Source organism: Flavobacterium panici, from assembly GCF_024499525.1.
In the GTDB taxonomy this organism is placed as follows: Bacteria; Bacteroidota; Bacteroidia; order Flavobacteriales; family Flavobacteriaceae; genus Flavobacterium; species Flavobacterium panici.
Genome location: NZ_CP100437.1, coordinates 173015 through 230685, shown reverse-complemented (window position 1 = coordinate 230685; position 57671 = coordinate 173015). Strand labels below are relative to the sequence as shown.

General features: G+C 34.4%; 38 protein-coding genes (2 of these 38 running past the window's edge). 21 read left to right on the top strand and 17 right to left on the bottom strand.

All coding sequences use genetic code 11. The features are described from left to right. Positions 1-169, bottom strand: partial view of a GlcG/HbpS family heme-binding protein gene (locus tag NLJ00_RS01015; RefSeq protein ID WP_256635960.1) — the 5' portion only. 272 nt of this gene lie to the left of the window's left edge; 169 of the gene's 441 nt are visible here — the first part of the coding sequence; its start codon is at positions 167-169; its stop codon lies off the left edge, out of view. A gap of 303 nt (positions 170-472) precedes the next feature. On the opposite strand from NLJ00_RS01015, the gene NLJ00_RS01010 reads away from it, so the two are divergent. Then, positions 473-1054 (top strand): Crp/Fnr family transcriptional regulator, encoded by a 582-nt coding sequence (locus NLJ00_RS01010; protein WP_256635959.1) that lies wholly within the window; start codon positions 473-475, stop codon positions 1052-1054. Between the two features lie 1134 nt (positions 1055-2188). Here NLJ00_RS01010 and map read toward each other — a convergent pair. From map to NLJ00_RS00980, 6 genes are all read right to left on the bottom strand, one after another. Next, positions 2189-2953 (bottom strand): type I methionyl aminopeptidase, encoded by a 765-nt coding sequence (gene map, locus NLJ00_RS01005; protein WP_256635958.1) that lies wholly within the window; start codon positions 2951-2953, stop codon positions 2189-2191. Positions 2954-3017: 64 nt separating this feature from the next. After that, the gene (locus NLJ00_RS01000) at positions 3018-3875 is read right to left on the bottom strand and encodes a phospholipase D family protein (protein ID WP_256635957.1); all 858 of its coding nucleotides are present in this window, start codon (positions 3873-3875) and stop codon (positions 3018-3020) included. 152 nt (positions 3876-4027) lie between these two features. Then, positions 4028-4828 (bottom strand): helix-turn-helix domain-containing protein, encoded by an 801-nt coding sequence (locus tag NLJ00_RS00995; RefSeq protein WP_256635956.1) that lies wholly within the window; start codon positions 4826-4828, stop codon positions 4028-4030. Between the two features lie 7 nt (positions 4829-4835). Beyond that, on the bottom strand, positions 4836-5972 hold the full coding sequence (locus NLJ00_RS00990) for an MBL fold metallo-hydrolase (protein WP_256635955.1): 1137 nt from the start codon (positions 5970-5972) through the stop codon (positions 4836-4838). Between the two features lies 1 nt (position 5973). Next, positions 5974-6621, bottom strand: a complete 648-nt coding sequence (locus tag NLJ00_RS00985) for a Rossmann-fold NAD(P)-binding domain-containing protein (RefSeq protein ID WP_256635954.1) — start codon at positions 6619-6621, stop codon at positions 5974-5976. A gap of 3 nt (positions 6622-6624) precedes the next feature. Continuing rightward, on the bottom strand, positions 6625-7665 hold the full coding sequence (locus NLJ00_RS00980) for an SDR family oxidoreductase (protein ID WP_256635953.1): 1041 nt from the start codon (positions 7663-7665) through the stop codon (positions 6625-6627). A gap of 160 nt (positions 7666-7825) precedes the next feature. Here NLJ00_RS00980 and NLJ00_RS00975 point away from each other — a divergent pair, with 160 nt between their 5' ends. The 5 genes from NLJ00_RS00975 to NLJ00_RS00955 all read left to right on the top strand — a co-directional run bounded on the left by NLJ00_RS00975 (position 7826) and on the right by NLJ00_RS00955 (position 14691). Next, positions 7826-8749: a helix-turn-helix domain-containing protein gene (locus tag NLJ00_RS00975; RefSeq protein WP_256635952.1), complete on the top strand. Its 924-nt coding sequence runs from the start codon at positions 7826-7828 to the stop codon at positions 8747-8749. A gap of 108 nt (positions 8750-8857) precedes the next feature. Further along, positions 8858-9598: an SDR family oxidoreductase gene (locus NLJ00_RS00970; RefSeq protein ID WP_256635951.1), complete on the top strand. Its 741-nt coding sequence runs from the start codon at positions 8858-8860 to the stop codon at positions 9596-9598. 90 nt (positions 9599-9688) lie between these two features. After that, entirely contained in the window at positions 9689-10084 is a 396-nt protein-coding gene (locus tag NLJ00_RS00965; protein WP_256635950.1) for a DUF1097 domain-containing protein, read from the top strand. Between the two features lie 12 nt (positions 10085-10096). Next, the gene (locus tag NLJ00_RS00960) at positions 10097-10849 is read left to right on the top strand and encodes an SDR family oxidoreductase (protein ID WP_256635949.1); all 753 of its coding nucleotides are present in this window, start codon (positions 10097-10099) and stop codon (positions 10847-10849) included. 188 nt (positions 10850-11037) lie between these two features. Beyond that, a complete protein-coding gene (locus tag NLJ00_RS00955; protein ID WP_256635948.1) occupies positions 11038-14691 on the top strand; it encodes a DUF2339 domain-containing protein in 3654 nt (1217 codons plus the stop codon). A gap of 67 nt (positions 14692-14758) precedes the next feature. Here NLJ00_RS00955 and NLJ00_RS00950 read toward each other — a convergent pair whose 3' ends face one another. Next, positions 14759-15016: a hypothetical protein gene (locus NLJ00_RS00950; protein ID WP_053474453.1), complete on the bottom strand. Its 258-nt coding sequence runs from the start codon at positions 15014-15016 to the stop codon at positions 14759-14761. Positions 15017-15181: 165 nt separating this feature from the next. Beyond that, positions 15182-17863: a T9SS type A sorting domain-containing protein gene (locus tag NLJ00_RS00945; RefSeq protein ID WP_256635947.1), complete on the bottom strand. Its 2682-nt coding sequence runs from the start codon at positions 17861-17863 to the stop codon at positions 15182-15184. A gap of 542 nt (positions 17864-18405) precedes the next feature. Here NLJ00_RS00945 and NLJ00_RS00940 point away from each other — a divergent pair. The 9 genes from NLJ00_RS00940 to NLJ00_RS00900 all read left to right on the top strand — a co-directional run bounded on the left by NLJ00_RS00940 (position 18406) and on the right by NLJ00_RS00900 (position 38432). Next, complete coding sequence (locus tag NLJ00_RS00940; protein ID WP_256635946.1) at positions 18406-20454, top strand: alpha-amylase family protein; 2049 nt, start codon at positions 18406-18408, stop codon at positions 20452-20454. Between the two features lie 10 nt (positions 20455-20464). Then, positions 20465-22435, top strand: coding sequence for a sialate O-acetylesterase (locus NLJ00_RS00935; protein WP_256635945.1), 1971 nt, complete (start codon positions 20465-20467; stop codon positions 22433-22435). Between the two features lie 19 nt (positions 22436-22454). Continuing rightward, a complete protein-coding gene (locus NLJ00_RS00930; protein WP_256635944.1) occupies positions 22455-24656 on the top strand; it encodes an alpha-galactosidase in 2202 nt (733 codons plus the stop codon). Positions 24657-24724: 68 nt separating this feature from the next. Next, entirely contained in the window at positions 24725-25741 is a 1017-nt protein-coding gene (locus NLJ00_RS00925; RefSeq protein WP_256635943.1) for a GntR family transcriptional regulator, read from the top strand. Between the two features lie 3 nt (positions 25742-25744). After that, entirely contained in the window at positions 25745-27337 is a 1593-nt protein-coding gene (locus tag NLJ00_RS00920; RefSeq protein ID WP_256635942.1) for a solute:sodium symporter family transporter, read from the top strand. A gap of 853 nt (positions 27338-28190) precedes the next feature. Beyond that, complete coding sequence (locus NLJ00_RS00915) at positions 28191-31214, top strand: SusC/RagA family TonB-linked outer membrane protein (RefSeq protein WP_256635941.1); 3024 nt, start codon at positions 28191-28193, stop codon at positions 31212-31214. Positions 31215-31247: 33 nt separating this feature from the next. Further along, positions 31248-32777 (top strand): RagB/SusD family nutrient uptake outer membrane protein, encoded by a 1530-nt coding sequence (locus NLJ00_RS00910; protein WP_256635940.1) that lies wholly within the window; start codon positions 31248-31250, stop codon positions 32775-32777. Positions 32778-32924: 147 nt separating this feature from the next. Further along, positions 32925-35918, top strand: a complete 2994-nt coding sequence (locus NLJ00_RS00905; RefSeq protein WP_256635939.1) for a discoidin domain-containing protein — start codon at positions 32925-32927, stop codon at positions 35916-35918. A 174-nt stretch (positions 35919-36092) separates the two neighbouring features. Then, positions 36093-38432 (top strand): glycoside hydrolase family 95 protein, encoded by a 2340-nt coding sequence (locus NLJ00_RS00900; RefSeq protein WP_256635938.1) that lies wholly within the window; start codon positions 36093-36095, stop codon positions 38430-38432. 726 nt (positions 38433-39158) lie between these two features. Here the strand turns inward: NLJ00_RS00900 and NLJ00_RS00895 are convergent. The 3 genes from NLJ00_RS00895 to NLJ00_RS00885 all read right to left on the bottom strand — a co-directional run bounded on the left by NLJ00_RS00895 (position 39159) and on the right by NLJ00_RS00885 (position 44932). Continuing rightward, complete coding sequence (locus NLJ00_RS00895; RefSeq protein WP_256635937.1) at positions 39159-42467, bottom strand: DUF5107 domain-containing protein; 3309 nt, start codon at positions 42465-42467, stop codon at positions 39159-39161. 18 nt (positions 42468-42485) lie between these two features. Then, complete coding sequence (locus NLJ00_RS00890) at positions 42486-43895, bottom strand: sugar porter family MFS transporter (protein ID WP_256635936.1); 1410 nt, start codon at positions 43893-43895, stop codon at positions 42486-42488. 128 nt (positions 43896-44023) lie between these two features. Next, a complete protein-coding gene (locus NLJ00_RS00885; RefSeq protein ID WP_180857381.1) occupies positions 44024-44932 on the bottom strand; it encodes an AraC family transcriptional regulator in 909 nt (302 codons plus the stop codon). A gap of 136 nt (positions 44933-45068) precedes the next feature. Between NLJ00_RS00885 and NLJ00_RS00880 the strand changes: the two genes are divergently transcribed. Both NLJ00_RS00880 and NLJ00_RS00875 read left to right on the top strand, forming a co-directional pair. After that, positions 45069-46100 (top strand): aldose epimerase family protein, encoded by a 1032-nt coding sequence (locus NLJ00_RS00880; protein ID WP_256635935.1) that lies wholly within the window; start codon positions 45069-45071, stop codon positions 46098-46100. 180 nt (positions 46101-46280) lie between these two features. Continuing rightward, positions 46281-48209: a glycoside hydrolase family 97 protein gene (locus NLJ00_RS00875; protein WP_256635934.1), complete on the top strand. Its 1929-nt coding sequence runs from the start codon at positions 46281-46283 to the stop codon at positions 48207-48209. A gap of 79 nt (positions 48210-48288) precedes the next feature. Here NLJ00_RS00875 and NLJ00_RS00870 read toward each other — a convergent pair whose 3' ends face one another. The 5 genes from NLJ00_RS00870 to NLJ00_RS00850 form a co-directional block, all read right to left on the bottom strand. Beyond that, a complete protein-coding gene (locus tag NLJ00_RS00870) occupies positions 48289-49386 on the bottom strand; it encodes a PepSY-associated TM helix domain-containing protein (protein ID WP_256635933.1) in 1098 nt (365 codons plus the stop codon). 57 nt (positions 49387-49443) lie between these two features. Further along, complete coding sequence (locus NLJ00_RS00865) at positions 49444-51834, bottom strand: TonB-dependent receptor (RefSeq protein ID WP_256635932.1); 2391 nt, start codon at positions 51832-51834, stop codon at positions 49444-49446. A 209-nt stretch (positions 51835-52043) separates the two neighbouring features. Then, entirely contained in the window at positions 52044-53201 is a 1158-nt protein-coding gene (locus NLJ00_RS00860) for an MFS transporter (protein ID WP_408611603.1), read from the bottom strand. A gap of 75 nt (positions 53202-53276) precedes the next feature. Next, entirely contained in the window at positions 53277-54128 is an 852-nt protein-coding gene (locus NLJ00_RS00855; protein WP_256635930.1) for a helix-turn-helix domain-containing protein, read from the bottom strand. A 138-nt stretch (positions 54129-54266) separates the two neighbouring features. Beyond that, the gene (locus NLJ00_RS00850) at positions 54267-54677 is read right to left on the bottom strand and encodes a VOC family protein (protein WP_256635929.1); all 411 of its coding nucleotides are present in this window, start codon (positions 54675-54677) and stop codon (positions 54267-54269) included. Positions 54678-54878: 201 nt separating this feature from the next. Between NLJ00_RS00850 and NLJ00_RS00845 the strand changes: the two genes are divergently transcribed. The 4 genes from NLJ00_RS00845 to NLJ00_RS00830 all read left to right on the top strand — a co-directional run. After that, entirely contained in the window at positions 54879-55736 is an 858-nt protein-coding gene (locus NLJ00_RS00845; RefSeq protein ID WP_256635928.1) for an AraC family transcriptional regulator, read from the top strand. 162 nt (positions 55737-55898) lie between these two features. After that, positions 55899-56393: a hypothetical protein gene (locus NLJ00_RS00840; protein WP_256635927.1), complete on the top strand. Its 495-nt coding sequence runs from the start codon at positions 55899-55901 to the stop codon at positions 56391-56393. Positions 56394-56426: 33 nt separating this feature from the next. Next, positions 56427-57425, top strand: a complete 999-nt coding sequence (locus NLJ00_RS00835; RefSeq protein WP_256635926.1) for a hypothetical protein — start codon at positions 56427-56429, stop codon at positions 57423-57425. Positions 57426-57559: 134 nt separating this feature from the next. After that, positions 57560-57671 carry the start of an OsmC family peroxiredoxin gene (locus NLJ00_RS00830; RefSeq protein WP_317044749.1) on the top strand. Its footprint extends 335 nt past the window's final position, so the window shows 112 of its 447 coding nt (coding positions 1-112); it begins with the start codon at positions 57560-57562; its stop codon lies off the right edge, out of view.

The following is a 57671-nucleotide window of genomic DNA, read 5'->3' as shown; positions in this document are numbered from 1 at the left end:
CATTTCCGTACATACGGCCATAAACGGTTCCTTCTTCGTCAATAATACATACGGCTACATTTCCGTTTGAAATTACTTTGTCTTCCTGAACGTCCATGTAACTGGGGATCAGATCTTCAATAGCCAATAAAGCTAAAGCAATTCTTAAGTGTAGAATTTGATCATTCATTATTTTGATTTATAAAATGTTAGGGATTTCAAAGATGAAATATTTTGTTTCCTAATTTCTTAAACTAGATCAAGAAATTATAATAAATAAAATTTTTATTAAACACATAGAAACATAGTTTTATATTCAAGTTGAAAAAGGTTAAAATAAATGACACATCATTTACACATAGCCTATGTTTGTTGATGCAAGTGAAACGCCTTTTTTAGATTCCTAAAAGCTATGTCCCTATGTGTTTAAATTAATAGATTCAATGAGTTAAATAAATCATCTTATATTTACATCTTGTAAATCAGTAAAACAATGTTTCAAAAAATACGAGAATATCTTTCAAGATCTGTCCGCCTTTCTGAAGAAGAGATTAAAATTTTTGAAAACAGTCTGGAATTGAGACTGATTCCCAAAAAAACAATCTTGTTACAGGCTGGCGAAGTATGCAATTTTGAAGCTTATATTAATAAAGGCTGTATTCGCGAATATTTTATTGATGATGCAGGAATTGAACTGACGTTGCAGTTTGCAACCGAAGATTGGTGGGTAAGTGATATTACCAGTTTTGAAGACCAGATTCCGAGTGATATGTATATTGAAACGCTTGAAGATTGCGAATTATTGGTTTTAACCCGTCAGTCTAAAGAGAATTTGATTAACGAAGTTCCGCAGTTAGAAAGAATGTTCCGATTGATGATTCAAAGGCATTTATCGAAATTGCAAAAGAGATTGTTTAAAACCGTTTCTTCAACGGCAATGGATCAGTATATTGAGTTTGTTACGCGTTATCCAACAATTTCGCAAAGGGTTTCTCAGCAGTATATTGCTTCTTATTTAGGAATTACGCCTGAATTTTTAAGCAGATTACGAGCGAAGCATTTGAAGAATGGGTGAATTTAGATTTGAAAAACAATAAAAAAGGGCTGTCTCAAAATTGAAGCAACCCTTTTTAAGTTTATATATTTCTTTGTTCCGTAGGAACATCTCGTTGGTAGAAAAATTATATTGTTATCATCGTTTACGTTCCGTAGGAACGTTTGATTTTGACATCGTTTTTTATAATCTGGCCTATGAAACGTTCCTACGGAACGTAAATGCGGTCAATCGTTATTTTTTTTCTACCAATGAAACATTCCTAACGGAATGATAACTGAATATCAAAAAGTAACAAGTTTTCTCTGTTCCGTAGGAACATCTCGTCGGTAGAAAAATTATATTGTTATCACCGTTTACGTTTCCTAGGAACGTTTGATTTTGACATTGTTTTTAATAATCTAATATATCAAACGTTCCTACGGAACGTAAAATGCGGTCAATCGTTATTTTTTTTCTACCGATGAAACATTCCTAACGGAATGATAATTGAATATCAAAAAGTACAAGTTTTCTCTGTTCCGTAGGAACATTTCGTTGGTAGAAAATTATATTATTATCATCGTTTACGTTCCGTAGGAACGTTTGATTTTGACATCGTTTTTAATAATCTAATATATCAAACGTTCCTATGAAACGTAAATGCGGTGAATCGTTATTTTTTTCTACCGATGAAACATTCCTAACGGAATGATAACTGAATATCAAAAAGTAACAAGTTTTCTCTGTTCCATAGGAACATCTCGTTGGTAGAAAAATTATATTGTTATCACCGTTTACGTTCCATAGGAACGTTTGATTTTGACATCGTTTTTTAATAACCTAATATATGAAATGTTCCTACGGAACGTAAATGCGGTCAATCGTTATTTTTTTCTACCGATGAAACATTCCTAACGGAATGAAACAGGATATCAAAAAGTAACAAGTTTTCTCTGTTCCGTAGGAACATCTCGTCGGTAGAAAAAATTATATTGTTATCATCGTTTACGTTCCGTAGGAACGTTTGATTTTGACATTGTTTTTAATAATCTAATATATCAAACGTTCCTACGGAACGTAAAATGCGGTCAATCGGTATTTTTTTTCTACCAATGAAACGTTCCTAACGGAATGAAACAGGATATCAAAATGTTATAACAAGTTTCAGAATTTTTAATTCCAAATCTCATTCATTTCTGTCAAAATAATCGGTTTTCCATCAGTAACCACAATTGTATGTTCGTGCTGCGCCATAAAACCACCTTTGTTTCCAACCATTGTCCAGCCATCTTGCAGAGTTTCGGCAATTGTAGAAGTTGTTGAAATAAAAGTTTCAATTGCCACAACAGAGTTTTTCTTAAATCTGGTTAAGTTAAATTTATCTCTGTAATTGGCGATTTCGTGCGGTGCTTCGTGCAGACCTCTTCCAATCCCGTGACCAGTTAAGTTTTTGATGACTTTGTAACCTCTTTTTTTAGCTTCAGTTTCCATTATAAAACCAATGTCAGAAATACGAACGCCGCCTTTTATATTGTAAATTGCTTTATGCAGAATTTCCTTTGAAGCTTCAATCAATTTTTGATGACGGTTTATATCTTCTCCAATAACAAACGAACCTCCATTATCTGAAAAGAAACCATTTAATTCTGCCGAAACATCAATATTGATTAAGTCGCCTTCTTTCAGTATTCTTTTATCAGAAGGAATTCCGTGGCAGAATTCTTTATTTACGCTGATGCAAGTCCAGCCGGGAAATCCATACGTTACATACGGAGCCGATTTTGCTCCGAGATCATTCAGGATTTTTCCGCCGTAATCGTCTAATTCTTTTGTTGAAATTCCGGGTTTGGCATAATTTCTCATTTCTCTTAAAGCGTAAGCTACAGCTTCGCTTGCCTTTTTCATTCCGATTAATTCTGCTTCTGTTGTTATTGACATGGTGGTATTTTTCTAATTGCTAATATAAAACTTAAATTTAAAGTATTAGTTCAATATCACTTTTTTAGAGAATAGGGTTTCTCATTGATGTTTTTCCATTAGAAGGGTTTCCTGTTTTATGGCAAAAGTTTTCAGGATAATTTACATTACCAAATTGTACCCAGCTTTTATATGCTTTATCACTAAAAGGCCTATTTGGATTATATGGGATTTTATTTCCTGTCCTGATACAGAAACCAAATCGAATAATTTCTTCATCTCTTTCTGGTCGCAATGATACTTCTGAGCCTAACTCTAATTCATCAGGAAAGTCTCCCAGTTTTTTTATTAATGTACGTTGTTTGTAATTGCGAAAATTATGGTAGAAATTATCAGTGACATCATGTAGAATGTCAGATTTGATATAATTTTTTCCAAGAAATGCACTTAGGAGTTTTTTTTCATAAAGAGGACGCTTTACAAAAACTGCTTCATTGTTATGTGCGATTTCCCAACAAGTATTCCAAGCTTCCTGATCTGCCGATTTATTAAAACTACCCAAAATATTTTGTTCTGTATAGACACCAAATTCTATATTATTTTTAAATGAAAAATCATAAAGATTAATAGATGTAATTACTCCTTTTTTTTCATTTCCATAATATTTCGCATGAAGTTTTGGAACATAAACAATAGTAACATTTAAGAATTTTTTGAAGTAATCGTAATCATCTTTGCTTAAACTTCGGCTTACTTCTCCTTCATTCTTGCCAAATACAATTAAAATGTGAACTTTAGGATTATTGGTATGTTTGTCAAACAAACGCTTAAAATAATCATCCAGCTTTATGTAAGGCGAAACAATAAGAATTGTGTTTTTTGCTTCCCAAATGATGTCATATACAACTTTCTCAAGTTCTTTTCCTGTAATGAATTTTGTCATTTGTAATTATATTTTGCTTTTGGTAATTTTAAATCATTCATTTGTTTTTGTTAGCGCTAATATAATTTAATTTGAGAAAATATTTACAAGTAAAAACCCCTAAAGATTAGCTTTAAGAGTTTCATTTATATAATATCTTTTTATTAAATGTTTTAAAATTTCTTCGCCAATTTCAAAACATCTGAAGGAGAAAACCCATATTTCTTTTTAAAAGCAAAAGAAAAATGGGAGAGATCTTCAAAACCAAGATCAAGATAAATATCAGAAGGTTTTTTGCCTTTCTTTTCCATTAAAAAATAACCTTCTTTAAGTCTGCGTTGAATGAGCCACCGGCTTGGCGTATCAGAAAAAATGGAAGCAAAATCACGTTTAAAAGCGGAAATACTTCTTCCGGTTAAATATGCAAAACGTTCCATGCTGATATTAAACTTATAATTGCGGTTCATATAAGCTTCTAAATCTATTTTTTCAGGCGGTGCAAAATCAAATAAAATATCGGTCAATTGCGGATTTTCTTTTAGCAGAATCAAAAGTAATTCTTCCCGTTTTATATTCGAAAAAGTCTCGTCAATTTCACCGCCATCATTATAATAAGGCATTAAGGAAAGAATGAAATTCGGAACGAGATTGGTTTTCTTCAAAGCAAAAAATGCCGCTTCGTCTTCACTTTTTTGAGCTTTGGTTTTATGTTTTGCGGCAAAAGTTTTTAAAAACGCAGTATCAAAAATTACCACGACTTTTTCAAATTCGCCGTCTTGTTTTTGTTTGTTGTATCGTGCCAGATGATTTTTTCGGGCAATACAATATTCGCCCGGTTTTAGGTTGTATTTGCTAACTCCGTCATAACCTTCAATAGTGCCTTTTGCGAGATACAAAAAGAAGTGTTCTGCAATAAAATGTTCCGGCGATATTTCGGGACCTATATAACAACTTTTGATTTCTGTATATTTCATAAAGCGTTTATTTTTCAGGATTAGTTTTCCACCATTGTTGGAAAATTTTAGGACTATCAAAATTAACGATTTCTCCCATAATAGGCGTAATCAGCGGAATATGATATTTTTCATTTAAACGCGTAATTTCATTTAGCGGTTCATTCCATGTATGTTTTGCCAGTGCAAATTTTGAATTATGAACCGGAACAACACTTTTAGCATTTAAATCTTTTGCTGCTTGAAGAGTTTCTTCTGGAAGCATGTGGATATAATGCCACGCTTTGTTGTATTGTCCGTTTTCCATAATGGCAACATCGATTGGGCCAAATTTCTTTCCGATTTCGGCAAAATGCGTATCGTAACCGCCGTCGCCGCTGTAGAAAACTTTCATTTTTGGAGAACTAATTAAATACGATGCCCATAAAGATTGGTTTTGTGTGAATCCGCGACCTGATTTATGTCTTGCCGGAAGCGTATGAATCGTAAAATCTTTTCCAACTGTGATGGAATCGTTCCAGTCTTCTTCTATAATTTTATTTTTAGGATATCCCCAGCGTTCAAAATGTGCGCCAACGCCTAAACCACAAATTACAGTTTTAACTTTATCTTTTAACGCCAAAACAGTTTCATAATCAAGATGATCGTAATGATCGTGAGAAATCAGCAGGTAATCAATTTCGGGTAAATCCTGAACATGATACGAATTTGTTCCTGCAAAAACGGTCACACTATTTGGAATTGGCGATGCATTATCACTAAAAACGGGATCGATTAAAATTTTCTTTCCATCAATTTGTAAAAGAGTAGAAGAATGCCCAAACCAAACCAACAAATTCTGATCTGCGGGCAAATGTTTTAAATCTCTTTTTACCGACGGAATTTTGCCTGTAGGTTCAGTTGGAACTTTTTTATCAAAAAGCTGTTTTCGTATTACACCCCAAAAAGTATAACCGGGCGCAAATGTTGGCGTGTAAGTGTTATTTTGAAATTCACCATTTTTATAATGTGATGATTTTTCAATTCGAGCCATACTTTCGTCTGAAGGTAAACTTCCAAATGTTGCTTTTTGCATGTATAACCATGTACTGAAACCAAGAATTATTATCAGGATTACGAGAACAATCAGCATTCGTTTGATGATTTTAATGATTCGTTTTTTCATTTTAGTTCGTGGCTTTTTTAATATCGATTGCTTCGAGTATTTTTTTAGAGAATCCGAATCGTGCTGTCGAAATCATGGCGCGGCCAATTTCTCTGGTTTCGCAGCCCGTATAAAATAATCCCATAATTGGGTACAAAAATTTGATGTATTTATTAAATCCTTTTAAATGAATTTGCGTTGGATCCGGTTTCATTAATCCCGGGCGGAAATTATATTGCGCTTTAAAAGACATTTTTTGCAAAGCATTTTCGGTTTTTCCTTTTACACGCGCCCACATTACTTTTCCGGTTTCAGAACTGTCTGTATGCGATCCCGAAATAAAATTGAAAACAAGATTCGGATTTTGGTTGAGTACAACTTCTGCAAAATGAATTGTTGTATCGTAAGTAATATACGTGTATTGGGCTTCATCAAGTCCTACGCTGCTAATTCCGGCGCAATAAAAACACGCATCATAACCAGAAAGCTTGGTATCATCGCTTTTTAGCGAAAGAAAATCAGGAACAAGATATTCCGTTAATTTTGGATGCAATTTTCCGCTTGGTTTTCTTCCCACATATAATACAGCTTCTATTTGTTTGTTCTCAAGACATTCTATTAAAACGCCTTCGCCAACCATTCCGGTGGCACCGGTTATAATTACTTTCATCTTTTATATTTTAAGAGATTTCCATTTTATTAAACTAATTACTGTGGCGGTTATCGCTTCTTCATTACTTCGGGGTTTCCAGCCTAATATTGTTTTTGCTTTTTCGTTGCTCGCATTTCGGTTAATTCCAACCAAAGGTAAAATCGCTTTTGCCTGATCGTTAAATAATGCGGTTATACGTATTATAAAGGTAGGCAAAGATTTTGTTGATGCCTTTTCGGTTACATACGGCATTTTTTCTTTCAGCAGTTTTACTATTTCTATTAAAGACATTGTGCCGCCGGATAATGCTAAAAATCGCTGTCCTTTTGCTTCGGGGCTTTCCATTGCCAAAATGTGTAATTCGGCAACATCTCTTACATCGACAATTCCTAATCTGATATCTGGAATTGCTTTCATCGAACCGTCGAGTAATTTTTTAAGCAGTTCAAAACCACTTGATAAATCCGGACTTAAGGAAGGTCCAAAAATTCCCATTGGGTTTATTACAGAAAGTTCTAATGTTCCGCCTTCGTTTTTCATAAAATCCCAAGCCGCTTGCTCTGCCAAAACTTTAGATTTATTATAAGTCGAAAGTCCTTTTTCGTTAGAATTTGTCCAGCTTTCTTCGGTAATAAGCGAATTTTTATCTTTATGACTGTAGCCCACAGCGCCAAAGTTGGACGTCATTACAACACGTTTTACACCTGCATCTCTTGCGGCTTTTAGTACACGCAAAGTACCGTCAACTGCGGGGCGAATCATTTCGTCTTCGTTTTTTGGTAATCTTAAAAATATAGGCGAAGCGATGTGCAAAACATAATCGCAGTCTATCATGGCTTCTGCCCAGTTAGTATCGCTGGTTAAATCAGCTTCAATAAATTCTAAATCACTAAAATCTGTAATGCCGCCATTTTCGAGCATTTCAAAAATCTTTTCTTTGCTTTTTAACGATCGAACAGTTGTTCTCACTTTGTAACCGCGGTTGAGTAATTGCAAAATACTGTGTATGGCAACAAAACCTGTTCCGCCGGTAACTAATACTTTTTGATTTGATTGTATCATCGATTGTATTTTTATAGGGCAAATTTCAGGAGAATGCAAAGAAGTTATTTTGTTGAAAAGTCCAAAGTTATTTTGTTGAGAGGTTCAGAAAGCTGAAAACGAAACAAATGGGCTTTTGTGAAAAAATCTTATATTCGCTTGAACTTACAAAGAGAAACCAATGTCTAAAGAAATAATTTTATTTAAAAACTTACACGAAACCTATAAAAGTATGGGACTTCCTGTAAATGAAATTATTGACAATGATGGTTTGACAATCAATAATCTGAAAGATCTGCATCCGGTACTGCCTTTTAAATCGATTGGATACAGACCGAGTTATTTTTCTTTTTTGTTTGTAAAAGATGCCAAAGGAAAATATACGACAGATGATGTTTCTTTTATTACAGAACCAGGAACGGTATATTTTACAAATCCGGGACATTTCAAATCTTTTGAATGGGATGAGATTACTGATGTTTATTTGATAACGGTTACAGAAAGCTTTTTAAAAGAAAATGTTCATGCGGATATCTTTAAGGAATTTCCTTTTTTATTGTCGGAAACAGTTTATCCAAGAAACCTGAATGAAACCGATTTTAAGGAGTTTGAAACAATTTATCTTCAAATGGAAAAAGAATTTGCTTCTACATCTTCCATAAAAAATAAAGTAATTGGCAGTTTTTTGGTCATTTTACTTTTGAAGATAAAAGAAGCTTTTTGGAACAATTATAACCCCATTTACGAAGGAAATAAAAGTTCTCAAATTGTAAAAAACTTCAAGAAAAACCTCGAACAGCATTTTAGAGAATTACTGGACGGAAAAACAGATAAACAGTTTCGGGTAAAAGATTATGCTTTGGCACAAAATCTGCACGAAAATTACCTCAACAATGTTATTAAAAGTAAAACCGGAAAATCAGTAAGTAATTGGATTTCGGAAAAACTGATTGCAGAAGCAAAATCGCTTTTAAAAAATTCTACACTTTCAATTAAAGAGGTCGCTTATAAATTGGGTTTTATAGAAACGTCACATTTTAGTAATTACTTCAAAAAAAACACTAAAACCTCGCCTGAGGAATATAGAAAGTCGGCAGATTTATAGTATGCTTTGAAATTTGCATTTCAATCTGTAATCTTCGCAACAACCACCTTCCAGTCTATTTGCAATTTTGTACTGTCGATAATGACATAACAAAATTTATAAATAATCATGGAAAATTTAAAAGACAAAGTAGTTTTAATTACAGGTTCATCAAGAGGAATTGGAGCTGCAATTGCATTAAAAGTATCTCAGGCAGGAGCAAAAGTTATTATTAATTATGCGGGAGGTAAAGAACCTGCCGAAAAACTGGCTCAGGAAATTAATTTTAACGGAGGTCAGGCTTTAGCCATTAAAGCTGACGTAAGTAATTCAGCAGAAGTTAAAAATCTTTTTGACGAAAGTATTGCTCATTTTGGAAAAATCGATGTGTTGATTAACAACGCTGGTATTATGATTACCAAATTAATCAAAGATACTACCGATGAAGATTTTGACCGTCACTTCAATATCAATGTAAAAGGAACTTTTAATACAATGCGTGAAGCAGCTTCAAAACTGGCCGATAACGGAAGTATTATCAACTTTTCGACTTCTGTAAATCGTATTATGCTTCCGGGTTACGCGACTTATGTAGCCACAAAATCTGCTGTGGAGCAATTGACAAGAGTTTTTTCTAAAGAAATTGGTTCAAGAGGAATTAATGTAAACTCAGTTTCGCCCGGACCAACAAACACAGAATTATTTACAAACGGAAAATCGGAAGAAGTGATCGCAAGATTAGCGTCATTGTCAGCTTTCAACAGAATTGGTGAAACAAACGATATTGCAAATGTTGTGGTATTCCTTGCTTCTGACGATGCTAAATGGATCAATGCGCAGAATATTGGTGTTAACGGCGGAATGGCTTAATCTTAAAATTAAAATTATGAAAACATACATAAACGCTATAATATTAGGATTGTTTGGCGCTGCTGCGGTTACGGTTTCCTTTATGCTGCAATGGCCAACGTGGACAATGTTTCTGGCCTGGTAAGTTATTATTTATTCGGAAAATCGATTAAAACTTCTATTCCGGTCTTCGTACAAATAATCTTCGGAATCTTGATGGGAGTTGCAATAATGGTATCGGCGAAATTTTTTGAAAGCTTTATTGGAGTTGCAGGTTTTCAACTTGCTGTATTTTTATTCATCGGTTCATTGGCTTTTTTATCCAAAATAGAAGGTTTAAACAGTATTCCGGCTTGGTTTATCGGTTTGATCATCATATTCGGAGTACATCCGGAACTTGAGTTTGTGGCTATTATCAGCTTGCTGATTCCAGTAATTGCAGGATTTACATTTGCCTGGCTCAATGATTCTTCAATTCAAATCGTATCAAAATCATTCAACAATTAAAATTTAAAAATCATGAAAATATTAAATACTAAAGTCGCAGTAATTACAGGTTCTGCAAGAGGTTTAGGAAAAGCTATTGCAGAAAGATATGCATCATTGGGTGCGAATATTGTAATCAATTATTCAAAAGACAAAGCTTCTGCAGATGAAGTAGTATCAAACATTACAGCAATGGGCGTAAAAGTAATCGCTGTTCAGGCCGACGTAAGTGTAGTTGCCGATATCGAAAGATTATTTGAGGAAGCCATTAAAGCTTTTGGAAAAATAGATATTGTTGTTGCTAATGCCGGAATCGAAATGGTAGAAACTCCGGTTGCTGAATTTACAGAATCTCAGTTTGATAAATTATTTTCTATCAATACAAAAGGGGCTTATTTCACGATGCAGCAAGCGGCGAAAAAAGTAGAAAACAACGGAAGGATAATTTATATCGCTTCGAGTACAACGGCTTTTCCAATTCCGGGAATGGCGATTTATGGCGGAAGTAAAACTACGCCAAGATATATGGTTGATGTTTTGTCTAAAGAAATTGGACATAAAGGAATTACGGTAAATACGATTATTCCGTTTGCGGTAGATCATTCTGGAATTTTTGCAGATGAAAACAGTTATCCTGAATTGAGAAAATCATTAATCGACAGCTGTCCAATGGGAAGATTGGCAGAAGTGGAAGATGTAGCTAATATTGCTGAATTTTTTGCAAGTGATTTATCTTCTTTCGTAAATGGTCAGCATTTGCTTGTAAACGGCGGGGCAAATCAATAATAAACTTTGATTGAGGAATTTTCAAAGTGTTTTAAAAAAGTCAGGTTTTTTGTTTATCAAAACCTGACTTTTTTATTTTAATTCTAATTACAGTCTTAAATTCAAAAATCTATTCTATTTTAGGAACAAATTTGGTAGAAATAAAACGAGTATAAAATTCTTACATTCGCCAAATCAAAATTCAAACTATGGAGTACTTTATACTTTTTATCTTATTTGTCTGTGTTATCGTTTTATTTAATAGTCTTTCTAAAGTAAAAGAAGAAAACGAACATCTGGATTCTCTTTATAGAAAAAGCAGAGAAGATTACAATTCTTTAAAAAATGAAATTAGTGAAATAAAAAAACAGATTACCCAATTTGGTTTTACTGCTGATTTACCGCAAAAAATTGAAATTGAAGAAATTCCTGCACCAGTAGTTGAAATTTTACCTCCAATTATTCCGGAACCTGTTAGTGGTTTTGAGGATGTTCTTCAAGATGAAAAAAATAGGATTAGTGAAGAAGCTTTAGAGAAAATTGCTTTAAGCTTTGATTCACAAGGAATTCCTGTTCGCGATACCAACAAAATTGTTGAAGAAAAAGAAACTCCTGCGCCGATAGAAAATATTGAAACGCTGTCAATTCCTGAATTTGAAATTCAACCGGAACCTCAGCATAAGGAAGAAGAAGTGTATGTAGAAAGTGCTTTTTCAATTTTCATAAAAAAACTAGAACAGCAGTTTGCCGAAAACTGGACAGGAATTTTAGGAACTGCCATAATGGTTTTAGGAATTGGTTATTTAAGCATTTATACGGCTTTGAAAGTTTCGCCAATGTTTAGGGTTTTAATTCTTTGGCTATATTCCGGAGTTTTAGTGGGTTCTTATTTCTTTTTAAAGAAAAAAGAAAAATGGTTTAAAACGGGACTTTGGCTTCGCAGTGCCGGAGCAAGTTTGTTTTTGTTTGGATGTTTTGGCGCTTCGCAAATTCCCGCGCTTACTTTTATAGAAAGTATTCCGCTTGCTTATTCACTCATAGGAGTTGGGATTGCCATAAATTTATATGTAGGGTATATCATAAAACAACAAACCTTTTTATCGCTTCATGTCATTTTAAGTATTTTGGTTTTATGCGTTATTCCAGAAAAACTTTTGATTACATTTTTGCTGGCAGCTTTAACCGCAACGGCAGGAATTATTTTATCGTATAAAGAAAAATGGGAATATCATTTATTGATCGTTATTTCGGCTTTTATAATATTTGATATTTGGTTTACACAAGGAGCACATAGTCTCAGTCCGTCACAAAATATATTTGCCATATTGGGTATTATTTTGGTTTCTGTAAGCTGTATGTACATGCAATACAGAAGTATTTATGCCAATACACGTTTCGACCGAATTGCTTTTATAACACATCTTACCAACTGGATTTTATTTGCTCTAGGTTTAATTTTACATTCAACCGGAAGTAAAATCAAAATATTTGTTTTGTTTGCTGCGGGAATTCTTTGCCTTTTTGCTGCTCTTTTTGCCCGAAAGAAAAAGATTTTCTGGCTGTATCATTTAGACGGAATGGTTTCATTTTTACTTTTCACATTAAGTATTATTATGCTTAACGACTGGAAAGTTGGTTTTGATGTTATTGCCTGCGCATTGTACTTTTTGGTTATTACTTGTTTATTTATTGTTTACAAAAGCAGGGAAACTTTACTGCATAAAATATTTTTAGGAATCAATCACATTTTAGGTTTAATCATTTTTGGGTTCTTTATTGTGCAGGTTAATGCGCCTTTTGAGCAAACGAATAATACCAGTACTTTTGTGTCGTTGATTGTTATGACTTTAATTACATTAATTATTCCTGTTTTTTGCTCGGTAAAAAAAGAGTTCTTAGAAATCGATTCTTTAATTGTTAAGAAAGATTTGAGCTTAAACGGAATTTTCTCTGTGCTGTTTTCGACATTGTTTTTTGTAAGCTGGCATCATACAATCGAAATTTCGTTTTATTATCCTCTTGTATTCCTTGCTTTATTGTGGTGTTTTTTACGATTCAAATTCAAAACCAATACTTTTGATTTAGGACGATTCCTATTTTTAAACACAACTATAATTGCAGGTTTAGTATTAATTTTCCAAAACCCTAAATCTAATTTAGATTTGGTTTTTGCTTTAGGAATTATTGCTGTGATAACCTTTAACTGGTTTGTAAAATTATTTTATGCAAATGAGCATACTATAAAAACCATCGGAATTATTGGTGTAAATGCTTTGTTGGTTTTATTTGCTTATAAATATTTAGCCGGTTACACTATTATTCAGGTTTTTGGATTATTTGCTGCTGCGCTGCTAAATCACGAATTTCTTTGGATTCAGTTTAAACGAAAAACACTTTCTAATGATAATCAAGTGTTGTTGTATCTTTTTTGCCTTGCTTTTTCAATATTCGGAAGTGCCTTGTTTTTATACAATACCCAGTTTTTAAGTTATACCGAAATTGGTTTAACTGCCATTGGGCTTTCTGTTATCGAAGTTTACATTTTGTTTGCAGATAAAATCAGAAATAAATCGAATGAAGAAATTTCAGACTGGAAAAACTTCGGCACACTCAATTCTGAATTCATTCTTTTTAATGCATTGGTTTTTGGATTCTCTTGTATTCAAATAGATTATATTCCGGTTTATTTAGGAAGTTTAGCGTTGGTCACTTTTTGGATTTTCCAAAAAACCGAAAAAGTGAAACGCTATAATATCTATTCTTTTGTACTGTTGATAGGCTGCGTACTTTTAAGTATTTATTTAGCTGTTTTTGATGCAGATAAAGCGTTGAATAAAAATATACTTTATATCACACAAATGATAAGTGTTTTAATATCTGCCGTTTATAGTTATCTGCAGATGAAGAGCCAGAAAGAACAAGGAAAAATGTTTATTGCAATTTTACCTTTAATTCAAAATTTATGGATAATTGCTTTATTATTTATTCAGGTAGAAATAGTCTATCTGCCTTTACTGTTTATGTTTTTGGCAATCCTTAATTTTGGTTTGATTTTGTACAAAAAAATAGAATTAGCTTCAGAGTCGATATTAGTTATTGGGCTTTTATCTATTTTAACTTCTGTGTATTACAGCATCAAAGTACTCAATAATTTTACTTTGCAGGATTGGGTTTTACAACTTTCGGCGATAGTATTATTGATTGTTTTAGTTTTCCTGAAGAAGAAAAAAGAGTTCATTAAATCCTTGCAGCTAGATTATCAAATAGCTATAAATATCTGGCTTTCTATTATTATGTTTTCACAGCTGGAACACAAATGGCTTCCTGTATTTTGGGCGGCGACAGCTATTGTGAATTTATTGCTTTATTATAAAAAAATAGGGAACAAAAAAGAAATCAGCATTGTTTACTATTTGCTGGCTAACTTTCATTTAGCTTTTGTAAGTTTCAATTATTTCGAAGCTAAATTTGAATTTGTTTATCTGATCATATTTGCTTTGCTTGCCTTGTATATTTTCATCATTTACAAATACATCGAAGACTTCAAACTAAGAAATAGTATTATTATTTATCCGGCTACTTTTAGCATCGGATTGTTTTTATTTCTTTCGTTTGATAAAGGAATCTTGACCTTCTTCTGGATTTTAGAATCTTTAGGATTGCTGATACTCGGAATTATTCTAAAAGAAAAATACTTCCGTTACGTTTCACTTTCCTTAGTTGGTGTTTGCGTGATTCGATTGATGTTTTTCGATTTATCAAATGCCGATTTCCTAATAAGAGCATTAGTTTTACTGGGAGTTGGAGTAGTACTTTTAGTAATGAATACTTTATTTAAAAAATACAAAGAACGATTTGATTAAAAATAATCCTAAAAAAGAAGCCCTTAAATAGAAATATTTAAGGGCTTCTTTTTTATAGTGAACTTATTTATTCTTCGTTTTCTAAATTATCAACAGCCGAAATCTGATCCAGAATATTAGTTTGATTTGGGGAAATGTAATTTTTATTTTCCGGAGGAGTTTCTTTCTTAAACAGAAGATCTAATGCATGGTATAGTTTCAATAAAACATCTTTGTCTTCTTTTGCAATATCTAAGGCAGTATTAAAATTAAAAACATAATTATTCGAATTGCGTACTTCTACTTTTATCGTTTTTGATGTAATTTTAAATTTAACTATGTCCATATTATTTCTAAGTTGCTTAATGAAATTGCAAAGTTATTGTAATTAATTGTATAAATAAAAATATGGATAATTTAAAATAACAAGTTGAGGTTCTGTTTTGCAGAAATAAAAAATCCCGATTTTCATTTTGAAGTGAAAATCGGGATTTTTTTAAGAAGTAACAATTTATTTTTTCACAAACTTAAAGTTTTGAACTTTATTATCTGCCGATGAAACTTTTACCACATAAACACCTTTAGCAAGATTGTTTACCGGAATTTCAGAACTAATCATATCTTCAGCAACAAGAGATGTTTTCGATACTTCTTTACCTGATATATCGTACACAGAAATAACAGCAGGTCCGCTAATCGTATGATCAAATTTTATCCTGAAAGTTGTTGAAGCCGGATTAGGGAAAATATAGTTTGTGGCAGCAATTCCCCAGTTAAAGTCAGGAGTGCTCAAAATTGGACCATCATAGAGAGCATACAAAGCAGCATCAGCCTGAGGAAGCTGCGCACTTAATGTACCTTGTGCCGTGCTTACTGTCCCGGAATATAGTTCTTTAACGTTGTAAGTTCCAGAACCCAAACCAATTCGGCTTAAACTAATATTATTGGTTGTTGCAGCATTACTGTAATTAAATACGGCAACGTAAGTAACATTATTATGTGTAGCATAAAAAACAGTTGCCGCACTGTTTCCTGTATTACCATCAGACGGAATAAAGCGCATATCGTTTCGGGCTGCATCCATAACATCATCATTTTGTAAAAGATTCTGTCCTGTAGCTTTCCAAGTACCGGCAACAGAGAAATCGTCACCGCTTGTAATTGCTCCTGTTACAACACTGCTTAATAATCTTGCACGATTTTGTCCAATAGAAACATTGCCAAACACAACATTATCAGCATCCAGATAATCATAAATCTGGTTTTGCCACCAGCCATAAGTAGTACTGTTTAAAGTATAATCAGTATCGCTAATACTGCTGTATGCGTCACAAGCAATACGACGTATATGCGCAAATGGGCCAGTTGCCAAATTAGGAGAAATAGCAGCCTCAACCAGCATTGTTCCGTTAATTTCATCCACTAAATATTTCATACCTTCCTGATACGCTTCCATACCCGTGTGAATCTGATAATTTGTAAAACTGTCGGCTTCAATACTTGCGTGAGTCAAAAAGTCAATTTTAACCATTTCAAATCCAGCCGCTTTAAAACGATTAACAAAATATTTTATTCTGGCTTTCGTTCCCGGACTTGTAGGGTCCATCGCATAAGCGCCATCCAGTTCAAGCGGACTTCCGTTAACCATTGTCCAGCATTGATTATAACTATAAGAACTTCCTTCAACCTGACGGTTGTATTTACCCCAATCAACAAAAGGAGCCCAATAAATTCCCGCTTTAAATCCTTTGCTTTTTGCATATGTAACAAATTGTGCAAGTTGTGCATCACTCATATTATCCCAATAGGAATCAAGATCTATAAATAAAGTATTGTCTTGCGTTTTATATGCCGGACAGTCATCATGAAAATAATCTACTACAGCCTTAACTTTAGTTAAATTGATATTAGTCTGCATGGCACCCCAGCTATTCCAGCCCATAGGTTTTGGAGCTGTCCAGTCAAAAATATATTTTGGCTGCAATGCTGCATTTGCCTGTGCAAATTCTTCAAAACCTGTTCTCCAGTCGTCACCTGCATTTAGCATTACTTTAGGCGAAGGACAGCTTGTTTGACCTACATTTACCCAGCCGTGACCACGTTTATCTCTAGTAATTTCCTGCTTTGTCCATCCTGCAATAACCGAAACATAAGCAGATGATGCACCTCCGCCACTTACCGTAATACCTGTTTTCCATTTTGTATGTTCAAGAGAACCAATAACCAAACCTTTACGATTCGTATTATTGTAGATATTCGTAACCTCAGATGCAGTAAAATCTGCCGAGTTTAAAGTGTAAGCATTATAGCGAATCCATGCATCATTGTCATAAGGAACAAATACAGCTCTTGTATCGCCCGTACCAAAATTTGGCGTTACCTGATAACTTGTTAAAGGAGACATTCTATAGCAATTCGATCCGTTTCCGGTAAGTACAACTTGTACCGCCACATATTCTTTATTGGTATACGTATAAAATATTTGCTGCATGCCCAAAGTATAATTCCCGCTTAAAGTAAAAATATGCTTTGTTCCGCTTCCAATATTATCTGTAAATGGTGCCGATGAATAAACAGCTGTAGCAAAATTACCGCTCAAATACTGCTGATCACTATTTGCGTAAGCAGATGCATTCGTAATTACCGTAGCTCCATTAAATTTTACACTATACGTTTTAGTAGCTAAATTGTAAACAATACTATTGTTTGTACCAAAAGCAATAGTTTGAAGACTCGAAGAACTAAGCGGTGTCAAAACAAACTTATCTAAATTAGGAGCCCATGAAATTGTATTATCCCAAAGCAGCGTTGTGGTTCCGCTGTTTAGGTATACACTTAAGTTTTTAGACGCAGCAGTACTCCATCCACCGCTTGGGTCACACGGAATAGATATCGTTGTCGCCGAACCAGCGGTTAAACGAATGGTACGCGGATCTCCGGTACAATAAAATAATTGAAGATTGTACCAGCCCGCAGCCGAAACCGTCACGTTTGTCGATACACTGCTGTTGCCTCCCAAATTGCCGACAATTTTGCCGGAACAGGAATCGCAGTTTTGTATGTCAGCGCTATTAGTACGTGTACCATTTTCGAACTCATAAGTCTGAGCTGAAGTATATAACGCTATAAAGAGCATTGCAGTGGTAAACAATGCCTTAATTAATAATCTTTGTTTTGTAATTTTTTCTTGCATAATAATTTTGGTTTAGACAGTTAGAATGCAGTACTATACTATACTGTGCTACAATGATAAGAAAAAATAATAATATAATGTTAAAAATTTGAGGGATTTTATTTTTGAAGCTGCCAGAATTATGTTTTTCGTTTTTAAATAATCTTTAAAATAATGATGGATAAATTGAATAATCAATTAGGCAAAAAATGAAAAAGAAACATTAAAGTTGGATTATTTTGAGCAAAGACAAGACTAATATTATAGATATTAATTGTCTTGTTTTTTGAAATTATTTGAAAAAATTGTAAAATTTACAATTATTCAGGAAATAAAAATTTCGTTTGACTGCGTTAGCTACAAATTGAATACATTAGTAGCTATATGCTTTATTTTTAAGGAGAAAACAAGATTTAAAGACTAGTTTTTTAATCGTATAAATTATTTTTTAATGCCTTTTGAATGGAAGATTTAATGAAATATTTTTTGAAGTGCTTGCGAAATAAATTTTAATTTGTATCATTGTAGTATAGAATAGTATAATAACCAAAAATAACCATTTAATGAAACCCAATTTTTTTCTATTCAAAAAAATGTTTTTGTCCATTTTGTTTGTGGCATTTTTCTTTAATTCGGCATTAGCCCAAAAAAGCATTAAAATGACTTTTGGGAAAAACGGAATCATAACTTATGATGCAAAACAAAAAACAATTGCAGTAAGCCAATCTGGAAAAACCATTTTTTCAGATGCGAAAGCTTCAGTTATTGTGAATGGTAAAACAATTTCGGTTAGTGATTATTCAGAAGCTGTTTTATCAAAAGAAATTTTGAATGATAATTTAGGAAAAGGAACAAAATATACGCTTACTTATACAGATAAAAACAATCCAACCCTAATCCAAAACTTCTATACTTATAACAATCAGTCATACTTTATAACTCAAATAGAAATTTTAGGCGCAGGACAGCAAATCGCAACCAATTATATTTCGCCGTTAGATTTAGGGAAAATTACTTTTGATAAAATAGAGAATTTACAAACCGTTTTTGTTCCTTACGATAATGATGCTTTTATCAGCTACAATTCAAAAAAACTAGATACGATTTCGCATAATACAAGTGCCGAAGTTGGAATTTTATTCAATAATACTTCCAGAAATGGTTTTATAATAGGTTCACTGGAACATACCGTTTGGAAAAGTGCTGTAAAAACAATCAATAAAAAACCGACAGTTTTATTTTCTGCATGGGCAGGATATTCTGAAAAAGAAGTTACGCGCGACAGTATCGGTCATGGTCTGGTAAAAGGCAATAAAGTTTTGTCTCCAAAATTTTTCGTGGGTTATTATTCAGATTGGCGAAATGGTATGGAAGATTATGCCAAAACCAATCGCATTGTAGAAAAGCCGTATGTATTTGAATGGGACAAACCAACTCCCGTAGGATGGAACAGCTGGGGCGTTTTGATGGAGAAAATTAATTTTGATAATACGACTAAGGTTGCAGACTTTTTTGCAAAAGAAATTCCGCAATTTAGAGTAGGAAATACGGCTTATATCGATTTGGATTCTTTTTGGGACAATATGGTAAAAGGCGGTTTTACGGGAGATTTCAGCAAACTAAAAGAATTCGCAGATTATTGTAAAAGCAAAGGTTTAGAACCGGGAGCCTATTGGGCGCCTTTTACAGATTGGGGATGGAAAGATGGACCAAATCGTAAAGCTGAAGGAAATGCTTATACTTTTGGAGAAATGTGGACGAAAACCGGAAACACGTATTTTGATTTTGACGGTGCCAGAGCGATTGACCCAACACATCCGGGAACGCTAAAACGTGTTGATTATGTCATTAATAAACTAAAAGCGTGCGGTTTTAAAATGATCAAAATTGACTTTTTAGGTCACGCTGCCGCAGAATCTACTTCGTTTTACGATAAAAATGTTACAACAGGAATGCAGGCTTACAAAGTGGGAATGGAACATTTAGTAAATGCATTAGACGGACAAATGCTTATTTATGCTGCTATTTCCCCAAACATGGCAACATCTCGTTACGCCCACGTCCGTCGTATTGCATGCGATGCCTGGAAAACAATCGAACATACTCAATATACACTAAATAGTGTAAATTATGGCTGGTGGCAGACTTATTCGTATGATTATATTGATGCAGATCATGTAGTTTTTGCAGATGTTACAGAAGGAGAAAACCACGCCAGATTAATCTCGGCAGTTATTACAGGAACTTTAATTACCGGAGACGATTATAGTAGAGACGGAATTTGGAGCGTACGCGCAAAAGAATGGCTTCAGAATAAAGAACTGCTTAAAATTGTTTCTCACGGTGTGGCTTTCCGTCCGGTTGAAGGAAATACAGGAAAACATACTACAGAAGTTTTCGAACAAAAAATAGGGAAAGATTGGTATATAGCCGTTTTAAATTATGGTAGTACACCTAAAAATTATTCACTTCCGCTGGAAAGATTGGGTATAAAAAATGGAAATTATCAACTGAAGAATCTTTTTACAAATCAAAATATTAATGTAAAAAATAATATAAATGTAAGTCTTGGTTCTAAAGATGCTCATTTGTACAAAATCATAAATCGTTAATGGAATGTATATGAAAAGACATTTTTTTAAGAAAACCATTTTAGTTGTATCGTTGCTGATACTGTCGTCAAACGCTGTGAAAGCTGCGGTAACACTGCCTTCCTTTTTTACAGATAATATGGTATTGCAGCAAAAAAGCACAGTTCCGTTTTGGGGAGAAAGCAACAAGCAATCCGTATCAGTTACAACTTCCTGGGATAAAAAAACATATAAAACCAATATCGTAAACGGCAAATGGAATGTGGTTTTAAAAACGCCTGTTTACGGCGGACCTTATTCTATTGCTATAAATGACGGAGATGTAAAAACGCTTCAAAATATTTTAATTGGTGAAGTCTGGCTGTGTTCCGGACAAAGCAATATGGAAATGCCGCTTGAAGGATGGGGAAAAATCGATAATTATAAAGAAGAAATACAAAACGCTGATTATCCGCAAATACGATTATTACAAGCCGAGCATATTGAAAGTACTTTACCGCTAAATACATTAAAAGTACAGCACGACGGGTGGAATGTGTGCAGTCCAAAAACTATAGCTGATTTTAGTGCGACAGCTTATTTTTTTGCCAGAAAAATTTATAAAGAAAAAAAGATTCCGATAGGATTAATTCATTCTTCGTGGGGAGGAACGCTTATAGAGGCGTGGACAAGCTCTGGAGCGTTAAGCACAATTCATGATTTTGATACTGAAATCGAAGCGATGAAATCTGAAACGAACAGAGAAGCTTTACAGCAGAAATATAATGCTGATTTAGCTGTTTGGGAAAAACATGTAGCAAATGCAGACAAAGGAATGCAGCAGGAAAAAGCAATTTGGTCAGCAGAAAATCTTGATGATTCATCTTGGAAAACCATGAAACTGCCTTCTTTTTTTGACAGCAACGGATTAGCCAGTTTTGATGGAATAATCTGGTTTAGAAAAAAGTTTATTATCTCTGATAATACTAAAGATTTCAGCCTGAGTTATTATGCAGATGATGATGATATACTTTGGATTAATGGAAATTATGTTGGCGAAACTAAAGGTTATAATGTAGAGCGTCATTATACAATTCCAGCTAAGTTTCTTAAAAAAGGAGAAAACACCATCACAATTCGAGTTTTTGACGGAGCAGGAAACGGAGGAGTTTACGCCGATGAAAAAATCACTTTAAAATCTGAAAATGAAACTCTTTCATTAGCCGGAGACTGGAAATATAATATTGGTGCAGACAGTAAAGATTTACCTGCAAAACCATATTTGGCTCAAGGTCAAAACAGACCAAGTGCGATTTATAATGCGATGATTGCGCCTTTGTTAGATTATAAAATAAAAGGGATAATCTGGTATCAGGGAGAAAGCAATGCAGAAAGAGCTTTTCAATATCAAAAATTATTACCGCTGTTGATAAACGACTGGAGAGCTAAATTTAAAGATAAAAACCTTCCGTTTTTGTATGTTCAGTTAGCTAATTATAAGCAGCAAAAACAACAGCCGGATAATTCAGATTGGGCAGAGTTAAGAGAAGCACAATTTATGGCTTTGAAGCTGCCAAATACCGGAATGGCTGTAACAACTGATATTGGAAACGGAGAAGACATTCATCCAAAAAACAAACAAGATGTAGGCGGACGTTTGGCAAATATTGCTTTGGCAAAAGTTTACAATACTAAAATTGAGTATTCGGGGCCGCTTTATAAATCGTATACCGTTAAAGCAAATGTGGTTACGATTGATTTTGATTTTAATGAAAATATAAAAGCGAAAGACAATTTTCTAAAAGGATTTTCAATAGCTGGAGCAGACCAAAAATTTCATTGGGCAGAAGCCAAAATAGTCAATGGAAAAGTAGAAGTATATGCGCAGGAAGTTCCGAATCCGGTTTCGGTGCGATACAATTGGGCAGACAATCCAAACGGAAATTTAACCAATGCTTCGGGATTGCCGGCATCCTCTTTTAGAACCGATAACTGGGCAGGAATTACACAAAAAAAGAAATAAGAAAATAACACATAATAAAATGAAAAAACAATTTACAACTTTAAGGCAGTCTTTTGCGATAGCATTTTTTATTCTCTCGAGTTATTGTTCAATAACTGCACAACAGATTATTACGGTAAAAACAAAAAGCAACGCATTGGTTTTACAAGTAACTCCGGGGAAAGAAGTAAACACTATTTACTTAGGAGAAAGACTGGCAAACGATTCAGAATACACAAAAATACAAGCTCAGTTTCGTCAGGGAACGGATTACTCTGGTATTTATAATGCGGCTTATACGGCATCGGGATCTAAAAATTTATTAGAACCTGCTATTACCGTAACGCACGCTGACGGAAATACTTCGCTTGATTTGTTATATGTAAGTCATCAAACAAACAAAATTAGTACAGGAGTTTTTCAAACTGATATTACGCTAAAAGATCCTGTTTATCCGGTTGAGGTGCATTTGTTTATTCAGTCTTATTTTGATAATGATGTAATTGAGCAGTGGACAACCATTCAACATAACGAAAAAGCAAGTATTACTTTAAATAAATATGCTTCGGCTAATTTATATCTTAAAGGATATAACAACTTTTACCTGAACCAATATCACGGAGACTGGGCAAAAGAAATGCAGCCGGAAGAAACTAAATTAACGCACGGAATCAAAGTTTTAGATTCTAAATTAGGTTCTCGTGCTAATTTATTTCAGCCATCGGTATTTATGGTTTCTTTAGATAAACCGGCTTCAGAAGATGAAGGAAAAGTTTTGTTTGCAGGTTTAGAATGGTCAGGAAATTTTAGAACCGATTTAGAATTAGATCCTTTAAATAATCTTCGTGTTATTTCGGGAATTAATAATGCCGCGGCAGCTTATAAACTGGCAAAAAGCGAAGTGTTTACAACGCCTAAATTTTGGTATACTTTTTCATCAAAAGGAAAAGGAACTGCAAGCCGTAATTTACACGACTGGTCAAGAAGTCATAAAATCCTTGACGGAAAAGGAGATCGTTTAACTTTATTGAATAACTGGGAAGCGACTTATTTTAATTTTGACGAAGAAAAACTAAAAGTGCTTATCGCCGATAGTAAAAAACTGGGTGTTGATATGTTTTTGTTAGATGACGGATGGTTCGGTAATACTTATCCACGTAACAATGATGATGCGGCTTTAGGAGATTGGGACGTGAACAAAAAGAAATTACCAAACGGAATTGGAACTTTGGTAAAAACAGCCAAAGATAATCAGGTAAAATTCGGAATTTGGATTGAACCAGAAATGGTAAATCCGGCGAGTGATTTGTATAAAAAACATCCGGAATGGGTAATCAAACAACCGGGAAGAGCAGAACATTATTTCCGTAATCAATTGGTTTTAGATTTATCAAATCCAAAAGTTCAGGATTTTGTTTATGGAGTTGTTGATAATCTTTTTACTCAAAACCCGGAATTGGCTTATATCAAATGGGATTGTAATGCAGTGATTTATAATGCGTATTCAAGTAATTTAAAAGACAATCAGAATAATTTTTATACGGATTATGTAAACGGACTTTATAAAGTTTTAGAACGTATTCGTGTTAAATATCCAAAAGTGCCTATGATGCTTTGTTCTGGCGGCGGCGGAAGAGTAGATTACGGAGCCTTGAAATACTTTACTGAATTCTGGCCAAGTGACAATACAGATCCTTTAGAGCGTGTATACATGCAATGGGAATACTCGTATTTTTATCCGGCTCTTACTATTGCAGCACACGTTACAGACTGGGGAAAACAATCTATAAAATACCGTACAGACGTTGCCATGATGGGAAGGTTAGGTTTTGATATCGTAGTGAAAGACTTAAACGAAAAAGATTTAGCATTTACACAGCAAGCCATCAAAAACTACAATGCATTAAGCGGAACAATCTGGCAGGGAGATCAATATCGTCTGCAAAATCCGTGGGGTAATGATGCAGCATCGGTAGTGTTTGTGAATAAAAACGGAAACGAAGCAGTAATGTTTAGTTATTCGGTTAATTCAAGATATGAAGCCGGAACACATCTTCCGATAAAATTAAAAGGATTACAAGCAGGACAAAACTACAAAGTAGAAGAAATCAATGTGTATCCGGATAAAAAAGCTTCTGTAGAAACAGCAGTATATTCAGGAGATTTTTTAATGCAGGTTGGAATTAATCCAAATGTAACAGTATCAAATAACAGCGTTGTTTTAAAAATCACGAAGGCCTAAAATAAATTTCAAACATTAGTATATATTTGTACTATATATTTTCTAAATAAATACCTATTAAAACGTTTATGAAGCAAATTATTCAACAGATAAAAAACCTTGAATCAATTAATTCCCTATCCAAACACGAGCAGCTGGTTCAGGGAATAATTAATGCCATTGATGAAAAGGTAGTAACAAAAGGTGATCTGCTTCCATCTGTAAATACTTTTATAAGCGAACTGGGTTTTGCAAGAGAAACTATTGCCAAAGCTTATAAAGAACTTGTTCACAGAGGAATTATCGAATCAAAAAACCGACTTGGATATTTCGTTGCTACAAACGATGTAAAACAAGAATTAAAAGTGGCACTGCTGATATTTGCATTTGATATTTTTCAGGAAACGTTTTATGAAAATTTCAGAAAAGGCCTTGGAAAAAATGTACAATTGGATATCTTTTTCCATCACAATAATTTTGATACGTTTGAAAATATTATTCAAAGTATAAAAGGAAAATACGGAATGTTTGTGATCGCTCCAATTCCGAATAAAAAAACACCGGATGTTTTAAAACAGCTGCCAACCAACAGAGTATTGCTGGTGGATCGTTTTATAGAAACAGATGAAGATTACAATTATGTTGCACAAGAATTTGGAGATTCGTCTTACAACGCTTTTGTGCAGCTTAAAGATAAAATTAAAAAGTACGATGAACTTGTTTTCTTTTTCAAGCCCTCATCTGCAGAACCTAATGAAATTTTAAATTCATTTAAAAGGTTCATGAAGGATTATGATATTAAAGGAGTTATAAAAGAAGAATACACAGCAGGTTCTCTGGAAAAAGGAAAAGTGTATTTTACGATTCACAATCTCGAACTTTGGGAAATGCTGAAAGACTCTAAAATAAAAGGACTTAAAATTGGTGCCGACATTGGTTTTATTTCGCACAACGATGATATTGTAAAAGAAATCATTTTTGACGGTGTAACCACATTTTCTACAGATTTTGCTGAAATGGGAAAAAGAGCCGCTGATTTTGTGCTGAACAGAAAAAAGACACAAGTGATTATCCCGACAATTCTTATTGATAGAAATTCGTTGTAATTTATGAATGTTTTATCCATTGTTAGTTTTTTACTGATTACAGGTTTAGTTGCTGTTATTTCAGCCATAAAAACGCGAAAAAGAAAGGTACAAACCACAAGCGGACTTTTTTTTGCAGATCATAACAATAACTTTTTTATAGTTGGAGGCGCTTTATTGCTTAGCAATATAAGCGCCAACCAGTTTATAGGCGAGAACGAATCTATCTACACCAACAACATGAGCGTTATGGCTTGGGGTGTAAGTTCTGTACTTGCCATGCTGCTTGTTGCCGAGTTTTTTCTGCCCATTTATTTTCGTACCGGAGCCATGACAATTCCGGATTATCTGGGAAAACGGTATGACGATTCGACTAAAAGGCTCGTATCGATTATATTTTTATGCAGTTATATTGTCAATTTACTTCCTGCAGTATTATATGGCGGTGCCGTTGCCCTAACCGGAATGTTCAATTTCTTGTATCCTTTAGAATTAACCTATTGGCAGAATATCTGGGTTATGGTTTGGCTGATAGGACTGACTGGATGTGCTTATTCGGTTTTAGGCGGTTTGCGAGCCATATCGATTAGCGACACAGTTTTAAGTATTGGTTTATTGACTATTGGTATCGCGTTTCCTTACTTCGGATTTAAATTTTTAGGAAACGGAGACTGGTTTAAAGGACTTCATATTTTACTTTCACAGCATAAAGAACATTTAAATTCTATTGGAGGGACAAAGGATGAAATTCCGTTAAGCACTATTTTTACAGGAATGTTTATCATGAACTTGTATTACTGGGGAATGGAGCAGTTTATTGTACAGCAGGCGCTTTCGGCAAAAAGTTTATCACACAGCCAAAAAGGAATGGGACTTGCCTGCTTAGGAAAACTATTATGTCCTTTTATCATTAATATTCCCGGATTAGTTGGAGTTCATCTTTACCAAAATCTCGAAAATACAGCTGAGGTTTTCCCGCTTGTCGTAAAAGATACATTGCCCGGAGTTATGATTGGTTTAACGGCTGCAGTTGTTTTGGGAGCAGCAATAAGTACTTTTAATGCTGGACTTAACAGCAGTAGTACATTGTTTGTACTAAATCTTTATAAACCGTGGCTAGAGAAAAAAAATAAAGTAATAACGGAGAAACATTTGGTTTACACCGGACGTAAATTCGAAATCATTGTATCGGCTTTAGCCATGTTTTCGGCTCCGTTTATATTATTCAGTAAAGCTGGCTTTTATACTTATTTACAGCAGTTGAGTGGAATGTTCTGTCTGCCTATTTTCACCATTATTCTGATTGGTTTTGTTTTCAAGAAAGTACCGCCGCAGGCCGCAAAAATGGGAATGATGTTTTTTATTTTGGGTTATATTACTTTTAATTACGTACTCGATATTAAATTACATTACCTGCACATGCTCGCACTTTTATTTGTGCTTACTTCTGTATGCATGCTGCTGGTTTCTAAGTTTTATCCGAAATATAATTATGTTGAAATAAAATTAGAATCGATTGAATTATCGCCTTGGAAAAATCGCTATTGGTATTTTACCGCTTTAATTATCGGTATGGTAAGTATTTTTGTTTTGTTTTCGAAATGGGGAATAGCTTAGAGGAAAGGTTCAAAGGCTCAGAGGTTCAAAGGGACAAAGATTTTAATGTAGAGACGCACAGCAGTGCGTCTTGCGCAACGTAACCACAATATTTAATATACTTGACGTAGACGCACTGCTGTGCGCCTCTACGGATATACGTTGTGGATATAATTAATTATAAAATTGACAATTCAAACATTCCAATTTTTTGTATAGACGCACAGCAGTGCGTCTTTTTTTGTGTTCATAGAGACCTGACAGGTTTTAAAAACCTGTCAGGTCTACGTTGCGATAAAACAAAATGATATAAATACGCAAAGATTTTAACGTAGAGACGCACAGCAGTGCGTCTTGCACAACGTAACCACAATATTTGATATACTTGACGTAGACGCACTGCTGTGCGCCTCTACGGATATACGTTGTGGATATAATTAATTATAAAATTGACAATTCAAACATTCCAATTTTTTGTATAGACGCACAGCAGTGCGTCTTTTTTTATTCGTATTTGGATTAAAATACCTGAAAATTGTCCAAAATTATTTCTTTGATTTTGCAGGTAAATTATACCTGTTTTCTTTGTTTTAGATTACAACACTCTTCAGTTTTGTCTGAGATTTCTTTAAATTAATTATTCCTTTATTTTCTTTTTCCTTTTTAAAGCTTGGTATTTCTGTTAAAGCCGAAATAAATCATCAAAAAAAATATCAAATTCTTAAAACATAAATTTGGATGTAATGAAAATATTTGTATGTTTGTAATGTTGTAGTATAGTATAGTATAAGTCAATTCGTTTTCTCGTATTTTAATGCTCAATAAAAAGAATAAAACTAACTCACTAATTTATTAACTAAAAAACCAAATTATTATGAGAATTGCAATAAGATACTTATGCTTCTTAGTAGTTATGATGTGTGCCGGTACACTTTACTCCCAAACCATAACCGGTAAAGTTACAGACAATGAAAATTTACCATTGCCAGGCGCCACAATTCTGGTAAAAGGTACACCGAACTCTACAGTAACAGACATAGATGGCAGTTATAAATTGTCAAACGTAAAATCCGGCTCAACTTTAGAGTTCAAGTTTATAGGATTTAATCCGCAGACGGTTATTGCTAATAAATCTGAAATTAATGTCTCTTTAAGTCCAAGTCCACAGGAATTAAATGAGATAGTAGTAGTAGGAGCTTCAGTAAAAAGAGGAGATCTTACCGGAGCGGTAGGAAACGTAAAAGGAGAAAAACTGCTGGAAACACCAACAGCAAACGCAGTGCAGGCATTGCAAGGACGTGCAGCGGGTGTTTATGTACAGCAAAATACAACTCCGGGTTCAAGCGGTAGTATTAAAATTAGAGGAAACAACTCGATCCAATTTGGTACAAATCCAATATTTGTAGTCGATGGTCTTATCATTGACGGCGGTTTTGAATCGATAAACCCTAATGATATTGCGAATATTGATATCTTAAAAGATGCATCTTCTACAGCTATTTATGGTGCAAGAGGAGCAAATGGAGTTGTGGTAATTACAACTAAAAAAGGATCAAAAGGTGAAGGTAAAATAAACTTTGATACCTGGGTTGGAATGTCTGAGTTTAGCAAAACGCTTCCGTTAATGAACGGACAGCAATTGTTTGATCTTAGAGTTGATGCATTTGCAAATCAATATATGGATCAAAATCCAAATGCTGATCGTGCTGCTTACATCAACCAGATTAAATCAGACGGATCTACAGTATTTGCCCCATACGAATTAGAATCTTACAGAACAGGAAAAAGCTACAACTGGTTAGATGAAGTAGCAAGAACAGGAATGCAGACCAATTACAATCTTTCCTTTTCAGGAGGAGGAGATAAAGGTTCTTATTTTGTGAGTTTCAACTACGCAGATCAGGATGGACTTTTAGAAAAGTCTTCTTTCAAAAGATATAACGGAAAAATCAATTTGACGCAGGACGTTAAAAAATGGCTTCAAATAGGTACAAGTACTACTTTTTCACGCAGTGAAGCAAGTTATATCGAAGGAAGTGCTTTCGGAAATGCATTAGGCGCTAATCCACTATTGCCTATTGATCCAGATGCTACTTATTTGAAATATGGAGACGTATTGAACGCAGATGCTTACAATCCAATTAAAAGTTTAACGATTGATAATGTAAGTTCTAAAAACCGTTTAATGTCAAGTAATTATGTAAACATTAAACCTGCAGACGGATTAAACTTAAGAACTACTTTTTCTGTTGATATTACTGATCAGGCTAACTTTTCGTACCAGCCAATGGATACAGGACAATCTATTAGAAATTCTGCAAATGGAGATGCTAATCATTACAGATACAGTGAATTGAATTACCAATGGGATAACACCATTACTTATAATAAATCAATAGGAAAACACGATTTTAGTGCACTTGGAGCTTTTTCTATGCAGAAAAATTCAAACAATTACACACAAGTTGACGCAAGAGGTTTTTCATCAGATGACTTTACTTATATGTACTTAAATGGAGCGTCTCAAAAACAAGACTTTTCATTAGGTTCAGATTTTGTTACAACAACATTAATGTCTTACACAGGAAGATTAAATTACTCGTTTGATAAAAAATACTTCGCAACAGTTACAACACGTTTAGATGGTTCTTCTCGTTTTGGGCCTAATAATAAATGGGGAACTTTTCCATCTGTAGCTTTAGGCTGGGATATTTCCAAAGAGTTTTTAGAATCTGTAGAAAGTATTAAATTATTAAAACTTCGAGGCAGTTATGGTATTGCAGGAAACCAAAATATACCAAACTACGCTTACGTAAGTAAATATAGACCAGTTTATACAAATGGAAGTGTTGTTTATAAACCAAGCGATTATTTAGGAAATCCTGACTTACAATGGGAAAGACAAAAACAATTTGATTTTGGTTTAGACTTTGCAACTTCAGATAACAGATTCTCTATGACTGTGGATTATTTTGATATCAAAAATGACAACCTGTTAATGGTAAAAAGTGTAACTAGTTTAAGTGGGTTTACGACTGGAATAGACAACGTAGGTACGATGGTAAACAAAGGAGTTGAATTTAGTGCCAATTATAAAATCTTAAAAAATAATAATCTTAACTGGGATGTTTCAGGAAACATTTCATCTGCCAAAAATAAAATTACCAAGTTATACGGAGAAACTACAGCGATCTACAATACAGGAGGTTATACCGGAGTTGAAATTCAAAGAACAGGAAATTTATTCGTAGGTAAATCTGTTAATTCTATTTATGTATTTGAGTTTGATAAAATTGCTCAGGCATCAGATATGACGGAAATAAGCAAAATCAATTTTGGAGGAAGAACAGTTAAACCGGGAGATATTGTTCCTGTAGATAGAAACAAAGACGGAAAAATTGATGATAACGACCGTTATGTAGTTGGAAACACAGATCCGGATTTTTATGGAGGTTTTGCAACTGATTTCAGCTACAAAGGTTTTGGGTTAAATGCTGTTTTTGCTTACTCTATTGGAGGAAGAAGAATTAGTTCTGCTTATGAAAGTTTTATGAGTTCTGGCGGAATGAGTGCTGCTCATACTGATTTGTTAGATCGTTGGACACCAGAGCATACGGATACAGATGTACCAAGAGCTTACTATGGTGGAGGAAGATTTAACAGTTATGAGACATCATTGGCAATTCAAAATTCTTCGTTCTTACGTTTAAATGCACTGACGTTGTCATACAACTTTCCTAACTCAATTTTGGAGAAAGCATATCTTCAAAATCTAAGACTTTATGTTACCGGATCTAATTTATTTACGATCACAAAATACAAAGGTTACGATCCAGAAGGAGGAGATAGTTATCCTAACTCAAGAATGTTTGTTTTAGGTTTAAATGTTTCACTTTAAAAATAATTTTCGATAATAATTAAAAAAATAATTATGAAAGTAAAAATTTTAACGGCAATGGCATCAATAATGCTTTTTGCTTCCTGTTCAGATTTCTTAGATCAGGACCCAAATACTGCTCTTACTGAAGAACAGACTTATTCAAAAATGGATAATATTGAACCTCTTGTTTTAGGAATGTATTCTTCATGGAGAAATGTACAAAAAGACAGAGGAGGACTAATGTTTCAATTAGGAACAGATGAAACGCAGCAAGGAGCATTTCAGGTAATGACAACTCCGGGACAAGCAGGATTAGATTATTATAATGGTTTTCTTTCTCAGGAAAATACTGCTTTGGCTGAACAATGGGATTCACGCTGGTTAGTTTTACAGAGTGCTGGTCAGGCAATATATGCCTTGAACAACAATACAGAAGCTGATACAGCCCGTAGAAACATATTACTTGGAGAAGCTAGTTTTATAAGAGCTAGTTTAATGTTTGAACTTTCACAATATTGGGGAGAAATTCCAATTTTGGATCAGGCACGTACTCAGGAATTAGGATATGGAAGACAGCCATTGCCAGATGTATATACATACATTGTCAACGACCTTAAAGTAGCCGAAGCAAATTTGCCAGCGACACAATCAAATAAAGCTCTGCCAGTAAAATATCTTGCTCAGGCATTATTAGGTAAAGTGTTTTTATACGCTCCTGTAGCTTCTGGCGCGCGTGACTACACTCAGGCAAAAGAATGGTTAGGAAAAGTTATCTCTTCAGGAAAATACAGCTTGTTATCAAATTATGCAGATGTTTTTAGCCCTGATCATGCTAACTCTACAGAGTCACTTTATGAATTTCAGTTTAACAATACCTGGCCTGATAACAACCAGATTCAATGGCAGACAGGATCGAGAGCAATCGCAAATTTAGATCAGTACGCTTATTTTGGAGGATATGATTTATTAGTTCCTACACAATATTGTTATAAAGATAAATCAGCTGGCGGTATCTGGGAACCAGGTGATAAACGTAAAGATGCAAGTATTCGTTACGATTTTACTTATAGAGGAATTACACCAACAATTCCGGCAGGTTTTGGAGGAGACGAATTAGATCCGCACGTAAAAAAATACGAAGATGTTCGTGTAGACGGAAGACAATCATTCTGGAATTCAGGGAAAAACAAACCATACATTCGTTATGCTGATGTATTGTTATGCTATGCAGAATGTTTAAATGAATTAGGAAGTACTACAGATGCTGAAGGATATGTAAACCAAGTTCGTACTCGTGCTTTTGGAGGAACACTTCCGGCGGGAATGAACTGGACTGGACTTTCTCAGGCAGATTTCAGAGACCGAATTTTAGATGAGCGTATGCGTGAATTAGCATTTGAAGGCTGGAGAAGAATGGACCTTATTCGTACAGGAAAATTGGTACAGTATGTAAAAGCTCGTAATAAATGGGCAGCTGAAAGCGGAACAATAGCCGAGTTTCATAACAGATATCCAATTTCTCTAAAAGAAATTCAGCTTAATGATGATATAAACCCGGAAGATCAAAACCCTGGTTATTAATATTATTTAGAAAAGTTTTTAAAATAGTTTTTATCGTTTGGTTATGTGATTTTTTGGTTAATAATCACAGTTTTTGATTTGTAATGCCATTTTGGGTATAGGTAATAAAACAGTCCTGAGAATTCTGTTAGAAAAACTTATTCCAAAATGGCATTCTTATTTTTAGTTACAATTTTTCATCATTCAAATAACAATATGAAATTCAATACAATTCAGGTTTATATCACTTTATTTGTTTTAAATGCCTTATCGTTCCAATTTTATGCTCAGAATAAAGTAAGTCTGAACTCTTCAGATATTGTCTGGAAACTAAAACCGCAGGCAGAATTAGGAAAAGACAGCCTTAAAATAGCTGCTGCAGATTATTCAGATAAAGACTGGGTAAAAGCAGTAGTTCCGGGTACGATTTTTAATTCTTATGTAGTAAGCGGTTTAGAAAAAGATCCCAATTTTGGCGACAATATTTATCAGGTGGATAAATCGAAATACGACCGCAGTTTTTGGTATCGTTCAGAATTTAGTATTCCCGAAAATTTCACCAAAGAAATTATCTGGCTCAACTTTGAAGGAATCAATCGCGAAGGGGATATTTATCTTAACGGAAAAAAACTAGCCACTCTTAGCGGAATGATGCAGCGCGGTAAATTTGATGTTACAAAATTGGTGCACCGTAAAGCAAAAAATGTGCTGACGATTTTAGTAAGTATTCCAAAACAGCCTTTAAACAATTACGGAAGCCCAACTTATATTTCAAGTGCCGGCTGGGACTGGATGCCGTATGTACCGGGATTAAATTCAGGAATTACAGATGATGTTTTTTTAAGCAATACAGATAAAATAACAATTGCAGATCCGTGGGTTCATACAAATCTGCCAACTAATGCCCGTGCAGATTTGGATGTAAAAGTCGACCTTAAAAATTCATCTGCACAAAATCAGGAAGGAGTTTTAACAGGCGTAATTATGCCTGGAAATATTACTTTTTCTAAAAAAATAAGTCTTGATGCCAATGCAGTTACAAGTGTAAAATTAAGCAAAGAACAATTTCCGGAACTTTCAATTCAAAACCCTAAATTATGGTGGCCAAATGGTTACGGAGATCCTAATTTATATACCTGTCAATTCACATTTAAAATTGGAGATGTAGTTTCTGATTCCCAAAAAATAACTTTCGGAATCAAAAAATATACCTACGATACAGAAGGCGGAGTTTTGCACATTTCGATTAACGGAAAACGCGTTTTTCTTAAAGGAGGAAACTGGGGAATGAGCGAATATATGCTTCGATGCAGAGGTGAAGAATACGATTTGAAAGTCAAACTTCACAAGGAAATGAATTACAATATTATTCGTAACTGGTTAGGTTCAACAACAGATGATGAATTTTACCAGGCTTGCGATAAATACGGAATTATGGTTTGGGATGATTTTTGGCTAAATGCAAATCCGAACCTTCCATTAGATATTCACGTTTTCAACAGCAATGTAATTGAGAAAATAAAACGAGTTCGAAACCATGCCAGCATAGCTATTTGGTGCGGAAATAATGAAGGTTTACCTCAACCTCCACTCAACGGATGGATTGCCGAGAACATCAAAACGTTTGACAACAACGACCGTTATTATCAGCCATGTTCTAATACAGGAAACTTAAGCGGCAGCGGACTTTGGGGCAATAAAGATCCAAGGTTTTATTTTACAAAATATCCGGAACCTTATGTTGGCACAGGAGACGGTCCAAGCTGGGGTTTAAGATCAGAAATTGGTACAGCCGTTTTTCCGAATATAGAAAGTTTCAAAAAATTTATTCCTGAAAAAGACTGGTGGCCAAGAAACGATATGTGGGACAAACATTTCTTTGGACAAAAAGCCTTTAATGCTTCTCCCGATAATTACGATAAAAGCATAACAGAACGTTACGGCAAACCAAATAATCTGGAAGAATACACCAGAAAAGCCCAATTATTAAATATCGAAACCAATAAAGCCATGTATGAAGGTTGGTTAGACCATATGTGGGAAGACGCTTCGGGAATAATGATCTGGATGAGTCAGTCGTCTTATCCAAGTATGGTTTGGCAGACTTACGATTATTACTATGATTTAACAGGAGCTTATTGGGGCGTAAAATCGGCCTGTGAGCCTATGCATATTCAATGGAGTCCTGTAAATAATTCGGTTAAAGTAATTAATACGACCGGAACTGATTTCAAGAATTTGACTGCCGAAGCAACGGTTTATAATTTGGATGGAAAATCTGTAGCGAAGTTTAACCAGAAAGCCGTTGTAGATTCTTATTCAAATACAGCGACAGAAAGTTTCGTAATTCCGTTTTACTCTAATCAGAAAGATTTAGCTTTTCAAAAAAATGTTACCGCATCCTCTACAGATGGAGGAAACACAAAAGACATTACAGACGGCGATTCAAATACCCGCTGGGCAAGTAAATCAACAGATGATGAATGGATTTACGTAGATCTTGAAAACGAATATATCATCAATCGTGTAGTTTTAAATTGGGAAAATGCATTCGGAAAAGAATATAAAATTCAAATAAGTAGAGATGCAAAAAACTGGACAGATGTAAGTACGATTAAAGATGGAAAACAAGGACTACAAAATATTTCGTTTGATGAAACCAAAGGCCGTTATGTTCGAATGTTAGGAATAAAACGTGGTTCTGGCTGGGGATATTCCTTGTATGATTTCAAAGTTTTTGGAGCAGAAACTAATGCTGATACTTCCAGTTTAAGTCCGGTGCATTTCATCCGATTAAAACTAAAAGATGCACAGAATAAAGTACTAAGTGAGAATTTTTATTGGAGAGGCTCTAATATGAAAGATTTCACAGATTTAAATAAATTGCCAAAAGCGAACGTGAATGTTTCCAGTAAAGTCGTAAAACAAAATGGAAAATATGTTATTAAATCAAAGATTTCAAGCCCTTCCGGAATTGCATTCGGAATCCAGATACAAGCCGTAAATGAAAAATCCGGAACTCAAATATTACCCGCAATTGTAAGTGACAGCTACTTTACTTTGCTAAAAGGAGAAAGCAAAGAAGTCACCATAGAATTTGAAGAATCAGCTTTAAAAAACGGAGAAAAACCAGTTATAAAAGCGATTCCTTATAATAAATAATCAATTTCAAATCCTGCAAGGTTTCCAAAACCTTGTAGGTATAATTTAAAGGCTAAAAGATTCTCATAGTAAACCTGACAGGTTTAATCGAAACGGAGAAAAAAATATACAAGTTCCCATAGATTAAAAAAATCCATTCCAATCCTTTTAATCTGTGGCAAAAAAACAAACAACATGAATATCAAAAAAATAAAAGCATTACTATTTATACTAATACCCATTTTAGGTTATTCGCAAAATAATCCGCTGGAGTTATGGTATAAAAAACCAGCCGCTCAATGGGAAGAAACATTACCCTTAGGAAACGGACGTTTAGGAATTATGCCTGACGGAGGAGTTGCAACCGAAAAATTGGTTTTAAATGATATCACCCTTTGGAGCGGATCACCTCAAGATGCCAACAATTACAAAGCATTTTCATTTCTGCCTCAAATAAGAGAATTGCTTTTAGTAGATAAAAATACTGAAGCCGAGAAATTGATCAATGAGAATTTTGTATGCACAGGCCCTGGATCAGGAAGCGGTGATGGCGCAAATGTGCAATTTGGATGTTATCAGGTTTTAGGAAACATGACCCTGAAATTTGATTACAAAACCAAATCGCAAGCCACAAATTACAGTCGAAATCTAAATATACAAACTGCAACCTCAGCAACACAATTTACCATTGACGGAGTTACTTATAAGCGTGAATATTTTACAGGTTTTGGTGATGATGCTCTTTTTGTAAAACTGACTTCAAGTAAAAAAGGAAAGCTAAATTTTACCGTACAGTTAGACCGACCAGAACATTTTAAAACGGCAAATGAAAACGACAATTCTCTTGTTATGGCAGGTCAGCTGAACAATGGAATTGACGGAAAAGGAATGAAATATAAAGCAAAAGTAAAAGCTAAAACAACAGACGGAAGCGCTTTATATACCAATAATTCAATTGAAATAAAAAACGCAACAGAAGTGGTGCTTTATATATCTGCAGGAACAGATTTTAAAGATAAAAGTTTTGAATCTTCTGTAGATAAAATTTTAGACGCAGCAATTCAAAAGAAATATCAGGATCAGAAGAAAATCCACATTCAAAACTATCAGAAATTGTTCAATCGTGTGGCTTTAAATTTTGGAAAATCAGATAAAAAAGCACTGCCTACAAATGAACGTTTAGATGCCTTTTTAAAAGAACCTGATTCAGATACTGAACTTCCGGTTTTGTTTTACCAATATGGACGTTATTTAAGTATCAGCAGCACAAGAGTAGGATTATTGCCTCCAAATTTACAAGGATTGTGGGCGCATCAGGTTCAGACGCCATGGAACGGAGATTATCATCTTGACGTAAATGTTCAGATGAATCATTGGGCACTGGAAACAGGAAATCTTTCCGAATTAAATCTTCCATTAAAAGACTTGGTGAAACAAATGGTTCCTTACGGAGAAAAAACAGCCAAAGCTTATTACAATGCCGATGGCTGGGTAGCGCACGTTATTACCAATGTCTGGGGATTTACTGAGCCAGGCGAAAGTGCTTCATGGGGAATTGCAAAAGCAGGTTCGGGTTGGTTGTGCAACAATTTATGGAATCATTATTTGTATACAAACGATAAAAATTATCTTGCCGAAATCTATCCAATTATAAAAGGAGCGGCTCAGTTTTATAACAGCATGCTGGTAAAAGATCCGGTAACGGGCTGGCTGGTAACTTCGCCGTCAGTTTCTCCTGAAAATTCCTTTTTCTTGCCTAATGGTCAGGATGCGCATGTTTGTATGGGACCGACAATTGATAACCAAATTGTTCGTGAATTATTTAATGATGTAATCACAGCTTCTCAAAAACTTGGAATCGATAAAGATTTAAGATCTGATCTTGAAAAAAGATTAAAATTATTACCGCCACCGGGAGTTATTAGTCCCGACGGAAGAATTCAGGAATGGCTAAAACCGTATAAAGAACCAGACGCACAGCATCGTCACATTTCTCATTTATACGGATTATATCCTGCTTTTTTAATAACTCCAGAAAGCACACCGGAACTTGCCGAAGCGGCGAAGAAAACTCTTGAAGTTAGAGGCGATGATGGCCCAAGCTGGTCAATTGCTTATAAAATGCTGTTTTGGTCTCGTTTGAAAGAAGGAAACAGAGCTTATAAATTATTAAAAACAATTTTGAGACCAACGCTTGCTACAAATATCAATTATGGAGCAGGAGGAGGAGTTTATCCAAACTTACTTTCGGCAGGACCGCCGTTTCAAATTGACGGAAATTTTGGAGCCACCGCAGGAATTGGCGAAATGCTGATTCAAAGCCACGCCGGATTTATAGATTTATTACCTGCTATGCCAGATGTTTGGTTAAAGGAAGGTGAAGTAAAAGGGCTTAAAGCCGAAGGAAATTTTACCATTAATATGAAATGGGAAAAAGGAAAAGTCACCAAATATGAAATATTATCTCCTATACCAACAAAAGTAAAAGTGAAAGTAAATGGAGAGTTGAAAGAGATTATATCTTCTAAACTATAGAGCACGATTCCTGCAAGGTTTTCAAAACCTTGTAGGTATTAAATTGTAAAAGGAAATAAAAAACTAAACCTACAAGGTTTTGAAAACCTTGCAGGACTCAGAAATATCAATAAAAAGATATTTAAATCAAGTTCTAAATTAATTGCCTCCTGCTTTAGCTGGAGGTTTAAAAGAGTCTATTAATAAAGGGCTTTAGCCAAAACACTATAATTTTGGCTAAAGCCCTATTTGAATCTAACTTCAATAACCTCCAGCTAAAGCAGGAGGCAATTAAAAATAAGTTTTGGCTAAAGCCTTTTTTAAATTAATTCTTCTAGCCTCCAATTAAAGCTGAAAGCAATGGTAAAACATATACTAAGGCTTTTATTCATCAATCGGATATTGAGAATGGTGGAGTTTTAGAATTTAGTATGGGATCAAAACCGAATAAAAAATGGGAATTAAATTAGAGGATAGACCAGTTAATTAGATATTATTGCCCACGGGTTTTGCGGGTTGAATGGATTATCGCAGATTTTAATTTTATTATTGCATGCATTCTTATCGCCTTCACGGAGTTCCTGCAAGGTTTCCAAAACCTTGTAGGTTTATAATATTCATTTTTTTACGTCTCTAAAATTTATACCTACAAGGTTTTGGAAACCTTGCAGGATTAAAACCACAAGCCCCGACAGGTTTTTAAAACTTGTCGGGGCTACTACTTAAACTTAAATGACCAATACTAACTTAAACAAAAACTGATTCCTCATTTTTCAATAAGGACAAATGTATCGTAACGCCTGAATGGCTTTTTTCTTCATCCAGAACTGTTTCAAAAGTTTGTTCTGCTTCTGTTTTTTTATCAAGACCCAGAAGTCCTAATCCCTGCATATACAAACAGTGAATTTTATTTCGTTTATCTAAATCATCTTCCCAAATCATAAGATCTGGAAGTGAAACTGCAAAATAATCGATCGTAATAGTATCGTTTACATGTTTTTGAGCATAAGCAACTAACTTTTCAAAACGTTTACCAGCTTCGGCAGTATTATTTAATTTTAGGAAAGCTAAACCTTGATAGAAAATTTTGTCCGGCTGTTGATCGTTATAGAAAATAGCGGCCGTTGGTTCATCTAATCCTTGGGTTGCTTTTTGCCACCAGTTTTGAGCTTCTTTCAAATCATTTTTCTTTTCGTAAGCAACACCAAGCCAGTAATGAATATCATTTTCCTGTGCGCCCGGAAGTTTTCCTTCACCTAAATTATCAGGATAAATTTGCGCCTGTTCCAAAAGCTCTATGGCTGTATCATAATTCCCTTGTGAGATTTGCTGTTTTGCAATTTCAGTTAAAGAAATAAGATATTGTCCGCTCACTTTTCCTTCGCCGCCTTCCCACGGATGGAAAATTCGGTTTTGTAATAAGGTTAAGGCTTTATCATGTTTTCCTAAAAGATTATAAATAGCGGCTCTTTCTAAATAAACATCATCACGCTGAATTACCAATTCTAAATGTTTTTCTAAGAAAGCAAGTCTGAAAACCAAATCCCTATTCAAACGTTTGTACAATTGGTCTAATTCCATTAGGATTCTGGAATCTTCTAAATCCAATGAAAAAGCTTTTTCTAAACTCGAAAGTGCTTTTTGTTCATCGCCCAATTTGTTGTAATACGCCAATGATAAATTGCGATGTACCGTAGGGAAACTATTGTCTATAGCAACAGATTGTTCCCAGCAAGAAATAGCATCATCATAAAACTTCGCAGCGTACCAAAAGTTACCTAAATAATACAACGCCTTAGCATCATTGGTTTGTTTCTCAATTACATTTTGAAGTACCAATGCAGCTTCAACCTGATTTGGGAAACAATAATCTGGTTTTGCCTCAGAGGCCATTTTGAAGCATTTTTCGGCTTGACCGAAATCATTTAATTTTTCATAAAAAGAACCTGCAAAATACCACGCCATTGGGTATGTATTTTCATCTTTCAAACCTTCATTTAATAATTCTGAAGCTTCTTCATAAAAACCTGCTGCATTATAATCTAAAGCATATTCGATATACGTATGAATGTTGTTTCGGATAAGCGAATTAAAATAGCTGAGGTCTTTTTTATCATTGCTTAAAAGATATTTCTCATAAAGCAATCCAAAATTAAATGAATCGTTTTCTAAATAAGTATTGGCAAGCTGAAGCGCTTTTTCTTTTTGATTTAATTTTCGAAGAAACGCCACTTGTAAATGCAATGCTTTATGATCTTCGGTATTTTTAGAAATTGCTTTTTTAATATGCGTTAATGCCAAATCATAATCACCTTTTATTGCGTCAAGCTGTGCTACATAAAAATAGCCCTGATTTTGCCAGGCTGCATTCCATGTCGATTTATAAAAAGCACTGTAAGCATCTTCGTTTTTATTTTGATATTTAAGACATAATCCTAAATTAAAATAAGCTTCACCTTCATACGGATTTGGATTTCGCTGTGTCAGTGTTTTTATGGCAGCCCTAAAATAAGGTTCAGCTTCTGCAAATTTTGCTCGGCGCATTAACCACAATCCCATTGCATTGTTCGAACGAATATCGCCAGAATCACGTTTTATGGCTTCTTCATAATACGGAATCGGACTGTAAGTAGCGTGTCTGTATTGTTCTAAATGCTGAGCCGTTAGAAACAATTGTTCATTGTTTACAATATCTTCCGGAGCAAGAGCAGGTTTTGCAGCTTCGGGGATTTCATCTTCGTTTTGACCTTCGTAATTCCAGTCTACCAAAACTTTATCATCGGCATCGGTTACGGCAATTGATAGACCTTCTAAACCAAAATTAAAATCAATTGTTTCTTCGAATGAATTGTATGGCGATGCATCATATTGTTTTTGAAATATAACAACATCATTATTTTTTAAAGTAACAGTAGTTTTAGGATAAACGCCCGTTGTATACGCTTTAATGACTAATTTATCATCAATGCTTTCTAAATTAACCATCGCATTTTTGGTCGCATTTTTCACAATACCCAAATCTCGATACGGCATAAAATACTGCGTAAAATCCTTTTGTTCGCCCGGCATAATCCATGTAAAATCAGGCTGATTATCGGTATAAACTCCGCACATTAATTCGATATACGGGCCATCTTCATCGGTAAGGTTACGATCCCACGCACGTCCGAAATCGCCGTGACCCCAAGTCCATTGTTTTTTTCCCGGCGAAACATGATGATTCGCTACGTGAAGTAATCCGCCTTTAGAATCATTTTCATATCCGCCCACAAAATTATATTTAGATGCAATCGCCATATAAGATGTTGGAACCGGAATGTTTTTATAACGGGAAATATCAGTTCCCGGCGAATAATCGACTTTATAATACGTTCCTTTTGCAATTGGGAAAGAAGAAACATCACGTTTTCCATGATCAAAAACAGCATTTACATCTGGTGGAAAAACCGATTGATAATCATCATTTACTTTAACTGCCGGATTTGCCCACCATAAAAATGTCTGCGGAAATGATGTTCTGTTGTACAACTGCGCTTTGATTTCCAAATAAGCTTTATCAGGATATAATCGGAATCCGGCCATACCTTTGGTTCTAAACATACGTTCTACTTCGCTGCACCAAACTGTTGCGCTTCCGTCTTCGTGTTCTTCTATCGTAAAATCAACAGGATCAAAAGTCGTTGGTCTGTGGTGCTGCGGCCAGTTAAACTCGATTCCGCCAGAAATCCACGGGCCAGTAAGTCCAACCAATGCCGGTTTTACAACCTGATTATAATACACAAAATGACGATTTTTAGTTTTATCATATGCCATATGAACTCGTCCGCCAAGTTCAGGCAAAATCATTATTTTAATAAACTCATTTTCAAGATAAACCGCCTGATATTCTTTGTTCGTTTTTTCGTCTGCTATTTTTTCAATAACCGGATACGGGTATACAGATCCGTTACTTCCCTGATACACTCGTTTCTCAATAAATACAGGATTTTTTTCAGGTTTGCCCACCTCATAAGTTGGCAGGATTATTTTTTCCTTCCAAACATTTACTTTTTGCATGATGTAATGAAATTTAGATTATTGAATATTCTTTGATTGACGATCAGAAACCATTAGTTCCTCAATCTCTTCAAGACTTTTGTTTTTAGTTTCAGGAAGTTTTCTGAAAACAAAAACAAATCCTAAGGCGCAGATAATACCGTACACCCAGAAAGTTCCTGATGTGCCCAGGTATTCATTAAAAATTGGAAATGTTTGTACCAATAAAGCAGAAGCAATCCAAAGTGCAAATGTGGCAATAGACATCGCAACACCTCTGATTCGGTTTGGGAAAATTTCAGATAAAATAACCCACGTAATAGGAGCAAGTGACATTGCGTAAATGGCAATGGCTAATAATACCAGTAATAATAAAGGGAAACCTGTAACATTAGTATAATAGAAATAGCCCAATAAAGCATAAATTATTGCCAATGCAGCAGAACCAAAAAGCATTAATTTTTTACGTCCAATTTTATCTACAGTTCCCATAGCAACCAAAGTAAAAACTAAGTTGATGCTTCCGGTAATCACGATATTCATAAATAAATCGTTGATGCTGTAACCAGCCGAAACAAAGATTTCCTGAGCGTAATTAAAAATAATATTAATACCGCACCATTGCTGAAAAGCCGCCAGAACAATACCAATTGTCAATATAGGTAAAGCCTTTTTGTCAAGCAGCATTTTGAAATCGGTTTTCTCCGCTTCGTCTGTAAAAGTTTCTTTGATTTTTGTGATAGCTTCTTTTCCGTACGCTAATCCGCCAATTTTGGTAAGCGTTGCTTCTGCTGTATCGTTTTTCCCTTTTTTAGCCAGATATCTCGGGCTTTCGGGAATTAAAAACATTAAAAGAAAGAATAAAACTGCCGGAAAAAATCCTGCCCAAAACATCCATCTCCAGCCCGTTTGTCCGTTCCATGAAGCCAGAATTTGAGCGTGCGTATAACCTGCAGGAATAACTTCTGTAATTAACATATTGGTAATTTGTGCGGCCAGAATTCCTATAACAACGGTAAGCTGGTTAATCGATACAAAAAGCCCACGGGTTTCCTGAGGTGCAATTTCTGCGATATATAAAGGTGATATTGTAGAGGCAATCCCAATTCCGATTCCTCCAATAATTCGCCAGATAATAAATATGGTAAAAGTTTCTGAAGCTCCCGTGCCAATGGCACATAAGGAGAATAATACGGCGGCAACAATTAACATAGGACGTCTTCCGTACGTATCTGCCAGTTTTCCGGCAACAGCTGCACCTGCTACACAGCCAACAAGGGCACTGCTCATCGCCCAGCCCTGAAGAGCCGGAGAATCTGAAATGCCAAAATAAATTTCGTAAAATGGTTTTGCACCACCTATTACAACCCAGTCGTAGCCAAAGAGTAAACCACCCAATGCTGCAACAAGGCTAATCGATAGTAAAAAGGTATAATTATAATTTTTCATAAAAAGGGTTTAATAGCTTTTGTAAAATTAGCGGAATAGAAACCTTTGATTTATGGATATTTTTTTTGAATAGATGGATTATAATATGATTTTTTGATGCAGCGTATTAAAATACGAAAACCATTGCGTTACTGTTTGTATTCTGTACGATATTGTATAGGTGAAGTACTCATTATTTTTTTGAACAAACGAGAGAAATACAGCGGATCATTAAAGCCTAAATTAAAACTAATTTCCTTTATGCTCATAGTAGTAAAACTTAGATATTGGCAGGCTTTCTGCATTTTTAAATAGTTGAAATAATGTATAGGAGAATAGCCCGTCTGCTTCTTGAATAAGGTAAAAAAATGTGAAGATGAATAATTAAAATAAGCAGCCACATCATTGATTTTTAACGAAAGATCGAGATGTTTTTTCATATAGTCAATTGCGGATTCAATAGTATTATCCTCTGAAAATTTTCGGTTTTTTTGAATGAAAAATTTCTCATATAAAAAAGCATTCAGCAATTGCCATAATGAAAGATTGGCAAATTCGAGATTACTGGCACTGTAACCGTCTTCCATAACATCGAGTATGTTTTCGAAAAGTTCGATGCGTCTTTCTTCAAGCGAAAGCTGCGGCGCTGAATCAGGAAACTCCGTTATGAATTTGTCATAAAAATGAGGTGCCTGCGGTCCCGTAAAATGAATCCAGAAAATACTCCACGGGTTTTGTTTTAAAGCATAATAATCATGCGCAACTTCTGGCGGTATAATATAAAAGGTATTCGCTTTGAGTGTTATGGTTTTGTTTTCTTTGCTAATAATGCCTTCTCCTTTATAACAATAAATCAAAATGTATTGCTTACTTCCGTGTTTTCGTTTCATGGAGTGATGGCTTGCATTGGGGAAAACTCCAATATCTGTAAAATACAAACTCGCAATAAGAGGATTCTTTTTGATGTTGGAAAGAATGTTTTTAGGAATCACAATCATGCGCTGTCCTAAGAAACCTTCTTTAACTTTTGTTTTTTCTTTTTGGGATGAATTTTTCATTTTCAGGATTGTCTTTTCCAAATATCGTAATTTAATCCATGCTTTTAAAAAAAATGTCCATTTTGAGACGAATAATCAAAAGTACATTTGAAACACTATTATAGCCTTAGTGTTTTCAATCTTTTTTTAAAACAATATGAATCCTTTAATTACAATTGCATATGAGCCTTTTGGCTGGTATGCAGAAAAAGAAATTTTTAAATTTACACTTACAAATGTTCACGGAAATTATGTTGAACTGCTTAATTATGGAGCCATAGTAAAATCCATAGTAGTGCCGGACAGGAACGGAAAAAAAGAAAATGTAGTTTTAGGATTTCCAACTTTAGAAGGATACATAAAAGATAAATCTTATATAGGCGCAACTGTTGGTCGTTTTGCCAACCGAATTAATAATGCTGAATTTTCTATTGAAAATAAAACCTATTATTTAGATAAAAATGATGGCAAGAACAATAACCACAGTGGTTCAGCCGGATTTAACAGCAAGGTTTTTGATTTTAGTATAAAAGAAGATGCTGTAATTTTTACTTTGGAAAATGAAGATGGAGACGGCGGTTTCCCCGGAAATTTAAAAACAAAAGTTATTTATAAATGGACGGATAAAAATGAACTGAAAATTGAATTTTTGGCTGTAGCCGATGAACCAACCCCGATAAATTTTACGAATCATTCTTATTTTAATTTATCGGCTTGTACCGAAAAAATACAAAATCATTATCTCAATATTCAGGCTGACAAAATAGTAGAAAGTACAGAAGATTATATTCCGACAGGAAGAATTATACCTGCAGAAAACTGTTCTTTTTACCATTTCAAATTAGGAGATGTTATGAAAGATGGCGGACTGAATACGTATTATATTTTTAATAGAAATAATGACGATGAAGATTCGGTTTCTGAATTATTCGAAGAAATATCGGGAAGAATAATGCGTGTGTATACTTCTTACCCTGGCTTACAATTGTATACGGGAGATTATTTAAACAGCGTCGAAATTGGGGAACATTCTAAGTTTTATGAACCTTTTGACGGACTTTGCTTGGAATGTCAATATTATCCGGATAGTCCCAATCATGCACATTTTCCTAATACAATATTCAAAGCAGAGCAGGTTTATAATGAAACGATTACTTATGCTTTTGATGTTGTGACTCTTGAAAATTAAAATAGATATGCCACAGATTATGGGGATTAAAATGGATTTTTTTTGCCACGAATTTCACGAATTAGCACGAATTAATTAGTGGAAATTTGTGTAATTCGTGGCAGAATAACCTTTACAATCTCTGCAAAAATCTCTGTTTTAAAATAACAAAATTGAACTATCACCTTTAAAAATTATATAATGAGAAAAATGTTTATTCATCGAACTTTGAGCTTACTGATACCAGCAGTATTTTTTGTATTGACAAGCGGTAAAGCTCAAAACAAAGACCTTTATCTGAAGTCTAAGGATAATTTAAATAAAATTACTTTGTCTTTAACCGAAGATGGAAAGTTGTCGTATAAAGTTACCCGCAGAGATAAAACGATAATTCTGGATTCTCCGCTCGGTTTGAATCTTGAAAATAATGATTTTACTTCTGGTTTGTCGGTTGTGAATGTATCACCTATCGAAGAAAAGCGTGAAAAATACGAACTTAAAGTCGCCAATAATAAAGTTGCCGATCATATATTTAAAACTAAAAGTATAAAGTTTAAAAACAAACAAGGCGCTTTAATCACAATCGATTTAATTGCGGGAGAAGAAGGCGTTGCTTTTAGATATAAGTTTGCTGAGAAAGAAGAGAAAACCAGAGTGGTTAAAAATGAAATTACAGGATTTCATATCGATCAAAATGCAAAAGGCTGGCTTCAGCCGTATAACAAAGCGGGAGATTATACTCCGGGTTATGAGGATTTTTATGTGAATGTAAAATCGGGAGATCCAATAAGCGGCGCGCGAAATGTTTCGGTTGGCTGGTGTATGCCGGCACTTTTTAATGTAAACGATGCTAAAAATTGGGTTTTAATTGCAGAATCGGGAGCGGAAGGTACATTTCCGGGTTGTCACTTGCAGCCGGATTCTAATGGCGGAATGTATAAAATTGCTTTTGCTGAAAAAGACGAAAAATTCACTTTGCCTTTACCGGACACAAATGCTTATCCTGAATCAAATTTACCGTGGACAATGCCTTGGAGAGTTATTTTGATTGGCGATAAAGCGGGAGATATATTATTGTCAACTTTGATTACGGATTTGGCTCCGGCCTCTAAAGTCGAAGATACTTCATGGATTGTCCCTGGAAAAGCAGCGTGGTCATGGTGGTCGCATCCTGATGATTTTACACCAGAAATGTATAAAAAGTTTACTGATGTTTCGGCTTCATTTGGTTTTAGATACACGCTTTTTGATGCGGGTTGGGAAAAAGCGAATAAAGAAGGAAAAATTATTGATCACGCTTTGTCTAAAGGAGTTCAACCATTAGTTTGGGGATATTCGGCAGAATATTTTAATCCTGAAAAAAGGAAAAAAAGATTTAAAGAATTGGCTGATATGGGCGTAAAAGGTGTTAAAATAGATTTTTGGTGTTCAGACAGACAGGAGGTTATGAGTACGCTTCAATCGGTTTTTGAAGATGCAGCCAAAGAACATTTGCTTGTAAACCTGCACGGTACAACTGTACCAAGAGGCTGGCATAGAACATGGCCAAACTTTGTAACAGCAGAAGCTATTTTAGGAACTGAAAGTTATTTTTATGAACCAAGATTTCCTGAAATGGCGGCACAGCAAAATACAGTTTTACCTTTTACAAGAAACGTTGCGGGACCTGCAGATTATACTCCGTTTGCTTTGACTTTTAGAAAATATACGCGTTTAAATACAGCAGTTCATGAATTGGCTATGGCAATGATTTATACATCGGGAATTATTCATTTTGCAGATTCAGAAGAAGTTTTTAATTCACTTCCAACTGAACTTAAGGATTTATTCAAAGAAATGCCGGCAACTTGGGATAAAACAGAATATGTAATTGCAGAACCGGGAAAAGAAATTGTTCTGTCTCGTAAAAAAGATAATCTGTCTTATATTATTGGGATAAACGGAACTAATACAGTATCACCAATTTCAATTGATTTGGCTAAATATGGTAAGGGATTTTCTAAATTCAGGGTTATTTCTGAAGGGGCAGATCCGTTAATGGAATTTAAGATTTCAAATTATCCTATAACTTCAAAATGGAATTATAATTTAGCTCCAAAAGGAGGATTTATTATTCAGTTTATAAAATAAGTTGAAGATATTAAACGTAAAAAAGCCTTTAAACGTTTCTGTTTAAAGGCTTTTTTTATTTTCTATTGGTTGAAAGTTTTTAAGCTTTAACTTTTTTATTTTTTGTTTTCTTTCCTTTTTTCCACCAAATAATAAATCCGGTTATAGGTAGTGAAGCTCCAATCAAACTTACTAAACTCCAGATTATTTTTCCTGTAAGACCAAAGAAAACTCCTGTGTGTAAATCATGATTACTGGCTTCATATACATCTGCAGCATTGTTGTCTTTGTAAAGCTTTGTGCGAAGCATTTGACCCGTTTTTCCGTCAAAGAAAAGCGTGTTTTGGTTTCTTGCCCAATCATTTGGATACGTCATTCTAACTCTCAATTCTCCCGTTTTTCTAATGGAAAATGAAACAGAAGTTGCTCCAGGATATTTTGAGTTGGCACTTTCGTAAATGTTATTGTATCGCACCGGAATTGTAGTTGAATCAATTTTTTCTTTAGATAAAACTTCATCTCCTTTTCTAAGTTTACTTCCGGTTACTATACTAACCGATTTTTTAACCGTATCAAATTTAAAGTATGTTCCAGAAAAAGCGATTAAAAGCAAAATAATAGAAGCATAAAATCCTAAAACCTGGTGCAGATCGTAATTAACTCTTTTAAAAGAACCGCTCCATTTTATTTTTAGCGACTGCTTTAGTAATCGTTTTTGATTTGGAAACCATAATACAAGTCCGGTAATCAGCATGATGATAAAAATCACTACCGACCAGCCTTGAATAAATTCGCCAACGTCTCCCAGTAATAAAGTACGGTGTATTTCAAGAACAATATTCAACCAGTCAGAACTTTGCTTGTTGATTAAGCTTCCGTCATATGGATTAAAATAATACGTCTTTTTCTTTTTGGTAGAAATCTGAACCGCTGCATTGGGTTCTTCTCTGTTTACTTTTAAAGCTGTAATTTTCTGTTTAGGTTCCAGTTTTTCATAATTTTCAATTATAGTTTTTAATCCTATAAACGATTTTTGCTGAACCGGAACATGCAGGTATTCTTTCTGTGAAAAATCACGGATATCTTCTTCAAAAACATAAAGAAAACCGGTAATGCTCACTATAAAAACAATGAGGCCCGATGCTAAACCGAGCCACAAATGTATTTGTCTTATTGTCTTTTTAAAACCTTTGGTCATAACTTATTATAAAAGCCAAATGTAAATAATATCAGTCGAAATAACGAACTGAGAATCTTAGAATTTAAAGGTAATATTCCCGGTAACTCTCGTTGGATTTTGAGCAGCTAAACGGTATGACCAGTATTTCTCGTTTGTTAAGTTATCCACTTTTAAACCTAATCTGTATTTTGGTCTGTCATAGAAAACAGAAGCATCTAACACCGTATATTCAGGAATCTGGAATTTAAAAGTTGCTGTATTAGTCTGGAAATATTTGCTTCCGTAAATTCCTCCAATACCAAATCCAAGACCAGATGCTGCCCCTTGAGTTAATCTGTAACTTGCCCAAAGATTGGCAGTTGTTGGCGAACCTGCAGTTGTAGGTCTTAATCCGTTAGTAGTCGGATTTGATTTCGATAGTCTACTGTCATTATAAGTGTAACCAGCCACAATATTTAAACCTTTAATAGGGTTTGCAATAAGTTCAGCTTCAAAACCTTTACTCAATTGTGTACCATCCTGAATTTGAAAATTAGCATGATCCGGATCATTACGGGTCATGTTAGTTACTTCAATATTATAATAACTCAAAGTAGCACTAATTTTATCAAAGTCGAATTTAAATCCTCCTTCTAACTGATTCGCATGGTTTGGTTTAAAAGTATCTCCGTTAAAATCTGAACCGCCGACATTATTAAATCCGTTCATGTAATTAGAGAATACAGAGATTTTCTCTTTAACAATTTGATAAACTACTCCAAATCTAGGAGAAAATGCGGTTTGGTTGTAATCACCTGTAGTAGTGTTAGTAGCCGGATAATACGTTCCTTTATTAAAATAACGGTCAGCTCTAATACCTCCCATTACAATTAATCGATCAGTAATATTCAATACATCAGATATATATGCACTATATGTTCTTTCGTTATTAGATACATAATTAACATAATTAACTCCCGCAAATAATGGTTTTATTTTATCAATGGTAAAGTTATTATAAGCATCTCCTGGTGTTCTAAAATTGATAGCCGGCATATTTACCGTTGCATCATTACGCGTTGCACGTAGGCTGTAGAAATCTAAACCTGCTACAACTCTGTTACGTAAATTCCCAATTTTGAAATCACCATTAAAGTTTTGCTGAATATCTGTACCGTAATAAGGATAATCCTGATTTGTAACTTGTTGTCTTAATGTTTCGTTACTCATAGCTGTTAAGGCTACAGTATATCCTTCTGATGATGATCTTGTACGCGAAACAATAGTTTGTGACGTCCATTCATCTGAAATTTGATATTTTAACTGTGCAAATATATTATACTGCTGAGCGGTGAAATTTACTGTATTGTTAGCAAATGAAAGTTTATAAGGAATTCCCATTTCTTCAATGCTGTGTGCAGTAGCTGGAGTAGTAGCATTTCCGGCAAAAGGAGCTAATCTCGTTGGTGAAACTCCTTTTGATGCACTAAACTCAGCATCAATAAGTAAAGTCATTCTTTCGTTTACCTGATAAGAAAAACTTGGTGCTATAAAAAAGCTTTTATTAAAACCTGCATCCTGAAAACTTCTCTCGCTATGCAAAGCTGTATTAATTCTGAAAAGAGCTGTTTTATCATCATTAATTGGGGTATTAATATCGGCTGTAAAACGATTTAAATCCCAATCACCTGCGGAATATGATACTTCGCCTTTAAAGAAATCAAAAGGTTTTTTTGTTACCCTGTTAAACAAACCTCCAAAAGAAGAAATCGTACTTCCAAATAATGTTGCCGATGGCCCTTTGATAACTTCAATACGCTCTAAGTTAGAAGGATCAATTGAATTATAAGTAAAACTTCCAACCCCGTTTCTTACTAACTGAGGTGTTGCAAATCCTCTCGAAATATTAGTTGATCTTCCCTGATTTCTAACCTCAGAAATACCCGCACCCGGAATGTTTTTAAAAGCACTGTTATAATCCGTGATTACCTGTTCCTTCATAAGTTCTTTACTTACAATGCTGTAAACCTGCGGATTTTCCATGTTTTTAAGTTTCATTTTAGAAACCTCTTCACTTTCTTTTCTTGCAAATCGGTTTCCTCCAGAGCTAACAATAACTTCTTCTAATTTTTGTGAAGTATAAGTAAGTTCAAAATCAAGAGTTGGATTTGCATTATTTTGATCGACTAAAACAGAAGCCGGAGTAGACTCATAACCGTTTAGTTTTATTTCAACTAAATACGTTCCAAAAGGGATGTTTTTTAGTAGATATGTACCATCAGAATCTGTTGTTGTAGTTTTATTTAATTCTGAAATTTTTACCGTCGCACCTTGTAAAGGATTTCCGTCTTTCAGGATTGCTTTACCTGAAATAGTTCCCAAAGTAGACTGAGAAAAAGCAGTTTCTGAGCACAAAAAAATAGTCAGTAACGCTAGAAACACTCTTGTTAAAACATTGTTTTTAAGTGTTTTAATTGTTGTTTTCATGTGAAATTTTGTGATTTATTCTTATTTAGACTGATTACAAATATATAAATAGAAGTATAAAATCATATAGAAGATTAAAATTTTCTTAAAATAATATTAAAGACTTTAAGCTGAAAAAATCAGAATCTTAAAATTGAAAGTCAGGATTGTGTAAAAGAAAAAACCTCATTATAAAATGAGGTTTTAATTTTCTAAAATAAAAAGTGTCGTTACTGTTTCTTATAAGATAAAGTTGCTATTGCCAAAAGTGAACTGATTCCTCCAAAGAAATAAACCGATTGATAATTATAGAAACCTGCTATAAGTCCCGCAGCAGGCCCGGCCAAAGCAAGCGAAAGATCAAAAAAAGCGGCGTAAGCGCCTAAAGCTGTTCCGCGCATTTGCGGCACTACTTTTTTAATTGCTAAAACACCCAGAGATGGAAATATTAAGGAGAATCCTATTCCGGTGAGACCACAGCCTGCCAAAGCAATCATTTTAGATGGCGCAAATCCAATTAAAAGCTGACCAATAATTTCGATAACTAAAGACACAAGTGCCACTTTATAACCACCAAACTTATCAGGAAATGAAGAAAAAAGAACTCTTGTCAATATATAGAAGAATCCAAATGCCATAAAAGCCAATGACGGATTTCCCCAGTTTTTATCTAAAAATAGCAAAGCAATAAATGACGATATACAGGCAAATCCAATCGCTGAAAATGCCAATGCCAGACCTTGTTGTGAAATAAGTCCCACTACTTTGTAAAACGGAGATCTCACAAGAGAAAGATCTACAGGTAAAGAAGGCAGTTTTAGCGTAAAAAGCCGGCTCGCAGCAGAAAGCACACAGATTAAAATAAATACTGTCGTTATGCCATAAGTACTTTTAAGCCATAAAGCCGCCGGAGCACCAATTGCGATTCCTGCATACATGGCAATTCCGTTCCATGTCATCACTTTTCCCGATTGCTGTATGCCTGCCAAACCTATTCCCCAAGATAAAGCGCCAGTTATAGCAAGACTTTCAGAAGTTCCGTGCACGATTCGGGCAATTATTAATAAAATTATAGCGGCGAGAACATTATCAGTAAATAAAGAAGCTGTTACATAAATGCCTCCTGAAATAATCATAAGCAGTATTCCCAGATGATTGCTGTTTTTTGCCCCTTTTGTATCGGTTATTTTTCCTGAATACGCCCTTGTAAACAAAGTTGCTAGAGACTGCAGTCCGATAACTACGCCCACTATAAAATTACTGAGATTTAAATTTGTTTTTATAAAACCGGGCAGAATTCCCAGAGTCATGCCAATAGTTAAGTAAATAGCAAACACCGATAGAATTATTGGTGTGATCATTTTAGTAAAATTGTTGGTTTGTACCATTGTAGATTTTTTATAATTATACAACGGCAAAGGTAGATGGGAAGGGTAGTGCAGGGGATAGCCGATTAATGGCTGTTATTGGACAATTAATGGTTTTGAATTTCTAAACTCAAGAGCAGTCATCGCGGTATTCTTTTTAAAGAAGCGTGAAAAGTATTGATAATCTTCATAACCTAACTCGTAAGCTATTTGTTTAACATCGAGTGTGGTGTAATAAAGCATGCGTTTGGCTTCCAATAAAATTTCCTGATTGATCCAGTAACTTGCCGGAAAGCCCGTGATTTGTTTTGCAATTTCGTTAAGGTAAAGTGGTGAAATATTTAAAAGTGATGCATATTCCTGAACCTGTTTTACTTTTGTTTTGTGCTCAGCTATGAGCTGTTTAAATTTTACGACAGTATTATATTTTTGTCCTTCCGGACGAATCACTGAATCTTGTGAATCTAAAATTTTTGAAGCTACCAAACCAGCGAGAGTTTCTATCATTGATCTTATGACAGAATCAAACAAGGGTTGATGCGTTTCTTCAAGCATTGATGCCAATAACGGAAGTATTTTAAAAACCGTTTCATCATTCGTTACCGATGCAGATTGTTTTGCATTTAAATAGGTAATGAAAATGTCACGATATTGAAGCGGAACTAAATCATTATCTACAAATACCAACCAGCCTTTGCATTGTTTTGCCTCAAGATAACGATGTACTTGTCCGGGTGCTACGAAACCTACAGATGGACCAATCTGGGTTATTTCTTTAAAATCAAGTTCCCAAAGAAAATTTCCATTTTGCAGGATAACAAACATATAATGATCGTCTCTGTGGGCAGTGTTCAGATATTCCTGAAGATTATCAAATGTAGCAATATCGATGCCTGGAGTGCTTAGCTCATCTTTATGTATTTCTATAGTTTCTTTTTTAGTCGGCATAATTCACCCAAAATTTTTATAAAACTACAAAATAATTCATATGCGGAAACTCAATTATATTCCTGATTCAGATTTCAATTGAAATCTGAATCAGGAAATACTATTTAAAACCCAGCTGAATTTCTTCGATAACTAAAGCTAATTTTGAGCATTAAATTTTGCAATAGCTTCTGCTGTAACTGGTGTAAATAAATTGACAAGATTACCATCTGGATCACGAAATAAAAATGATTTATTTCCCCACGGCATTGTAATAGGCTTTTGAACGATATTATTTTGAAGATAATTTTCTAATCTAATATAATCTTGTTCTACATCTTCTGATTTAAATTCTATAATGATACTGCTGTTTTGAGCTGGTTTTGCAACCTCATCTCCGCCAAAAAAGACTAAAGTTTTGGTACTTCCAATAGCTAATGTTGTGGTAGGTGTTTTAACCTCGGCAAAATCTGGAGTATATTGCATGGCGGTTATACCCGTAACCTGCTCATAAAATTTTACTAGTTCTTCTAAACGGGCAGTAATAATGCGAATCGATACTAAATTCATATCTTTATTTTTTTTAGTTATAGGACAAAAATAATTGGGCATTATGACAGCTGTTTGTCAGGAGACTTGAGTTTTTTTATTTTTTAGTTTAAGATAAAAACTAACGCAAAGAATTAAAAAAACAATCCAATTATAATAATAACGGTCAGAAAGAGTTTGTAACTGACACTTAATACGGTTGAAAGAAGAAAATAAAAAGTTATGATAAACGACTATAAAAAACACGATCTATACGGCAAAACACTAATTCAAAAAATTGAATTAACACCGCCGTTTAATTTTGATTTTCCGGTTACGGAGCAGGCTTGTTTTTTATATGTGAAAGATGGAGATGTTGAATATCAAATCGATGAGGAACAAATAAGTGTTGCCACAAATTATTCGTTATTACTAAACTGTATAAATTCCGGAAAACAAATACACAATTCAAAGTCAAACAGTAATTGTGAAATCGTGATTGTTACGTTTTATCCGGAGATATTAAAAAAAATATACGACAGAGAACTTCCGTTATTGCTTCAAAAACCTAAGAATGTAATATCAAATAAATCAAGTGAAAAAATAAACAACGATTTTCTTATTCAAAAATACATCGAAGGATTATTATTTTATTTTGAAAATCCTTCTTTGATCAACGAAGATATTTTGGTTTTGAAAGTAAAGGAGATTATACTTTTACTTTCTCAAACACAAAACTCAGAATCAATACAACTGATATTATCACAGCTTTTTTCTCCTACGACTTATACTTTCAAACAAATAATTGAAGCAAATTTATTTTCGCAACTCACAATTGAAGAACTGGCGCAGCAAAACAATTTAAGTGTTTCATCATTCAAACGAGAATTTGCAAAAATATACCACGATACGCCAGCCAATTATATCAAAGTTAAAAAGCTGGAAAAAGCTGCCGAATTACTGCAAGTCTCCGATCAGCGTATTACCGAAATAGCATTTGACTGCGGTTTTAATGACTTGGCAAATTTCACCAAAAGTTTTACCAGTAAGTATAACGTCAGCCCAACAAATTACCGCCAAAAACTGAATAACAAAGAATAATCGTAAAACTCATTTTTATACTATTTAAGCATCTTTTATTTATTTAAAGGATGCTTTTTTTGTGAACCAAATTGCCAAATAGTTGGACTAATTGACAAAACCATTCTCCTTGATCTATCGGAAGTTTGCTATGTATTTTCAAACAAATTTAAATCATAAAAAATGGGACTATCAAGCTTAGGAATTTTTCACACAATTATAGGTGTTGCCGCAATTGTAGCGGCAGTAGTAGATTTTATCAAATACGGTAAAATCAATTTGAACACATTATCCGGTAAAATATATTTTTACGGAACAGTCGTAACCTCGCTAACCTCATTAGGAATCTCCAAACATGGCGGATTTAATCCGGGACATGTCTTTGCTATTTTTATAATCATTTTGGTATTAGCTGCTTATTTTCTGAATTCAAAAAGAAAAAACAGCGGAAGAGCGCGTTATTTTGAAAATTTCTGGTTGTCTTTTAGTTTTTTTCTGTCACTGGTTCCAACCGTTAATGAAACTTTTACCAGAGTTCCGCTAGGACATCCGCTGGCTAAGGATATTAAAGATCCCGTAATTGGCAATACGCTTCTTGTTTTATTACTGCTCTTTATTGCCGGTTCAATATTCCAGTTTAGAAAACAGAAGTTTATCAACAAAACAACAGGACTTTAAATCAGGAAACATACTATTTTAAATAACAAAGCCATGAAAATAAAAGCCTTTTTCATTTATATATTACTTTTCTCGTGCGCATTGCAAGCGCAAAACATGGTCAGTATGTCATCTGTACATCCTGCGGCAGACACCACAAGTGCAGGAAAAAGAGAGCTGGCAATTCGCTATCCGGCATTGAGACAGTTTGGTGTTTCTGCCAGCAGTTTTGGTTACAGCGATTTTGATTCAAAACTGGATGATCAAGATTTTGCAAACGGAAAAATAAAGACCGAACGTATCACCACTTTTTTCAATTCTCCAGCAATTCAATGGAGTGGAAATTCTCTTTCGGCGACGGTATTTTATACGTATACCGCCATCGAACTTAAAGATATAACCAATCTTACTGATTCTCAATTAATGCCTTTAACATCGGATAGAAATACTATAGATGTGGCGGTAAATTATTCCAGATCTGACCGTATTTTTAATCATCCCATTATATATTCATTGGTAGCCAGAGGTATTTCTGATAATCTAAATTCTGTGAAACGTTTTAATTTTAATGGAAGTTTCACGTTGCCCATAAAGAAAACAGAGAACTCTTCATTTTCTGTCGGACTTTTGGTGTTGATCGATCCTTCTTCGCCAATTCCGGTAGAACCCATTATAAATTATTATCATAAGTTCCTTTCGTCAGGATTGGAACTTATTGTAGATATTCCCACAGGAATTAATCTTAAAAAAGAAGTGGCCAGAAATGCATGGGTTATTCTCGGTTCCAACCAAAGCTCGTTCAGTACTTTTTATAATCGTCGTAATAATCTGCTCGATGGTAAAGTAAGTTACAATACAATTGAACTAAAAAGCGGTGCAGCATTCGAATATCTTTTTGCTAAAAATATTATGTTAAGCGTGGGAGGCGGTATCAACAATTATTTCTCTTCCAGATTATTTAAAGATGGCGAACATTACAGCAATGCTTCTTTTACGAGTGATAATACAAGTGCGGGTTATGTAAATGCCGGAATTTCTCTATTGTCTTTCTAACAAACAAAATAGCTGATAACAAAAGCCCTAAACTGAAAAGATTTAGGGCTTTTTTTTTGGACTAAATCGCCAAATAATTGGGCTTATTGACAAAATCCTTCTCTTAAGTATAACGCAATTTTGTAGTGTCAATAATGACAATCAAATTAAACAATAATAAAGTAATGAAACGTACAGCAAAAGCACAATGGACAGGAAGTGCAAAAGAAGGAAAAGGAGAATTAACAACTCAAAGCGGAATTTTAA

Bases quoted from the DNA above. Each gene is read 5' to 3' on its own strand.
- NLJ00_RS00895 (WP_256635937.1), bottom strand. From the start codon at position 42,467: ATGCAAAAAGTAAATGTTTGGAAGGAAAAAATAATCCTGCCAACTTAT.
- NLJ00_RS00850 (WP_256635929.1), bottom strand. From the start codon at position 54,677: ATGAATTTAGTATCGATTCGCATTATTACTGCCCGTTTAGAAGAACTA.
- NLJ00_RS01000 (WP_256635957.1), bottom strand. From the start codon at position 3,875: ATGACAAAATTCATTACAGGAAAAGAACTTGAGAAAGTTGTATATGAC.
- NLJ00_RS00890 (WP_256635936.1), bottom strand. From the start codon at position 43,895: ATGAAAAATTATAATTATACCTTTTTACTATCGATTAGCCTTGTTGCA.
- NLJ00_RS00845 (WP_256635928.1), top strand. From the start codon at position 54,879: ATGATAAACGACTATAAAAAACACGATCTATACGGCAAAACACTAATT.
- NLJ00_RS00960 (WP_256635949.1), top strand. From the start codon at position 10,097: ATGAAAATATTAAATACTAAAGTCGCAGTAATTACAGGTTCTGCAAGA.
- NLJ00_RS00865 (WP_256635932.1), bottom strand. From the start codon at position 51,834: ATGAAAACAACAATTAAAACACTTAAAAACAATGTTTTAACAAGAGTG.
- NLJ00_RS00860 (WP_408611603.1), bottom strand. From the start codon at position 53,201: ATGGTACAAACCAACAATTTTACTAAAATGATCACACCAATAATTCTA.
- NLJ00_RS00985 (WP_256635954.1), bottom strand. From the start codon at position 6,621: ATGAAAGTAATTATAACCGGTGCCACCGGAATGGTTGGCGAAGGCGTT.
- NLJ00_RS00940 (WP_256635946.1), top strand. From the start codon at position 18,406: ATGAAACCCAATTTTTTTCTATTCAAAAAAATGTTTTTGTCCATTTTG.
- NLJ00_RS00855 (WP_256635930.1), bottom strand. From the start codon at position 54,128: ATGCCGACTAAAAAAGAAACTATAGAAATACATAAAGATGAGCTAAGC.
- NLJ00_RS00990 (WP_256635955.1), bottom strand. From the start codon at position 5,972: ATGAAAAAACGAATCATTAAAATCATCAAACGAATGCTGATTGTTCTC.
- NLJ00_RS00920 (WP_256635942.1), top strand. From the start codon at position 25,745: ATGAATGTTTTATCCATTGTTAGTTTTTTACTGATTACAGGTTTAGTT.
- NLJ00_RS00885 (WP_180857381.1), bottom strand. From the start codon at position 44,932: ATGAAAAATTCATCCCAAAAAGAAAAAACAAAAGTTAAAGAAGGTTTC.
- NLJ00_RS00915 (WP_256635941.1), top strand. From the start codon at position 28,191: ATGAGAATTGCAATAAGATACTTATGCTTCTTAGTAGTTATGATGTGT.
- NLJ00_RS00870 (WP_256635933.1), bottom strand. From the start codon at position 49,386: ATGACCAAAGGTTTTAAAAAGACAATAAGACAAATACATTTGTGGCTC.
- NLJ00_RS00900 (WP_256635938.1), top strand. From the start codon at position 36,093: ATGAATATCAAAAAAATAAAAGCATTACTATTTATACTAATACCCATT.
- NLJ00_RS00910 (WP_256635940.1), top strand. From the start codon at position 31,248: ATGAAAGTAAAAATTTTAACGGCAATGGCATCAATAATGCTTTTTGCT.
- map (WP_256635958.1), bottom strand. From the start codon at position 2,953: ATGTCAATAACAACAGAAGCAGAATTAATCGGAATGAAAAAGGCAAGC.
- NLJ00_RS00980 (WP_256635953.1), bottom strand. From the start codon at position 7,665: ATGATACAATCAAATCAAAAAGTATTAGTTACCGGCGGAACAGGTTTT.
- NLJ00_RS00835 (WP_256635926.1), top strand. From the start codon at position 56,427: ATGAAAATAAAAGCCTTTTTCATTTATATATTACTTTTCTCGTGCGCA.
- NLJ00_RS00955 (WP_256635948.1), top strand. From the start codon at position 11,038: ATGGAGTACTTTATACTTTTTATCTTATTTGTCTGTGTTATCGTTTTA.
- NLJ00_RS00950 (WP_053474453.1), bottom strand. From the start codon at position 15,016: ATGGACATAGTTAAATTTAAAATTACATCAAAAACGATAAAAGTAGAA.
- NLJ00_RS00905 (WP_256635939.1), top strand. From the start codon at position 32,925: ATGGCATTCTTATTTTTAGTTACAATTTTTCATCATTCAAATAACAAT.
- NLJ00_RS00995 (WP_256635956.1), bottom strand. From the start codon at position 4,828: ATGAAATATACAGAAATCAAAAGTTGTTATATAGGTCCCGAAATATCG.
- NLJ00_RS00970 (WP_256635951.1), top strand. From the start codon at position 8,858: ATGGAAAATTTAAAAGACAAAGTAGTTTTAATTACAGGTTCATCAAGA.
- NLJ00_RS00945 (WP_256635947.1), bottom strand. From the start codon at position 17,863: ATGCAAGAAAAAATTACAAAACAAAGATTATTAATTAAGGCATTGTTT.
- NLJ00_RS00930 (WP_256635944.1), top strand. From the start codon at position 22,455: ATGAAAAAACAATTTACAACTTTAAGGCAGTCTTTTGCGATAGCATTT.
- NLJ00_RS00875 (WP_256635934.1), top strand. From the start codon at position 46,281: ATGAGAAAAATGTTTATTCATCGAACTTTGAGCTTACTGATACCAGCA.
- NLJ00_RS00975 (WP_256635952.1), top strand. From the start codon at position 7,826: ATGTCTAAAGAAATAATTTTATTTAAAAACTTACACGAAACCTATAAA.
- NLJ00_RS00935 (WP_256635945.1), top strand. From the start codon at position 20,465: ATGAAAAGACATTTTTTTAAGAAAACCATTTTAGTTGTATCGTTGCTG.
- NLJ00_RS01010 (WP_256635959.1), top strand. From the start codon at position 473: ATGTTTCAAAAAATACGAGAATATCTTTCAAGATCTGTCCGCCTTTCT.
- NLJ00_RS00925 (WP_256635943.1), top strand. From the start codon at position 24,725: ATGAAGCAAATTATTCAACAGATAAAAAACCTTGAATCAATTAATTCC.
- NLJ00_RS00840 (WP_256635927.1), top strand. From the start codon at position 55,899: ATGGGACTATCAAGCTTAGGAATTTTTCACACAATTATAGGTGTTGCC.
- NLJ00_RS00965 (WP_256635950.1), top strand. From the start codon at position 9,689: ATGGCCAACGTGGACAATGTTTCTGGCCTGGTAAGTTATTATTTATTC.
- NLJ00_RS00880 (WP_256635935.1), top strand. From the start codon at position 45,069: ATGAATCCTTTAATTACAATTGCATATGAGCCTTTTGGCTGGTATGCA.